Below are 49018 nucleotides of genomic sequence, written 5' to 3'. Positions count from 1 at the left end.
AGCTGGACGCACCCTCAGCCGCCGCGGCCGGGGACGCGTACGCCACCCGCCTGGACCGGATGCGCTGGTGCTTCTCCACGCCCGAGGAGCGCGAACACCTGACCCCGCCGGCGCCGGTCGAGCTGCCCGGCCTGTACGAGCCGACCGGCGAGCCGCTGGTCTGGCACCCGGCGCTCACCCACCCGCCTGCCAGCCGCTCCCAGATGGAGCCGCGGCCAGAGCCGGGCAAGCCGGTACGGCAGGCCGACTCCGAGCGGCACCTGAGGCTGCTGCGCGGCGGCGCCACCGCCGGCTGGGAGGACCCGGCCGCCATCGCCGCCCGCGCCCGGGCCGAACGCGTCGCCTCCGGCGCGGCGCCGATGCCGCGCACCGCCGCCGCGACCGCCACCGTGGTGCACGCCGAGCAGGTCCTGCAGCTGGCCGTCGCCGGGCAGGAACTGCCGGAGATCGTGCGGCGCGTGCTCACCGCGCTCGGCAAGGCCCGCGACGGGCGCCTGCACAGCGAGGTCCTGGCCGCCCGCGTCGGCGTCGACAGCAAGGCCGAGCTCGCCGAGCTGCTGCGCCCGCTCGGCCTCGCGCCGCTCCCCAACAGTTTCGAGCGCGGTGGCAAGAAGCGCCGCGGCTACGACCTGGCCGACGCCCGGGCGTGCGCCGACCGCATCGCCGCCGGCGAGCAGGAGGTGCCCGACCACATCGCGGCGTGGCCCGACGTCGACCAGACCGACGACCAGACCGACGACGTGGTCGACGCCGAGGTCCTCGACGGGTCCCCCGGGGACCCCGACGAGGAGACCTGAGTCCCCCGGGGACCCCCGGGGACCCCCACACCGCGCCCGGCCAGCACCGGGACGCCCGAGCAGGCACTCGCCCGGGGGGCCGGGGGACCCCCAGGGAACCCCCGCGAGCACGCCCCCAGCGGCCGCACGCACCCCTCCTGGAGGGTCCCCCAGCCCCCCAGCCCGACCGACCGAGCAGGAGATCGCCATGCAGGACCGACGCAACACCCATCCCCTCACCGGCGCCGGCTGGGCGCTCGCCTGGCTGGAGACCGTCCTTGCCGCTGCGAGCACCATCGCCGGCGCGATCCTCGCCGGCCGGGCCGAGTCGCTGGCCGCGGCCGCCGTGCTGAGCCTCGCCTGCGTGATCTGCTTCGTGGTCACCGTGGGCGCTCTGCTGATGGCGATCACACGCTCCCGCTCGGCGGTCACCTTCCGCGTGCTGCCGTACATGGGCTTCGCAGGACTCCTGGCGCTGCACCTGGTGTCCTAGCCGGCATCGCGCACCTGGGCGCCAGCGCACCTGACACGCTCACGTACCATCACCGGATGGTGTTCGACGTGCCCACTAACGACGGCTGGCTGCCAGACCCGGAACCTCACGACAAGGCGACGTGCAGGCATTGTGCTGCCCGGATCGAGGCGCTGCCGGCACCGCCCAGCGGGGCCTTCTACTGGGCGGCGGTCGAGCCGCAGGCGGGCGTCCTGCTCCCGAACGAGTGCCCGAGTTTGCCGCGCGGGGAGAGCTCGTTCGGCCGGCACGAGCCCGCATAGTCCGGCTCGGCCCGGCGGGAACCGGACAACGATGAAGCCCCGCTCCAGGTCCGGAGCGGGGCTTCATCGTGCCGGGGTCACACCGCCGCGAGGGCTTCCTCGAGCGCGCGGGTGGGCAGGTCGGTCGTCGGCCGCCAGGCGTAGTCGACGATCTCCTCGGCCTGGATGACCACCTCGTCGGTGGTGGCCCAGAAGGCGAAGCGGAAGTCGGCGTGCCAGTGGGCCGGCTCGCCCTTCGCCGGGTTAGCCGGAATCTCGTGGATGTCGAGGTCCACGGGCGCGATGATGCCCGCCGGCGGGGAGACCGCGTGCCGCCACGGGATACCCGTCTCCTCCTCCAGCTCCCGCAGCGCGGCCCCGTAGAGGCTGACGTCGCCGGGCTCGACATGGCCGCCGGGCAGAAGCCACCGGTCCAGCACACGGTGGTGGATCATGAGCACCTGGCCGCGGTCGTTGCGGGCGGCGGCGCTGGCGGTGACGTGCAGGGGGAAGGTCGAGCGAGATGCGAGGTCGCCGGCCGATGGGTCGTCGAGGGCCTGGAGGAGGCGGGTGGCGGTGTGAAGGCGGCCGGGGTGGGCGGTGAGGTAGAGCTCCAGCATGCGCGAGATCTCGTCTCGGGTCACGGTCATGACCCCCCATCGAAATACGTGAGCCAGGCCCCTGCAATCGACTGCCGGGTATCGGCGGGAACATCCCACATGCCCGCGTCGACCGGCTGCGAGGCGATGAGGGCGGTCGCGGCGAGGATCTCGGCTTGGACGAGCAGGATGTAGGAGCCGACGCTCGCGCCGTGCAGGAAGTTGACCGCGTTGCCGTCGGCCAGGACGTAGAAGTAGTGGCCGACGGCCGCGTATCTGGTGATGTGTGGCTCGACGGCCGTGCGGGTGTAGAGGCCGGTGAGGGAGGACAACTCCAGCTCGTCATCGCTGCTGGTGACGCTGGCGATGTAGGCGCCGTTGGCGACGCGGCGAAAGTCCTCCTCCTTCAACGCCATGTTGCCGGTCGCGCACACCACGAGCCCGGCGCCGGCGAGCGCGTCCGCCAGGGCGGGGGCGGTGCGGTAGCCCTGGGACAGGGCCTGGACGCGGCGGACGGGGTCGATGTCGAAGACGGTGACGCCGACGTGGCGGGAGTGGAGCATGGCGGCGATCGAGCGGCCGAGCTTGCCGTAGCCGATGACGCACGCCGGCCTGCCGTTGAGGATGTCGTCGCGGGAGCGGACGAGGGCCTCGGTGCTGAAGACCACGCTTTGGCCCACCAAGTAGTCCTCGGGGTCCTTGAGGGGGCTGCGGGCGACGGAGTAGACGGGCACCGGCGTCTTGTCGAGGGCGGCGTAGCGCTGGTGGCCGTTCTCGGTGTCCTCCACCACACCGAGCAGGCGGCCGGAGAAGCGGGCGGCCAGGTGCTCCAGCGCTGGCGCGAAGTAGCCGCCGACGTCGAGGAGCACGAGGTCGCGGCCGGCGGCGCGGGACTCGACGTAGGCCAGGACGTGCTCGGGGTCGGCGAAGGCGTCGCGGTCGAGGGTGTCGGTCTGCCAGGTGCGGCCGACCTCGCGCAGGGTGGGCTCGTGGATGCTGCGCGGTTTGGGCAGGACGGCGACGATGTCGCCGATGCGGGCGACGCCGGCGAGGAAGACCTCGCGGCCTGGGAGCAGGTGGGTGATGGCGATGACGGCCGGGCGCTCGCCGTGGTGGTGAATGTCGGCGACGCGCCGGAAGAAGGCGCTGACGCGTCCGCGCTCGTGCACTTCTAACATGATCCCTCCGAATAGATAGTTACCTATTCGGAGGATGGGCTAGGGTGACCCGACCGTCAATAGATAGTGATGTAATGGCCCTGAGGTGATAGCGATGGCTCTCTGGCACCAGGTCGCGCAAGCCCTGCGCGAGGCGATCACGACCGGCGTCTACCCGCCCGGCTCCAAGATCCCTCGCGAGGAGGAGCTCGAAGAGCAGTACGGCGTGAGCCGTACCACCGTGCGGCGCGCGGTCGCCCAACTCACCACCGAGGGCCTGCTCACCCCCGTACGTCGCGGCGGCACCACCGTCCGCCAGCCCGCCGAACGCTCCACACTCACCCTCGACACCCAGGTCTGGCGCGACGAGCTCGGCTACTACTTCAGCCAGACCGTCCAGAACCTGCGAGCCCTGCAGCCGCCCACCGTGAGCGAGGGCCCCTGCCCGCCCGACGTCGCCCCGCTGCTCGGCCTCGCGGTCGGCGACCCGGTCGTCATCCGTGACCGTGTGATGGGCGATCCCGAGAGCGGTCGCGTGGCCCAGCTCGCCACGTCCTACCTTCCGTCCGACCTCGCCGTTGGCACCGTGCTGGCCCAGGCCGACACGGGGCCCGGCGGCATCTACGACCGGATGGAGACCGACCTCGGCTGGGGCCGGCTCGACTGGGAGGGCGTCATCACCGCCCGCGCGGCCACACCGGAGGAGACGAACCTCCTGCAGCTCGCCCCCGGCGTACCAGTCCTGTGCGTCATCCGCACCACCATCGCCACCGCCGGCGCGGCCGAGGGCCGGGTAGTCGAGGCCAACATCACCTGCCGCGACGCCTCCGGGTTCGAGGTGCGCTACCCGATCCGCCGTACCCCATAGGGCTCCCAGGGGTAGCCGCCCACTTCGATACTTCGGCTATCGCCGAGCGAAAGCGAAAGAAAAGCGCGCGTGCATAGCGTTGCAGGCGTCCCTCAGGCCGAAGGCGCTGGATGCGCAATATCGCCAGCGGCAAGCCTGGACCCCTTCAGAGTTAGGTGAGGATATGAACGTCAAGGAGAAGTTCGCCGTCGCTGCGGCGGTCGCAACGCTCGCGATGTCCATCATGGCCACTCCCTCCAGCGCTAGTCCCCTCCAGACCGGCTCGCAGGCCTCCGCCGGGAGCAAGGCTGCGTGCGAGGTCCAGCACTACTTCTACACCGTTGAGTACGCCAGAAGGGTGGACCTTACCAACGAGTGCACCTACACGCGCTACGTCTGCATCAACAAGCCTGTGTCCGCGGACTCCGGGCCTCACGCCGTCGCGGGAAGATCGACGAGGACCGTCTCGTACGCGACTTGGCCCGAGCCGACCGCCAACGGCGTCTACTACGCGGCCTCTTCCACCAGGTGCTGAGCTTTGATTCCCACCGTTAAACCCGTAATTCAGAAATAGGCCGCATCGGAAACGATCAGCGCCTAGCGCTGAAAACGGTCCGCAGCGAGACGTCTCCATACGCAACTCGGGCCCAGGCTCTTAGGCCTGGGCCCGAGCAGCCCGGTTGGTTAATGTCTGACCGACTCCCATGCATCGGAGCCGGTCTGGCCGTCTACCGCAGCGGGTACGGCCCGGCGTTGGGGGCGGCCGAGTGGGTGGTGAACCCGGCGGTCGTCGGGTCGCTCGTGGTGGTGCCCGCGATGAGCGACAGCAGCAGAGAGACCACCGCGGCGCCGGCAGCGACCGAGCCGACGGTTGGCCACGCGATGTCTGCGATGCCGACAGCGCCGGTGCCAACGGTGGCCACCGCGGCGGACGCGCCGGCGCGCACCATGCGCTCGGCGGCGTCGCCCCAGAACTGGCCGGTGAGAAGTCGTCGGGGTCGCTTCATGATCGCCTCATTTCCGGTTGGATTTATATAACTGCGGGGGCGTTCGCGCTGTTCGGAAGCGCGTATCAGGTACCGCAGGAGGAGCGGCTCGATCACAGCCGCAGCAGTTCGGGCCAGGTCTTCGGCCCCACGATGCCGTCGGCCTCCAGCCGCTTGGTCTCCTGGAAGTCCGCCACGAGCGCCGCGAGGCCGGCGTCGTAGTCGGTGCCGGAAAGCCATTCGGCCAGCCCGGCCGAGCTGCCGTACGCGGAGGTCGGCACGTGGCCGCGGGCGTACAGCAACGCGCGCACGGTCTTGACGTCGTAGCCTCGGTCGTCGAGAGCGAGGGTGGGCAGGTCCTTCACGAGGTCCTCCGTCCAGGAGCCGCCGGCGGCTCCGTCATCGGTGGTGGGCATGCCGGCGCGCACCCAGGCGCGCAGCCGGTCTCCTGGGCAGTCGGTCGAAAACCGGTCGCTGTGGCACAGCGGCCGCAGCGTGCGGCCGGCCCGCCGGCAGGCCTCGACGTAGAGGGCGCGGATCGTCCGCAGGGCCGCAGGGGTGGGCTTGTCGTCGCCGATGTACGCCACGGCGATCCCGCTGCGGTTGTGCCCGGGGCAGTGGGCGCCGACGGTCAGCCAGCCGCGCCCCTCGTAGAGGGTGCCGTCGTCTCGGACCAGGAAGTTGTAGCCGATGTCGCCCCACTTGCGGCCGTCCATGTGGAAGTTCTGGATCGAGCGCAAAGACTGCGACGTCGGGCCGTAGGTGTGGTGGACGAAGAACTCGGTCCGCTCTCGCCAGGAGACGGTGTAGCGGCCCGAGGGCCGGGGTGAACGGGCGCCCCACTGGCTGCGGGCGACGATGGACAGGGACATGTGTGCCTCCAGGGGTGGTCGGCAGGCGGTTACGCGATGCGCCAGAGCCAGCCCCAGGCGCCGGCCTGGATGGTGATGGTTCCGGCGCCGGAGTTGCGGGCGAACTGCGGCGCCAGGAGGCCGCCGGTGGCTCCGATCTCGGCCGAGCCGTAGATGCGCCACGGCGTCGGCGCGTTGGCTGCCTGGACGAACGCCGGCGTGTTGAAGTCGCCGAACGCCGCGGTGCAGCCGTTGTGCCAGGTGTTGGCGCCCACGCCGATGTGAAGGTGGAAGTTGCACATCAGGCCGGTCCCGGCGGCGGACGGGCCGTTGACGCCGGCGGCGATGAAGCAGCTGGTCGACGAGGTCGAGTAGGTGCCGGAGAACTCGAAGAGGTAGACGCCGCCGGCGTCGACCGGCAGGGCCAGGCCGGTCATGTCGGCGAGCGTGGTGGTGCTGTTGGTCAGCGCGGAGGTGACGCGTCCGACCGCGAGCTGGTGCAGCAGCTGGCTGCCGCCGTCGGACCCGCGCAGCCCAGGCCCGGCCGGGAGCGCGCCCAGGGCGCTGATGCCGGCGGCCGGGGTGGGGACGGACGCGGCCTGGCGCAGCAGCGCGGCGGCCAGCAGCTTCATCCGACGGCCCAGGCGTAGCCGTAGGCGCCTGCCGCGATCGTCACCTGCGAGGCTGCGACCTCGGACCGGAGGCGCAGCTGCAGGAGGCCGGCGGCCGCGGTGTGGATCCACCCCCACACCTCCCATGGCATGCGGGTGGCGGCCGCGCTGGCGGTGCCGAGGATGGCGGTGTTGTAGGCCGTGACCGCGCCGAGCATGGGCGTCTGGTTGGTGTGGGCGATGTGGATGTTGGCCAGCAGGCCCTCGGCGCCGAGCGTCGGCCCGTTGACGGCCAGGCCCAGGCCGGTGGTGGCGGCGGCCGCGGTGTACTGGCCGGAGAAGCGGAACATGTACCGTCTGCCCGACTGGAGGGCCAGGCCCAGGCCGGTGGCGTCAGCCAGGGTCGTCGAGTTCGAGGCGACCGCCGAGGTGGCGCGGACGGGGGTGGGTCCGGCGGCGAGCAGCCGCTCCACGCCTGCCGAGTCCTCGGTGTAGAGCAGGTCGCCGGCGCGGGCCGACACCGCGGTGTAGCCCGCGGGCGGGGACGGCGGGCTGGTCTGCTGGGCCAGCTGCAGCGCGGTGAGGGCGCGGGGCATCGGCTCAGCCCTGGATGACGGCGCGGTACTGGCCGGACGTGGGCGCCGTCGCGAAGTTCAGTCGCACGGTGTTGACGTCCACTCGGCTGACGTCGGGCAGCACCGTCTCGCGGGACCCGCTGTTGACGAAGACCTCCACGCACACGTCGAAGGTGCCGAGGTTGTGGGTGATGTCGATCTGGGTGGCGACGCCGTCGCCGACGTTCGCGGCGACGTGCCGGGACACCACGCCGGTGTCGACCGCGACCGCGTCGGCGGCCACGCTGATGCCGGTTCCGGCGCCGACGGCGAGCGCCGATCCGCCGCCGCCGGTGAGGCCGGCGCCCGCGGCCGCCGCGGCGATCCGTACCGCGTCCGAGCTGACCTCCAGCCCGGCGCCTGCGTTGACGTTGAACGTGCCGGCCGGGGACTCGGTCAGGCCGTCGCCGGCGACGTAGGCGGTTCCGCCGCCGCCGAGCTGGCTCCAGGCGAGGGCGTCGGTGCCGACGGTCGCGGTGTCGGCGGTCTGGATGTAGACCTTGTCGGCGTTGACGGTGCCGGAGGTGACGGTGACGGCGACGCCCTTGCCGTCGCTGCCGGCGGGCATGTCCGCCGCTCGGGCCGGGGCGCCGGAGGCGGCGACGATGTAGATGCCGTTCTCGCTGGCCGTCGTCTGGTTCTTGATCAGGATGCGGTCGCCGGTGGCGAGCGTGACGCCGTCGACCACGTCGCCGTTCTCGTACGCGCTGGCCAGGGTGGCGTTGGCGGTGCTGGCGGCGCGTACCGCCTGCTTCCAGTTCAGGCCGCGAGCGACCTGGTCGACGTACTGTTTCGTGGCGGCGTCCGTGCCGGCGGACGGGTCGCCCAGGGCGACGATCCGCTGGTTGCCGAGGTCGAGGCCGTTCAGGACCTTCCGGGTCATGGGCGCTCCTATCCGATGAGGGCCGCGCCGGAGAACGGCGCCGCGAAGGTGATCACGGTGGTGTTGAGGTCGGGGTGGGCGACGTCGGCGGTCACCTCAGTCCCGGTGTCGTCGATGACGGTGACGTGGACGCGGCGGCCGCGGCCGTGCTCGATCGTCCATGTGGCGGCGGGCACGCCCGCTCGGTCGTAAAGAAAGACGTCGCCCCCGGCCGGCCCGGGCGGGCCTGGCGGACCGGCGGGGCCCGGCTCTCCCTGAGGGCCCGGCGGTCCTTGCGGCCCGGCGGCCGCCAGCGACACCTCGTTGACCGGCGGCGGCAGCGCCTCGACGGAGGTGGGCGGCTGCGGCGAGATGATGATCTCGTACGGCGGCTGCGGGTCGACGGTGGGACTCACCGGGTGACCTCGGGGTCGACGGTGACGGCGCCCTTGAGGAGCCGCTCGACGTCACCGTTGGGCCAGACGAGCTCCAGGTCGTAGAAGCCAACCCACCAGGTCATCGCCGCGGTCTGGGCGGCGGTGATGACGATGTCGATCACGCCGGGCGGGCCGGGCGTGATGGTGATCCCGGCCGCGGGCGAGCTCGTCAGCTCCAGCAGCACCGCCGGCGAGGCGACGCTCTCGCGCACCTGCATGCGGGCGGTGCAGCCGGTCAGGTCACGGCCGGTGAGGGTGAGCGTGGTGCGGTAGGTCGCGCCCTGCTCGATCGCGATGTTGTACGGCGTGGCCGGCATCATGTGCTCCTCAGGGCCCGGACAGACGGGCGATCTCGGTCCGGGCCACGGCGAGCTCGGCGCGCAGCACCGACACCTGCTCTGCCAGGGCTTGGATCTGTCGCTGCTGGTCGGCCTGGGTCTGCTTGAGGTCGGCGTTCTCGGCTTTGGTGGTGTCGAGCTCGGTGCGGAGCATCAGGACGACCTTGTCGGCCGTTTCGACCGCGACGGAGTCGGTCTGCCGATCGAGCTGGCGAAGCTGCCGGCGTCGGCTGAACGCCATGATCGCCTGGACGATGCCGCCGCCTGCGGCGACTTGGGCGATCGAGACGAGGATTTCGCTCCACGTCACGCCTCCCCCCTCTCCTGGCTTTCCTGCGTGGCCCGGGCCAGCCGCTGGAGTTGGCGTACCTTGACCAGGCAGCCGATCGTCAGTGCGCCGGCGATGATGCCGGCGGCCAGGCCGTGCGCGCCGAGGCCGACCACGACGGTGATCGAGTAGAAGGCGTAGCCGCCGCACATCAGCCACAGGCCGGGGATCTCCAGCTCCGAGTGGTGCCAATACAGGCCGAAGATCTTGAGTAGCCCGCCTGCGGCGAGCTCGAGCCCCCACAGGTGCGCGACCGGTCCGGCAGCGCCGCGCAGCGAGTTGGTCATGCCCTGGGAGACGGCCTCGCCGACGATGAGGCCGAGCACGCCGAGCACCACGGCGCCCGCGCCCGCCGAGGTGCCGAAGGGGTTACGCCTGAGCCGGTCGCGGCGGGTCGGCGCGTTCACGGCAGGACCGGGTCACGCTGGTAGGAGATCTTGAACTCGGCGAGCGTCAGCTTCACCGACGTCGGCGCGTTGTGCCGCACCATGAGCGCGATCGGCGTCTCCGGGTGCACGAACATGGCCCAGGCCTTGGCGATGTACTGGCCGCCCGGGGTGATCGCCCGGTCTTCGGTGCACGTCGAGTCGTACCCGGTGCTGAGGTTGAGCGGGTCGCGCACGAACCGGTCGCGCAGCTCGGTGTAGTCCTCGGCCTCCCAATACATCAGCGCGTACAGGTGGGCCCAGCCGTCGTGCTTGGGCCAGATCAGGCCCGACCGGGCGTCGGGGTAGGCCGACATCGGCCCGTCCGGCTGCGCCGGCTGATGCATGCCGTGCGCGTCGTACGGCTCGCTGCCGTACGGGAACCGCACGATGTAGTAGTCGCCGACGGGGATGGTCTGCTCGCCTGCCAGCAGGCTGCACACGTAGTCGCCCATGATGGAGCTCCTTCCGGGCCGGGATGGGGGTGCCGCCCGCCCAGCGCCCTCACGGGGACGGGCGGCACGATCAGGGGTTGGCCGGCCGCTGCGAGGCGGGCTGGCCGCGACCGCGGTCGACGTCGACCACGCGCACGACGACGAGGAACTCGCCGGCCTCCTCGTGCTCGGGCGTCTGGACGACCTCGGCGGTGATCGGCTTGCCGTACACGCGGGCGGCCTTCACCGCCTCCTCGATCGCGTCCTCGTGGCCGGTCGCGGCGGGGAAGCCCTGCTTGTAGACCTGGCCGATGGTCGCGCCGGAGGCCTCCAGCTCGTCGGCGAGCGCCAGGACGTCGTCGGCCTTGCGGTGGTCGACGCGGCCGCCGGTACGGCTGAGCAGTCGGCGGCCGCGGCCGCCGGGCTGCTTGGCCAGCCGCGTGACGAGCGCGGCCACCTCTTGCGGCGTGCCGGGCTCGTAGTCGCGTTTGTCGCTCATGCCGGTGCCGGTCCTCTCAGGTGGTGAGGCGTCGGAGCCGGAGCATGGATCCGGCGCGCAGGATCGTGGGGGTGGCCGAGGAGATGTTCTGCGCCCACCGCAGCCGGAGGGTGCCCGCGGTGCCGCCGATCCGGAGCACGCCGCGCGGCATGCAGACCAGCCCGACGCCGGCCCCCTGCGTTCCGGGGGCAGGCAGGGAGGTCAGGGTCTGGTAGGTGCGCGACACGGCTCCCGACGTGGCGGTCGCTGTGGAGGCGAAGGAGTCCGACATCCAGTCGAGGGTGGTCCCGGAGGGGGCGAGCCAGCCGACCTTGAAATCGCCGCCGGGCTCACCGGCGCCCTCGTAGATCAGATACGCCTGCAGCCAGTAGTCGGTGCCTGCCTCCACCTCGACGAACAAATGGTCATCATTCTGCATCGTGGTGCTTGAGGCGATCGACTCGTCGGCGGCCTTGATGACGTGGACCTGCTGCAGCGGGTACCGGTTCAGGTCCGAGGCCGGCGGCCGCTCGCCGTCGGCCCAGTCCTTGATCGGCATCAGGGCACCATCCGGGAGATCATCAGCATCGAGCGGAGGAACACCCGCGTCGCCGTGGCCGAGCTGGTGCCCTGCGCCCAGCGCAGGCGCAGCGTGCCCGCCGTGGCTCCGACGCGCAGCAGCCCCTCGGGCAGGGCGAGCAGGTCGGTGCCGGCGCCGACCGCGCCGACGATCTCGTCCTGGGCGGCGGTACGGCGGCGCCGCCACAGGTCGTCCGCCGTGCTCGTAGCCGCGGTGGCGAGCCCGTTCGAGGTCCACTCGAAGGTGGAGCCGGACGGCACCGACCAGCCGAACTTCAGGTCGCCGCCGGTCGCGCCGTCGTACCGGATCATCGCCTCCACCCAGTAATGGGTGTTGGCGGCCACGTTGAGGAACAGATGGTCATCGTTCTGCAGCGTGGTCGAGCTGGCGATGGACTCGTCCGACGGCTTGATGACGTGGGCGCGCTGCTGGAAGTACCGGTTGATGTCGGCCGAGCCGGGCGGCTTGCCCACCTCGAAGTTCTTGATCGGCACCCCGGCTCCCTATGCCTTCAGCCGGGTCAGCATGAGCATGCTGCCGGCCTTGATGGTGACGTTGGTGCCGGCGCCCGCGGTGCTCTGTGCCCACCGCATCCGCAGGTCACCGGCGGTGCCCAGCACGCGCAGCATGCCCTTCATCGCGCAGATGGCATCCGAGCCGGCGCCGCCGATGGTGGCGATGCTGCCGATGCCCAGCGCGGTGCGCGAGATGCGGTCGACGGCGTCGGCCGCGCCCAGAGCGAGCCCGTTGTTGGACCACTCCATGGTGGCGAGCGCCGGCCCGGTCCAGCCGAGCTGCATGTCGTTCGCGGTGGGGGCGTTGTAGATGACGAAGCACTCCATCCAGTAGTCCGTGTTCGCCTCCACCGGCAGCACCAGGTGGTCATCGGCCTGCACGACTGCGCTGTTGGTGACGACCTCGTCGGCGGGCTTGAACACGTGCATGCCCTGCACCCAGAACCGGTTGAGGTCGGCCGCGTATCCGACCTCGTCGTGGCCCCACGTCTTGAACGCCATCAGTACACCAGCGCATTCGTGTCGACCCGGCCGAGCGTGGGGTGGCCGAGCGTCCAGAAGTTGCCGCTCTTCTGCGCGGACTGCAGCTGCCAGATGGTGACCCAGCGCGGCTGCCCGCCGCCGACGCCGCGGATCTCGTGCGAGACGCCGCGGATGATGACCTCGCGCACCACCGGGTCGCCGCCGCCGACCGGCCGCCGGTCGATCTCGATCCGGTCGCCGATCCTGCGGCCGAGGATCTGCGGGAACAAGTTGACCGGGTCGGCCTGGCCCCACACCTCCAGCGAGTCGAACCGCAGCTCCGGCTCCTTGGACACCGACAGCAGCCACTGCGCGGCCGAGAGCGCCTCGGCGTCCGACTGCATGATCAGGTCGGTGCGCTCGTAGGTCTTCGTCTGGTTGTACTCGGCGATACTGGCCGCGTCGATCGCGACCTGGGCGGCCGAGCCGCCCGCCCGGGTGATGCGCACCTCATTGGCCATCTGCTGCCGGTCGTAGGCGATACCGACGTCCTTGTACCCCAGTCGGCCGGAGGCCTCGCCGCCGGGCCCGAAACGCGCCTGCACCGTGGTGGTCCGCTCGTCGGTGAGGATGGCCTGCCGGTTGCGGAACACGACATCGCCAGAAGCGTTCTGGTAGAGCTCACCGATCTCGGTGTCAGCGACCAGCTGCAGCTCCGACAGGCCGCTGCCCTCCAGCGTGGTGGCCTGCAGCGTCGAGCTGCCGACGTCGATCTGCCGGGCCCCGACCGGCCAGCCGACCGAGTCGAGGATGCGGTGCACCCGCGCGCCGGAGTCCTCGCCGGCACCGACCGCGGCCACCGGCGCCCGATCGTTGCCGGCGATGATGTCCAGCGCGTCGGTGCACGGCACGGTCACCTCGCTGTCGTAGGTGCCGCTCCAGCTCACCAGCCAGTCGTCTGCGAACCCGGTAAACAGGTCCTCCGACATGCTGGAGCCTCGGCTGCTGGATGAGGCGTGGGCCGTACCGGACCAGGTGCAGCCCGGCTGCGCGCCGTCGCAGTACGGCGTGGCCGCCGCGGCCTCCTCGGCCTGGACGGCGTCGAGGAAGGCGACGATCTGCCCGTCGGGCAGCGTGCCGTCGGCGATCACCTGGATCTGAACATTGGCCAGACCGGCCGACAGCACCGCGGTACGGCTGACGCGGCACCAGGTGTCCGGCTGCAGCCCGGCCGTGGAGACCGTGGCCACGGCGACGCCGGTCGCGCCGATGCGCACGCCCGTCACCTTCGCGTACGCCGCGGCGGGCACGTAGATGTGGGCCGAGATGGTGACGGTTTCCCCGACGGTCGCGCCGGCCGCGACACCGGAGATGGTGACGCCGTACTGGGCGGCCGCGGCCGTACGGCGCACCTCCAGGCTGTAGCCGCCGGTGCGGGAGACGTCCGGGACGCGGGCGATGGCCGAGCCGGCCAGCGCGGCCCAGCCGCTCGTGTCGACCTCCAGCGACGGGTTCGTGATCAGGTTCGTGGTGGGGGTGAGCGGGAAGACGGCGCGCAGCCTGATGGGGCGGCCGGGCTTGACGCGGGTGCCGGTGCCGGCGCCGACGGAGGTGAGCTGCTTGGCAGCCAGGGCGCCGGTGGTGAAGCTTCCGGACTGGGTGTCGCCCCACTCGGCCCAGCCCTCCTCCTGCGGCGGCATCCAGTTCGCGCCGCCCTGGGACTGGCCGGTGCCGGCCGAGGCGCCCACCAGGCGCAACTCCAGGTCGTCTGCTGCGTGCGGCGTGGTCGACGGGGTGTTGAACACCGCCGCCTCGCTGTTGGACTGCGAGAGCACGATCTCCGACGACAGCGGGTCCCAGTCCCGCACCGCGATGATGAAGATGACGCCGTCGGCGCCGGAGTTCTGGGTGAAGCCGTAGGTGGCGGGCTCGGCGCCGCCGGCGGTCTTGGCCCACACCTTGCTCTGCAGGGTGTCGTCGCCCTCGGTGCGTGAGGCGATCGGCGTGCCCCAGCCCGCGCCGCCGGTCGGGTTGCCGAGGTCGCCCAGCGTGCCGACGTCGGAGAACTGCACGGCGATCAGCCGGTGCCCCGCCGCGGTGCCCGAGGGCTTGTCCACGGTGGTGCTGCCGGTGGTGCCGGTCGCCTTCGAGGAGACGTTGACGATGGACGCCTGGGTGCCGGCGGCCGACTTGATGTCGATGGTCCAGCCGTGGCCGTACACCTGGGTGTGGGTGCAGGTGAACTGGTGGACTCCGGACTCGCCACCGCCGCCGCCCTCGACGTACGGGCCGGCCAGATTCGTCGGGTCGAACCGCCTGTCCCGGTTGTCGAGCGTGATCGTCGTGGTGCCGGTGTCGTAGCGGACGATCGGCGCCTCCACCCGCGAGACACCGCTCCTGACCAGCGCGCCACGCAGCCACGGCGAGATGTCCGACCACGTCGGCTCCGTGAACTGGCACTCGGCGATGATCTGCGGGTACAGCGGCGCGGACATCAGGTGGGCAGCTTCCTCTTGCTGCGCTGCATGTACGGCTGCAGGCTCTCGTAGATCTCCCGGCCGATCTCGTGCTTGTTCGGGTGGTTCGGGATGTGGAAGTGGTTGTGGATCGTCAGGCCGAATCCGCCATGGTCGACCGGGCCGCCGCCGTCGCGCATCTGCTGCTGCGTGAAGACGTACTCCGGCTGCCCGGTCCCGTTGTAGTAGGTGCCGTAGCCGGGCGGCATGACGCCGCCCTCGTCGAACTTCCACGGCGGCATGCCCCACCAGGCCGAGCGGGCCGGGACCTCGCGCACGCGGGCGCCGGTGAACGGCGCCTCGATGATGCGGCCGGGCCGGTCGGAGGCCATGAAGACATGGCCCGCGTGGGGGAAGCCGAACGCGCCCGGGCGCGGGCCTGGGATCCGGTTCACCCATGGCGCCTGGCTGTAGGTGGTGCGCGGCGACACCCTGCCGGTGGCCTTGTACCAGGCGTACTGCATGAGCGAGCTGCAGTCGAAGCCGCGGATGTTGGCGCCCTGGGCGAAGCCGTAGGACGGCCCTGCGGGTCCGCCGCCGCCCCAGCTGTACGGCACGCCGAGCTGGCTGCGGGCCGCCCTCACCGCGCGCTTGCCGGGGCCGCCGACGACCTCCTCGACCTTCTTCACGGCGCGGTCGGCGATCCGGTCGGCGATGCGGTCGATCCGGTTGTTGGCGGTGGTCACGGCCCGGCGGATGCCGGGCATGACGTTGATGTCGCCGCCGGCGATGATGCCGCCGTCGGCGAAGCCGCGCACGACGCCGCCCGGGTCGCCGGCGAGGCCCAGCTGCTTGGCCACGGCGGTGACGCCGCCGCGGCGCGCGGCTCCGTTCGCCCTCTCCACGTAGTCGCGGCCCACGGCCTTGACCCACTCGGGCCGCATGACGGCCTCGCCGCCGGACAGCGCCAGCCGCCCGCCGGTGGGGGAGACGAACTGGTGCACGTCCTTGCCCGGGGTGTAGCCGGGCAGGACGCCGCCGGTGGCGTAGCTGCCGCCCCAGCCGGGCGCCCAGACTTTCCCGTCGGCCGAGACCTTGATCCGGATGTTGCGGTCGCGGATCGCCCGCAGCGCGGCGTTGATGTCGCCGGGCAGCGTGGTGTAGCGGCGGATCAGCCGGTCGATCGCCTCCTTGGACAGCCCGGCCTTGGACATCACGCCGCGCAGCCGGTCGATGTGGGTGGCGAAGACCCGGTTGGCCTTGTCGACCGAGTTGGTCTCTTCCTTGACCTTCGAGGCGTGATCGACCGCGGAGCGGATCGCGTCGATGACCAGCTTGTTGTTCTCCCGGCCGACCTTGTTGTTCAGGTTGAACTTGCCGGTGCGCTGGTCGATCTGCAGGTTGTTGCGCTTCAGGGCGCCGGACAGGCCGTCGAGCGCCTCGTGGAAGCCGATCGCCGCCATGTCGGCGTCGCCGCTCAGGCTGCGGAAGCGCACGAGCTGGGTGTTGAGGAGCGCGACGTCGGTCCAGGCTCGGCTCGCGCTGCCGCCGACCTTTGTGATGCCGGCAGCCACGGAGTTGCTGGCCTGGGTCAGCTTGGGTTCGGCGGCGGTGAGCCGCTGGTATTGGGCGGCGGCCTCGGACAGCTCGCTGTTGGTGCCGGACACGGCGTTGCTGACCAGGAGTGCGCCGCCGACGAGCTGCTTCTGCCCGGTGGCGAAGCTGCCGACGCGGCCGGCGCCGACGCGCAGTTCGACCGCGTGCGTCTGCAGCTGGGCGTTCAGCTGGCCGAGGGCGGCCTTGTTGCCGAGCGCGGCGTCGGTGACCAGGGACAGGTTGATGCCGAGCTTCTGGGCGGCTTGGTAGACGCCCTCGGTCTCCAGCGTGTTCTTCACCTTGCTGATGGCGTCGGCGTCCAGGGCGCCCTTGTTGCGGTACAGCGCGTCCGACAGGTCCGCGACGCGGGCGGCGGACTCGGCGTTGCGGTTGGCGAAGATTGCCAGCGCGGTCACGCCACCGGCGATGGCCAGCCCCCACGGGCCGGCCGCGGCGAGCATCCCGGCGACGCCGGCGAGCCGGCCGCCCATGCCGCCCCGGCCGCCGCTGGCGCGGTCGGCGACCTCGCCCATCCGGTCGCGGAGCCGGCCGAGCGGGGTGTCGGCGTCCCGGCTGGCCGCCACCATGTGCAGCACGCCGGAGGCGAGACCGCCCATCTTCCCCGCCAGGGGGCCGACGACGAGCGCGAGGGCCAGGCCCTGCGTGACGACGTCCCGCAGCGGACCGGGCAGCGACGTGAGCAGGGAGGCGACCAGGCCGAGCGGGCCGGTGACCAGCGGCAGCACGTCGCCGACGTCCCCGAGGACGTCGCGTAGCAGGCCGAGCGCGTCGGCGATGGCCTGCTGCCCGCGGGCGGTCTTGGTCCACGCCTCGAAGCGGGCGGTCACCTTCTCGATGGTGTCCAGGACGCCTTCGCCGTCGTCCTCCATCCGGCCGAAGATCGCGCCCATAGCGCCGCCGACGTTGCCGGTGATCCGGCCGAGCTGGGCGAGGGTGTCGCCGGCCCGGTCCACCGTGCTGGTGAGCTTGGCCGCGCCGCGCTCGCTGGCCACGAACCCGGACGCGGCCTTGATGCCGTTCGTCCCCCAGGCCGCCATGCGCTCGGCCAGCGGCAGGCTCGCCACCGTGAGGCGGGCGACCAGGCTCAGCGCCGGCCGGGTGGCGCTGGCCAGCAGGCCCATCGTGCGCGACGTCGCCCCCAGCGTCGCCGCGGTGGCGCCCCGGGCGAGCGGGGTCTTGGCGAAGCCGGCCGCCTCACGGGCGGCGCGGTTGGTCGCTCCGGCGATGTCCAGCATGCCGCCGCGCACCGTCGGCAACAGGTTCCTCGCGACGGGCTGCAGCTGCCGGTCCAGCCGGCTGAACAGCTGCTGTTGCACCGCCTGCTGGATCGGGTCCCACATGCCTTTGAGGCCGTTCGCCTCCAGGACCAGCCGGCGAGCAGACGGGCTCAGCTTGGTGAGCGACTTTTGGAGTGCGTCGGCGTCTCCGGACGCGACGGCCTCGAACGCGTCGCCGAGGCCGATCACGCCGACCTTGAGCGCGGCCGTGGCGGTCTTCGCGATCGCCATCGCGCCGGGCAGGGCCATCACGGCCCCGGCGGCGGGCAGCAGCGCGCCCACGAGCGCGGTGGCGCCGCCGGCCAGGCCGGTCAGTCCGGCGCTGACGGCCATGGTCCGGCCGAGCTTGCCGAGCCTGCGGTCGATGTCGGCCAGCGCCCGATCGGCCCTCTTCAGGCCGCGCTCGTCCAGGTCGACGCCCAAGACGATGCGCAGGTTACGCATCAGGCTCGGCATCGGCGTCCTCCTCTCGCAGCTCGTAGCCCTCGACCGGGCGCGCTGCCCATGCGGCGAGGAAGTCGCTGGCCTCGTACGTCTGACCGTTGCGCTGCGGCTGGAAGATGTTGGTCAGCCGGGCGACGATGCGCGCGGCCGCCAGGTCGAGGCGGGCCTCGACACCGACCGGGCCGTACACCTGCTCGAACGCCTCCCACTCGGCGAGCTCGCGTGAAGAGATGCCTTTGAGCAGCTGTGCGACCGGCATGCCGAAAGCGAGCGCTAGTCGGAAGTGAAGCTGGCGTCGGGGGTTTCGTCGAAATCCTCGATCAGCTCCCGCGCCTCGTCGTCTTCGCCCAGGCCGGAAAGGACGAGCGCGACCTCGCCGAGCTGCTGGAGCACGTAGCCGGGCATCTGCGACACCTTCATCACGTCGCGCCGGTCGAAGACCTCGCTGCCGTCCTCGTTGATCGCGCACGTGACGATCAGCATCGCCAGGGTGTGCTTGGACTGGCGGCGTGTCTTGCCTTTGACCTGGACGGAGGAGTCCTGCCACTCGGTGGACTCCTCGCCGGTCATGCCGCGCAGCCGCATCGTGCCGATCACCTCGCCGTTCGGCGGCTTGCGGATCGGCACGTCCTGCCATGGCAGGTCCGCTGCGACCTGGAACAGCTGGTCGCGGGTGAGAAGGTTCGTCATGAGGGCGCTCCTGTGTGTTAGGCGGGGATGGCGATGTTCTGCGCGGGCTCGTCGGTGATCGCGAAGCTGAAGACGCCGACGACGGCGTCGCCCATCTCGAACGGCTTACCGACGCTGCCGACCTGGATGGGGAAGTTGTCCATGCGCCGACCGGGGACGTCGCCGGCGTCCATGCGCAGGATGTAGCCGATGGTGTCCTGCGGCATGAGCTGGCGGGCGTCGTTACCGGACGGGTCCAGGTAGATCGTCAGCGATGAGTCCTCGGCCTCGATGTCGCCCGTGATCTTGCTCGTGAAGCGGGAGTTGGCATCGGGGGTGTTGACGAACTGCGTGCTGGTGGTGAACCCGCTCCAGGCGGCGACCTGCTTGGTCAAGTCCGTCCCTGAGTTGATCTCGGCTCGGGTGACCAGGCTCTTATTCGCGATGGTCGCCACGAAGATCCATTTGAGGGAGCCCTTCGGGTAGTACCTCTGGACGGCGGCAATGGGTGTTGCGGGCATCTGCTACTCCTTCGGGTCCAAGTCCTTGGCGCGCTGACGCCGCGGTTTGCTCTCCTGGTCCGGCTCCGCTTCGGAGGCCGGCGCGACGTTCTGATCCCGGTCCCGGGCCTCCACGTTCGGGTCGGCGGGCAGGAGCAGCCGCTCGGCCATGTCGGGGTCGATGCCGCCGTCGACCAGGATCTGCAGCGCGTGGGCGCGCAGATCGGTCGGCTCGGCCAGACGCCAGCCGGCGCGCTGGTGGTGGGGCAGCGCCGAGGCGGGCACCGAGGCCACGACGCCGGGCTGGCCGGGATGAACGATGTCGATGAGCTGCAGTTCGGGCATGGTGTGTGCTCCTAGGAGGCGGCGCCGACGAGGACGACCTCGTACTCGACGGTCGTGCCGGCGCCGCTGTTGACGAGGTCGAGAAGGTCGCCGGTGCCGGGGGTGACGACGGCACCGGCGGCGCTGGGGTCGTACCAGAAGAAGATGCCGCCCGGCCGGATCGGGAAGCCGTCGCCTGCGGCGAGCGCCCACGGCACGCCGTTGCTGGCGGGCCGGATGATGTTGACGTTGTTGACGTTCGCGGCCGCCGCCCGCACGAAGATCATTTTTAGGCGGGCGAACGTCAGCCCCCCGCCGAAAGGGCTCTGCAGTGCCGAGCCGGCCAGGTCGAGGCTGTCGGTCGCCGACGCGGCGATGGTGCGCCGGTCGGCCCAGATCATGTCCGCCTGGCCCGCGCCGGCACCCTGCGCGAACGTGATCTGCTGAGCGATCTTGAGGAGGGAACTGGGCGTCGACAGATCGAGCGGCGATGTCAGCTCCGATTCGAGCTGGAGCAGGGCCTTCAGGCCGAATGCCATCAGGGTGTCCTTTCGTCGGGGGTCCGCGTCAGCGGAAGCCGTGCTTGGCGGCGGCCATGTCGACGGCCGCGGCGATGTCGGTGTCCATGGCGGCCATCGCCGCCCGGGCGGCGGGGAACAGGTAGGGCCGCGACCGCTGACGCACCCAGCGGCGGCGCTGACCGAAGACGGGGTGGCGGAACCAGCCGGCCTTGCCCAGGTGCTCAAGCGCGCGACCGTGGGGTGCCCGGCGCTGGTCGACCTCCAAGATGACGCCGGGCCGGCGGGCGGTGAACGACACCCGCAGGCGGATCGCGCCGGGGATCCGGGTCGACCAGGCCGCGTTCGACCGGGCCAGTGTCCGGGCGCGTTCGCCGGCCTGCCGTAGCGGCCGCCGCAGTTCCGTGCGGAGGTCGGCCGGGAATCCGTCCTCGAAGCTGCGGATGAAGCGCCGCAGCTCGTCGGTGCCGTGGCCCGGCCGCGGGCGGGTGGCCATCACTCGGTCCAGGCGTCGACGTTGACGACGAACTGCAGGGTCGCGGCTGCGCCCTCGTTCGTCTGCTCCTGGGCGAACGACTCGGTCGACAGCTCCGCACGGGCGACCAGGCCGCCCAGGGTCGGGTCGGCGGCCAGCTCGCCGGCGAGCGCGCTGACCATCTCGTAGACCCGGTCGCGCACCTGCTTGGCGTCGGTTTCGCCACGCAGCGACGAGGCGAGACAGGTGATGGCGTACGCCTCGTGCTCGGGCAGCGTGGCCGCCTGCTCGCGCGTACGGGTCGAGGTGACCACCGGCTCGCCCGGGAGGCCGGTGAAGCCGACGAACACCACGTCGGGCTCGACCTCAAGCGGCTGCCCGTCGACCACCTGCACCCCGGGCAGGGCCTTCGCCCACAGCGACAGCAGCGCGTCGAGGACTGCGGGAACCGTCGAGATCATCAGGCGATCCCTGCGGTCTGCTCGCCGAGCAGCTCCATCGCGCGGTGCGGGAGGGCGAAGCCCATCGCTGGCGTCCACGCCTGATCGCTACTGCCGGTGAACCGCTGGTCGCGGCTGCCGCGCTGTAGCTCCCACAGGTGCTGCACGGTGATCAGGGCGGCCATCCGTACGTGCGGCGGGATGCTGGGCAGGCCCGCCACGTAGGAGATGGTCAGCTGGCCGGGCTCCCAGATGCTGGGCGACCCGGCCGCCAATCGGGTCAGCACGCCGGAGGTCCTATCGAGCCGCCAGCCGTCGGCGGCGAGCTCGCCGCCGACGGCCAGGCCCACGGAGGTGACGGTGAGGACCGGGGCGTGGGCCAGGACGATCGCCCGGCCGCCGCCGGCGTACACCTCCGTGTGCGGCGTCGGAAGGACCGCGCCGGCGATTCGCTCGATCGGCGCGGTCACCGCCTCGATCACGCGCAGGATCTCCGCATCGGTGGCGGAAGCGGACGCAGCGCGGTTCAGCTGCGCCCTGGCCTCCTCAAGCGTGACCAGCGCCGTCACCGGTCCGCCTGCCCTTTCTTGCCGGGACGGCCCGCTCGCGCGGCTCGTTGTCGACGGCCGTCTCCTGCTCGCCGCCGCCCGCTTCCGACTCCGACTCCGGCGGCTCCGCGGGCTCGTGCTCGTCGGGGTCGACGGGGTCGACGGGGTCGACGGAGGCGCCCAAGCGGCGCAGTTCGACCTCGACCTGGGCGGCCCGGTCGGACTTGCCGTAACGCAGATAGCCCTCCCGCTCGCGGCGCAGCGCTGCGATAGTGGCCTCCTCCGGCGTGGGCAGCTCGACGTAGTCGATACCGCCGGTCCGCACCGAGCGGACCGGGACCTGCTCCGGCATCGCCTACGACTCCTTCTTCTTGGCCGCGCGCTGGCGGGCGGCGGCGCTCTTCCTGCTGTCGGCGCCGGATTCGGCCTCGGACTCGCCGGCTGCCTCCTCGGCCTTCTCCTCGGTCTTCTCCTCCACCCAGGCCGTCAGGCGCTCCTCGGCCTCCTCGGTGGTGGTGCCGTCGTAGTCCTGCGCCCGCTCGACCGCCTTGTCGCGCTCGGCCTGGACGTCCGGGCCCGGCGTGGCCAGCGGCGCACCGTGGATGACGCTGCCGGCCGCAGCCCGGTCGGCCGCCGCGCGCCGGTTGTCGTCCAGCTGCTGCTCCGACTGGCGCGTGCCGTCGGGGTGGACGTAGCCCTCCTCGCCCGGCCGCGGCCAGTCGCGGTCGTCCTGCTGCTGCTGGGCGCGCTCCGGAGCCGGCTGTGCGCCCTCGATCTCGGCCATACTCGTTCTCCTTCTCGAACGTCGGCGGATGCTCAGAACGTGGGCGTGACCAGGCCGGTCCCGCCGATGACGCTGATGCTCTTCGGGTAGCGCTCGCTGTGCAGCGCCAGGTAGTTGTAGAAGCGCAGCAGCACGCTGAGCTGGTCGGCCTTGGTCTCGCGGAAGGCCTCGCTGCGCGGGGTGCCCTCGAAGAGGATCACGTCGGAGCTGCGCGTCACGATGATGCGGTCCTCGTTGGTCGCCGCCCCGAGGTTGATGGGGATGTTCGGGTCGACGAAGACCGGCAGGCCCTGCATGCTGCCGACGAAGCCCTCACTGTTGATCTCGCCGACGGCCGCGAGCACGTTCTGCGGCGCGTTGGCCGCCGGGGTGACGAGCGGGCGGCCGGCCGAGTCCAGCGCCGACAGCAGGAACGCCCATCGCCGCGGGTGCATGAAGATCACGTCAGGCGGCATGAAGCGCCCGGTGTGGACCTGCTGGATGCCGTCGGCGACCTTGCCGTACAGCTCGCCCGCGGTCGGCGAGGCGTCGGTGTAGGTGACGGCATTCTGGCCGGTCACGTTCAGCAGGCCGCGCTTGCCGGCGGCGTTGTTCGTCAGGACGAACACGTCCGCCTTGATCGCGTAGTCGGCGGCCAGGTCGGCCAGCAGCACGTCGTCCATGTTGATCGGCGACTGCTCGATCAGCTGGAGGCTGACCACCTGCTGACCGGCGATCGTGGTGACCTGCGCGGTCACCGAGTTCGTCGTCGCGTCGGTGTTCTGCACCGCGGTGTTCTGCGTCGCCTGCTCGGCGACCGCCGTGCCGGTCGCCAGGCGCGGCAGGTTGATCGAGTCGGTGCCGATGGGCAGGGGCAGCGACCGCAGCCGGTTGGCCACCACGCGCGAGGCGCGGGCCAGCGCCACCCACTCCTCCATCATCCACAGCGGCGGCACGAACTCGCCGCCGGCGCCGTCCGTGGTCGACAGGGCGCGCTTCTCCAGCTCGGCGTTGACCTCGCGCTGGTTGCGGACCAGCCGGTCGGTCGCCTCGCGCGAGCCCTGCAGCTGAGCGCGCACCAGGTCCTTGAAGTAGGAGGCGGTGCCGCCCTTGCGGTAGGTCGCCGGCTCGGCCGTGACGCTCACCCCGGACGCCTTCTCGCGCTGCTCGCCCGTCTGGCCGTACTGGGCGGCCAGTTCCGCGACGCGCTGCTCGCGCTTGTCGTCCTCCTCGAGTTCGGCGATGCGCTTACGGCGCTCCTCGATCTCCTCGTCCTTGGCCTTGAGCGCGGCGCGCTTCTCGGCGAAGTCGGTGCTCTCCTCGTCGTTCAGGTCGCGCTGCTCGGCCCGGGGCGCCGTGAGGACGGCGTCCAGTTCGGTCTTCAGCTCGGCCCGCTCTTCCAGCAGCTTCGTGAGCTGCTGACGCAGGAACTCCAGCACGGAGCCCCTCCTTTCGATAGGTGGGTCGTGCCGTCGTCCGTCGGGGTGGTGGCCGTGCGTGGTGGCGGCAGCGAGGGCCGCTCCGGCGCTTGGCTCCGGCGCGTCAGGAGGTCAGGCGGAATCAGCCGAGGAGTGCGGCCTCGGCCTCGTACAGCGACAGCGGGTGCCGCTGGGTCTGGGGTGCGGCCGGGGCCGCGGGTGCGGGCGCGTCTGGGACGGCGGGCGCCTGGCCGTCGAGGCGCCGCTGCAGGCGGGACACGAGCGCCCGGGCGCTCTCCTCGCCCATCCGGTCGAGGTCCAGGCCGCGCAGGGCGAGCCTCTCCACGGACGTGGCCGGGTTGGCGCCGAAGTTGACCACGCTGACGTCGCCGCGGTTCAGGGACACCTCGACGATGTCGCGCTGCTCGTAGTCCGGCGACCAGTTTTGGCGGATCACCCGGAAGGCGAAGCTCATCTCGTCGACGTCGCCGTCCTCCAGGGCGGCGAGCATGTCGCGCACGTCGCCGCGGGCGGGGTTGACCTCGGCCTCCATGTGCAGGCCCGTGTCGTCCTCGGCCAGGCGCAAGGTGCCGCTCTTGGTGTAGGCCATGGCCAGGCCCTCGTGGTTGAGCAGCAGCTGCACGGCCGGGCTCTCGCCGAGGGTCTTGGTGAACGCGCCCGCCCGTACGACCTCGCTATAGGGCCCGTACCAGTCCCACATCTCGTACGGCTCTTCGGTCACCGACGCGTAGCCGGCGACCAGGGTCTTTCCGCCGGCCTGCGCTCGCACTTCGAGCTGAACCGGGTATGAGCGCCGCTCTGGGCCTTTGCTCGTGGCGCGCTCGGAGATGTCCATCATCTACTCCTCGGGGCGGTCGGTGGTGCTCGCGGACCCGGTCGGCGGGAGGGTGAGCAGCTGCTGCACCTGCTCGTCGGTGAGGGGCGGCTTGTCCTCCAGCTCGCGCGCCTCGTCCGGCGTGCCGAACCGGTTGCGGATCATCAGCTGGTGCGCGCGGTAGCGGGTCAGGAGGTCCGTGCGCAGCAACGCCGCCCGGTTGATCTTCACGTACTGGGGGCGGGGCAGCAGCTCGGTCAGTGCGCGCTCCAGCCGCGTCAGCCACGGGTCCAGCGCGTAGATCAGCAGCTGCAGGTTGCGCTGCTCGATGTTCTGGTAGGTCAACGCTCCGCCGGTCTCGTAGCCGAGCACTTCGGCCAGGCCGGCGCCGAAGATCCGGCAGCACTCGGCGGCCGTGAACTGGTTGGTCTCCAGGAACTGGGAATCTTCGGGGGCGATCTGGATCGCCTCGTACTTCCAGCCCGACCCGAGCACGACCGGCTCGCGCCGACCCTGGATCGCCGCGAGGAAGCGCTGCTTGGCCGTCGTCGCCTGCGTCTGGTCCAGGTTCTTGTCGTTGGACAGGATGCCGGTCGGGTGGGCGCCCTGCTCGAACCACTGCGCGCCGAAGCGCAGGGCCGCGATGCCCACGCCGATCGTCAGCGCCTGGTGCTCGATCGGCGACAGGCCGCGCAGCTGCCCGGGCACCGGGTAGACCCGCTTGTGCCACATCTGGCCCTGCGGCACTTCCTGGCCGCGGATCCGGTACCGCGGCTTACCGTCCCGGTCGCGCCAGGCTGCGACCTCGTCCGGGTGCTGCAGCACGATCTGTGTCGGTGTGCCGAGCCGGGGGTCGCGCTCGCCGATCAGGCCGAATCCGTTGCCGCGCAACAGCCACGAGTAGAACAGCTGCCAGGTCCAGTCCTCCAGGCCGTTGCCGTCGCCGGCCGGGTCGAGCAGCCAGCGCGGCTTGGGCCGTTCCCGCTTGTCGGCGCCCTCTCCCGACAGGACATCGACGGGCAGCATCGAGGCGGTCCCGGCCAGCAACGTCACGCTGGCCCAGATGGCCACCTTCTGCAGGCTGGCCTCGGCCCGCGACAGGTCCACCCGCGAGTACGAGGTGCCCAGGGAGGAGTTGGGCGGGATCGGCGGATCGGCCCGCCGCTCCACCGGGGCCGCGCGCCTGGCCGTACCGAACAACAGACTCACGACGGCTCCCTACGGTCGGTCCTCGCGTAGGCGAGGACCCGGTCGGCGAGGACGAGCACGCCGGCGGTGATGTAGCCCGCGGGCGGCCACGCCAGCCACGCGCCGTAGGCGGTCAGGCCGACCCCGGCCAGGCCCGGCAGCGCGAGCCACGCCGCGCGCAGGACCGTCCCGGCCAGCTCAGCCGCCATCGCCCGCACATCCGAGCGCGCCACCCTGCCCCCTTTCACCAGATGTTGTCCATCGGGTCGCCGTCGTCGAGCAGGTGAGCGCGGGTCGCGTGACCCCATCGCGCCAGCGTGGCCGCCACCAGCGGGCTGATGTCCACGCTGAGGCTGCGACGCGACCACGCCCACGCATCCCCCAGCACCCGCTTTTCGGCGCCCGCCACCGCCGCGGTGAGAGGACCCTGTCCGCGGTGCCGAAGCGTCGGCACCCACTCCTCGGCGTCCGGCGGGCGCACGATCGCGTCGTAGAAGGCGCCGCACGCCTGCGCATGCTCGCGCGCCGTCGGCCTGGTGACCTCGATCCCGGCCGCCTCCAGCTCGGGGATGAGCGACCCGGCCGGCCCGCCCGGGTCGACCACGAACGCGCACGGCTCCCACGCCTCGACCAGCTGCACGGCGCGCGGCACCACCCAGTCGGTGCCCGGGCGGTGGTCGAGCGCTCCGTCCCGGCCGGTGATCTCCACGTGGCTGAGCCCGTCTGCTCGCCGGCCCGCCACGGCGATCGCCGCCCACGACCGGTCCGGCGTCACATCCAGCGCGAACGCGACCGGGTCGACGACCTGGGAGGCCGGCTCCTGCACCGCCTGCCAGGCGGCCTGGCCGATGACCGACCACTCCGGCGTCAAGGACTCCACGCGCTGGCACAGGCACTCGGTGCGGAAGATCGGCTCCGGATCGGTGGCCAGCGCCGAGACGAGCGCCTCCTCGGTCACCGTGTAGCCGAGCGACGGGTTGGCCTGCGCCCACGCGGCCCGGTCCTGCAGCCGGCACTGCGGGGTGTGCACCTCGCCCGGCCGCCCGCACGTGCACTTCACCTCTTCCGGCGCCGACCACTCGAAGTGCCCCAACGTCGGGTCCAGCGAGGGGCTCGCGGCCGCGGCCCTGCCCTTCGCCTGGAGATCGTTCAGCACGATCGACTTGTCGTCGCCCGCGTTGCTGTAGGCCCAGGTCTGCGGGTTGGCGCGGGCCATCGTGGTCTTGGTGACCGCACCCCAGGCGTCCCACGTCTGGTGCTCGCGCAGCTCGTCGAGGTTCACGTCGTCGCCCGACAGGCCGCGGCCGCCGCGGCGGGAGGCAGCGGCGATCTTCCAGCGGCTCCCGCTCGTCAGCCGGATGGCCTTCTTGCCGTTCGTCCGGTCGATGTGCGCTATCTCGGCCGCGAGCTCCGGGGTGCCCTCGACGATCTCGACGGCCTTCTCCCAGGACTCCTCGGAGATGTCGAGGTTCTGCGCCGTGCCGATCACCAGGCCGACCCCTAGGACGAACATCTTCCACAGGTTCTTGACCTCGACGAGGGTCGTCTTGCCGTTCTGGCGGGCGACGAGCACCAGCACCGTGCGGAACCGGAACCGGCCGTCCCAGCGCAGCTCGTGCGCGTGGATCAGCAGCCAGCGCTGCCATGGCAGCGGCCGCACCCGCAGCACCTCCACGGCGAAGTCCACCGCGGAGAACCCCAGCGACGTCGCCGGCGTCAGCGCGCACCCGCACCCGCACGGCCCAGGGGGACCGGAGGCCAGCGGCGGCGTCCAGATCCTAGGAGTGGTGCTCCCCAGCAGCACCGGCGCGGAGCTGAGCAAGCCGTCCTCCCACCGGCTTGTCGGTCTTCATCGCCTGCCGGGCTGTCGGTGCCCCGCCCAGGTCACGAAGCACACCCTGCAGCTGCGGTCCGAGCCAGCCGACGGTCTTGGTGATCTCGCACATCGCCTCCAACTTCTGCAGCCGCCGGTAGGCGCCTTCGTCGCCGGCCAGATCCCGGCGCAGCTCGGCCAGCTCCTCGGCGCGGTCGATGGCCTTTTCGATCTCTTCGGCCTGCCGGAGCGCGAGAGCCTTCATCGCCTGGTCGCTCGGCTGGAGCCAGTCCATCGCCTCGACCGCGTCCCGGACGGCGTCGCGCAGGTCCGGAGCGCGCTCGCGCGCCTTGGCCGGTGTGGGCGCGGCCGCCAGGCGGGGGCGTCGGTTCGCCACGGGTCACCTCCAGTCGGGGGGTACGGGGTGGCGCGGGGGGAGAAAAAGGGCGACGTGGGCGCGGGTCTCTCAGCCCCCATGATCAAAAACGCGTTTCCGCAGGTCAGAGCGTTACCAGCGTCGTGAGGTCGTGGTCTTGCTCCGGGTGGCCATCCGGCTGCCCCGCGAGCTGTTGCACCCGTAGTGCGCGGCACGGGCGTTGGCCGGGTCAGTCTCGGCGCCGCCCTTGTCGAGTGGAACGACATGGTCGAGGCTCCAGGACCGCGGCGTGCGGGGTGGTGCGGCCATGTCGATCTCTTCGCCGCAGATCCAGCACACCCGACCGCCCGGGCTCTTGCGCAGGGTGTCGCGCAGGCGAAGGTAGGGCCGGCCGGTGCGCCCCTTACTGCGGGGCATGGCGTGACTCGGGCATGTACGGCGGGAGACTGGACAGCGCGATCTCGTACGGCTCACGCCGCGCGATGTCGGTGCCGTCGAGGTAGTGCTTGCCGTTGGCGTCCTTGGCGTAGGAGTGGACCCTGGCCGAGGGGCAGTCGACCAGGTAGATCTCCAGCCTGTAGATCTCGCGAGGGTCGAGGCCCTGGCTCTCGACCCAGGCGCGGAAGGCGTTGGCCTGGCCTAGCCTGACCAGTTCGTACCAGGCGTCGTCTCGGGAGTCGAAGACTGCGAGCGCTTCCCTGCTCACCGCTTCGAGGTCCCGTCCTGCTGCTCGCCCTGCTCCTCGTGCACCTGGCTGGAGGTCAGCAGGTCCACGCACGTCAGGGTGATGGCCAGCCACGAGAGGCCGAGCACGAACTGCGGCTCGTCCTTGGCCACGGTGAGCGCCGACAGCGGCCACCCGATGACGGAGGCGGCGAGGAGGATCCAGGCCCCGATGGTGCGCATACGGCGAGCACGAGACCCCATCGCGTTCACCTCCTGGTGCCTGGCCGGGAGGCGGCGCACAACGCCTCCCGGCCACTTGCCCCCTGGCCCCTCGCGTCCCGTGGGCGAGGGCTTGCCCGGTGTCCGTACGGGGACGACGGACACCGGTGATCGAGGTCGGGCCTGGGGCCCCGCCGGTGATCGGGGCCCCAGGTCCTCATGGTGGTCGGGGGAACAGGGAGCCACGTCTCGGCCGTGGCCGCCGGCCAGCACGGTCCGCCGGGGGCGGGGGCTGGTCGTCCCATCCCTGAGCGTCCCCCCTTGGTGGGAGTCCCAGATATGACGGAGGCCCGCACTCGGCGGGCCCACTCGTCTTAGCTGATCACAGGATTGCGTTTGTGCAGGTCAGCTGTCAAGCGCACGGCCCAGCCAGCAGAAGGCGACGTTAAGCGGCCCCATGGTGTCTCATGCTCCCGTCGGCCCCCGAATCGAGGGGCCCAACGGAGAGGAGTGGAGATGGCGAGCAACAAGCCGACGTGCATCACGTGTCTGCGTAACGATCGATACGAGTGGATCGAGTACATCCCGCCGAGCGGGAGTTCACGCCGCGTGCCGACCCACAGCCCGTATCCCGTGAGCGTGCCCCTCACCGGTGAGGCGGCGGTGCGTTACTCCTGCCGGTGCGGATGCTCCGGGGTGATGTCGGCAGGGGACTGGACCCCCGAGAGCGGCCCGGAGTAGGACCTGGCCAGAGTCGCGCCTCGCGTGGGGTGCTGGTTGCACGGCGGGGATCGGCGGGAGTCGGCGCATGCCGGTGAGAGTCCGCCGATCCCCTGCGGCCACTTCGAGCCGTGTCTTCAGGCTACTTGCTTGCGGGAAACCTTCCCAAGAGTACTGAAGTGTTGTATATTTATAGGTGTCGGGACGGGGGGTGAGAGCCCCGAACCGGCGGCCACTTCAGAACTCAACAGAGGAGAGCCGATGGGGAAGATCCCCGCTCAGCACAACGTCGATGTGACGGTCCGGTACGCCGGTGATCACGAGACGGCGGTCGAGAGCTACCTCGACACCCTGCGGGTCCTCCTGCCGGGGCTGGTGATCACCATCACCGACCTGACCGCGATCGCGAACATCTGGCGGTGCTGGCACAGCGCCATGAGCCTCGCCCCCAAGCTGTTCAATGGCCTGACCGCCGCCGCCTACCTCATCTCGCCGGTGAGCACGATCCACACGGCGGTGAAGTTCAGCGGCGGGCAGGCTGGACGGCAGGTCTGGGGGAGGGTGCCGCTCCAGTCCGCGAGCGGATGTGGCGAGCTCAGGGTCCGAGTCGGAGGGCTGACGATCATCTGCGATGACCGGCAGGCGTTCGACAGGCAGTTGGTCACCTGGGCCAAGGCGTGGGACACCGCGAAGCGGATGTGGTGACCCGGTGACGATCGGGGGCGGGCTGATCCCGCCCCCGATCCCCAGAACGCTCTCCCAGCCGGGTTATCCACAGAACGCTGTTCTGTCCCGGCGGGCCGCGCGCCAGCCCGTCACCCTGAGCCGTGAACGGAAGGAGCACCACATGTTCGAGATCCGAGATGAACGCGAGAACGTCCTCGACACCAGACCCACGTTCGCCGAGGCCGAGCTCCGCCTGGAGGAGATCTGTGCCGAGGCGACCGAGCAGGCCGCCGCGTCCGGCGAAGGCACGAAAGACATGACCCTGAGCTGGACGATCTACGACACCGAGGCTGGCGCCTTGGCCGGCTACATGCTGCTGTCCCCCGACGACAGCGGCCGGCCGTACGTGCCGATCAGTCAGACGCGGCCGACCCGTCAGGAGGACCTCGCGTGATCCCGGCCGGACGCGACGCGGTCGACGGTGCGGGCGCCGCGGCCATCCTCGGCATGGCCTACTCGACCTTCCGCAATAGGCGCATCGCCAGCGGCGACGGCTTCCCCCAGCCGTTCAAGGAAGGTGCCCGCAAGCCGCTTTACGATCGCGCCCAGGTGGAGGCGTTCCGTGATGGGCGCCGGCTGCCGAGCTGGCCGGGCGGGATGCACAAGCACCCTGACGACCTGCTCGACGGCCCGGAGGCGGCCGAGCTGCTCGGAATCGAGTACGGCACGCTGCGCCGCTACGGCAAGGAGGACCGGGTGCGCGCGGTCGACGTCTGCGGGGTTCCGCACTACCGGCGCGGGGACCTGGTGGACCGGCTGGCCGCGCCGGGCTCGCCAGGGCGCCCGCGCGGCCGGTGAGCGCCTATGCGACCGCGAGCAGGTACCGCACGGCCTTGCAGGTGACGTGCCGGCAGGAGCTGCAGGCGGGTCCGTGGAGCAGCTGCTCGGGTGGCTGGCCGTCGGCGAGGGCGAGCACGTGGGCGACTCTGTAGAGGGGGCGGCCGAGGTAGTCCAGGCCCACGGGGAAGAGCCTGAGCCGCGCCGCGTAGCCGCGGATCATCTCGGGTGTGAGCCCGGGGTGGAAGCCGTGCAGGGCCCGGGCGAGTTCGGTGGCGGTGCCGGTGTGTTCGGCCGCCTGGTCCATGAGCCACGCCTCGCGGGCGGCGGCATCGTGGGTGGCGCGGCATGCCGTACAGGTGATGACGGGCCGGCCGTGCTGAGCGTGCAGATCGGCCGCGCAGCCGTCGACTCCGCACGGTCCGGCGTACCAGGTGCCGGGCGGCCGGTCGATCGCCCGCCGCGCCTGCCGTACCGCTTGGCGGATGGTACTGATGATCTCGTCGGCGGCCGGGTGGGCCTGCAGCTCGGCGCGGTGCCGGCGTAGCCAGTTGGCGACGGCACGGAGGTTGTCGGCGGGCCCGTGCTCCAGGTCGATCCGGAGGCATGAGGGGTGAGCGCACGCCCGGCAGGCCGGCCCGAGGTGCGGCCGCGTGACCTCGGGCAGGATGGCGCGCGCCCACCCCACGAGCGTGCTGCGCAGCTCGCGCTCGGCGACGCGGGCCCGCTCGTCCCAGGGCAGATGCGTCAAGCGGCCGCCGCCGTGCGCACCCATGCGGGTCTGGCGGGTGATAGCGAGGTCGAGGTGCCCGATCAGGTTGGGCACCTCGGCTAGCTCGCGGTCGAGCTCGCCGGCGCATGCCCGGCAGATCGTGCAGTGGACGGGCCGGTGACCCCCGCACGCCGGGCAGAGCATGGTCATGGGCGGCTGCTCAGCGCGTGGGTGATGGCGTCGGCCAGCATGCGGCGCTCGGCGGCCCGGGCCGTGAGTCCGCGGCGTGCCGACAGGCCCAGGGTCTCCTCCTCGCACTGCCAGATCGCCCAGTAGCTGCGGTGTCGGGCGCTGCGGAGTAGACGGGCGAGGGTGCGGCGAGCGCGGCCCCAGTTGCGGGTGGGTGCTCGCCTCCACCGGCCGATGGCCAAGTCCATGGCGAGCCGGTTGAGGTCCCACCCGAGCGCCACGCGGTATGGCCGCGAGACCTTGAGCCCGAGTGCGAGAGCGTGCCGTTGAAGGTCGTCAAGCATTGGGCTGGGATTCTCCGATCTGGTCTACTCCGAGGGTGTCGCACAGGCGGCTGTACACGCTCGGCCGGAAGGTGTCCTTGAGGTGAGCGGCTCGGACGGTGTGGTCGAGGTCAGCCTTGGAGACGATGACCAGGCCCTCCTCCGCCAGGAACTCGCGAAACTCCACCGGGTGAGTCCAGCCCGAGGTGATGCCGTACATGCGGATCAGGTACTCGTCCAGGACGTCGGAGAGGGCCTTCAGCTCGGACGGGAGGTCCTCGCGCCGGCGGATGGAGCGAAGATCAGCCATCGTCGCGCCCTCTTTCGAGGGCGGGATGGCGTTCGAGCCCGAGCAGGGCTAGCGCGCGTTCTGTGCCGAGGTCGGTCAGCGCGTAGCAGTACCGCGGGGGCCGGTCGGCGGGCGTCGGCGTTTCCCGGTAGGAGCGCACCCAGCCCTCCTGCTCCAGGACGGAAAGGCAGGTGTACGGGTTGCCGCCGACGATGCGCCAGATGGTGACGCCGCTGATGTTGGTGGCGTCGCTGAGCAGCACGATAAGGACGCGGCGCAGGCGGCGGGCCACCCGGTCGTCGGAGGTCTTGTAGGCGACGGCACAGGCTCCCAGCGCTATCCAGACGGCGGCGTGGATCCACATCTGCGAGGACATCATGACGGTGAGCAGGATGAAGTAGCAGAGCCGTCCGAGGTAGTCGGGGGTGAGCCGCTTCTTGATCGCGGCGAGGAAGCCCGTCATGAGCGCTTCCCGAGGTCGGGGCTTGTGCCCTCCAGGACGGCCAGCCAGCGCTGCTGCGTGCCGTTGGTCACGAACGTGCTGCTGGGAGGGAAGGAGTCGAGCAGCGTCCGCATCCGGGCGACCGCTGCCTCGGCCGCTTCCATCCGGGCGCGCATCTCCTCCAACCCGTGGCAGGTATGACGCCCGCCATCGTCGACGAGCTCGACCATGCCGGCCTTGGCGCGGAAGCCGTGGTCGTACTCCGTCTGGATGTAGATCGAGCCGATGGCGATGCCGCCGAGCGCGCGCCGGATGCGGCCCACGTAGACGTCGACCAGTTTGGGTGAGGCGGTCCGCCCCCTCGGCTCCCACACCTCTCGGCTGATCTCTTGGCGGGTCAGGACACAGCCGGGCCTCTCGGCCAGGCAGATCAGGACATCGAGGTCGGTGCGGCTGAGGGTGACCGGCCGGTCGTCAAGGGTGGCGGTGCGGGCGGCGACGTCGATCCGGACGGGCGGGTTGGACGGATGGGTCATGTGGATCTCCTGCGGGGGTGGATCTTGATGCGGCTTGTGCCGCAGATGGCGCACCGCTGGAGCGCGACCAGGCCGGTTCGGTCGACCTCGATCCAGCGGTGCCGGTGGATCACGTGGCTGGGCGGGAGCGCAGCTCGTGCAGGTAGGCGAACAGGCCTTCGATGCGGGGCTCGTCGAGGCCTCCGGCGGTGCGCAGCGCTTCGGCGACGAGCTGGTCGCTCTCGGTCGCCTCGGCCGCCGAGAGCCAGTCCAGGCCCATCTGTCGGGCCTCCTGCGTGGTCACGACTCCCTGTAGCTCACGGCCGTGCCAGATCCAGACCAGGCCCCGCTTGTCCTTCGTGGAGCCGACCGGCAGCAGCGTCAGGGTCTCGTCGTGCCCCCAGCTGCAGCGCCCCGACTGGGAGACGAGGAGGTCGCCGGTGAACCGGCTCGCCGTGTCGGGGTCGAGGCCGAGTTTGAGGGTGACGTGTATCAGCATGTCGGCGTAGGCGGCGCAGGTGATCAGGTCGAGCGCGGTGTCGCGGACGGCGGCGACCGGGGCGATCCAGTCCCGGCCGTGCCAGGAGATGAGGCAGCCGGCCGGCCGGTCCGCGTCGCGGACGGAGACGATCGTGATGACGTCGGCGGGGGTGGTCATGCTCCCTCCCCGGTGGCGGTCGCGGGCAGCAGGGCGAGCGCCGCCGGGTAGCCCTCCTCCAGCAGCTGCCGTACGGCGAAGGCGCCCTGCGCCTCGGCTTGCTCGCGCAGGGTCGGCAGGCCGGAGTCGATGGCGGCCAGGACCTCCTCGCGGGTGGCTGGGCGTCCCTCGGCGTACCAGAGGACCTCGCTGGGGTCGCCGACCTCGATGAGCGGCCCGTCGGCCCGGTGCTGGACGGTGTAGGAGTGTGTGATCCACACGCCGACCGCGCCGGGGTTGCGGCGGATCATCACTCCGGCGGGGTCGATGTGGTCCTCGGGCAGGCCGGTGGTGCGGCGGGTCATGTGGGGTGTGGTCAGGAAGGGGCACGCCTGGACTGCGTGCAGGGCGCAGTCGCGGTGGGAGGGCGGTTCGGCGGTGACGCGGTTGACCGCGCACATGGGGCCGAGCACGAACGCTTTGTGCCGGCCGAGGACGCCGCCGCACAGCCAGCACAGGCCGGCGCGCAGGGCCTGGTGGAACTTGTGGTGGTCGGCGACGCGGTGGTCGGGCTGGCCGCCGGGCCAGGCGACGAACCACGGCACGATCCGGCCGTGCCGATCGCGCGGGAGGTCGGCCATGCGCTTGGGGACGGTGGTCATCAGGGGGCCTTTCGGATGGTGTCGGGGACGAAGTCGCCGCGGCGTACGGCTCCGTGTGAGCCGCGGTGGGGGTTGCAGACGCGGACCCACTGGCGTAGGCCGCCGCTCCAGCGCCAGCCGGCCGACAGGGCGCCGCACGGGCCCCACTGGCACAGCGCGGCCGGGGTCGGGTCGGGCGCGGGTGGCCGGGTCATGGCATCTCCAGGGCGTCGTGGATGGTGAGCTGGCCGGGGATGTCTCCGGGCGGCCGGACGGGCACGCGGAGCGTGAGCACCAGGCGGCGGGCGGCGCGGGCACGCCGCCGGTGGCAGGTGTCGCCGAGCAGCCGCCCGAACCGGCGGCGGAGGGCGGCGGCTGACCAGATGCGGCGGCCGCAGTCTTCGCACCGCGGCGTCCACTTCCGGCGCGGCCGCCGCGGCGGGTCCGGTGGGTCTGGCTCGGGCCAGGCGGGCAGCTGCGTCACGGCTGCGCTGCCTCGCGCTCGGCCCTGAGTACCTCGGCGCTGGTGATGATGACCCTCGCCAGCGCGGCGAGATCTTCGGCGCCGGGGGCGGGGTGCGGGAGGCTTCTCGCCCGGTCGATCGCGCGGAGGATCTCCAGGCCGGCGAACTCGATCTGGCTGGCGGCGGCCCTGAGCCACATCGCTGAGATCGCGCGGGAGCCGTCGGGGGTGGCGTGGTCGGGCCGGGCGGCGGCGCGGGCGCGGTCGAGGATCTCGGGCAGGCGGGCGGCCATCGCCTCGGCTTCGGCCCAGCGGTCCTCGATCGGCCAGCGCTCCGGCTCTCGGCCTTCGAGGGCCTGGCGGACGATGTACGGGATCTGGCGGCCGATCTCCAGCGCCAGGTCGAGATCGCGCTCGCGGCCGGCCGGGCAGCGGTTGAGGGTCGGGTCGCTGGCGTAGATGGCCACCACCTGCCGGTAGGCGTCGGCCACCGCGCGCAGCACCTCGGCGCCGCGCGGCTCGATCTCCTCGGCGCGGCGGTCGAGCGCGGCGGCTTTCCCGGGCAGTCCGGCGATGTGCGGGGGCGAGCTCATGACGCACCTGCCCGGTCGGCCTGGGCGTCGAGCCACTCCTGGACCACGGGCCCGGGCAGGAAGCGGCCGCGCGCCGGGACGGTGTAGCCCTGCTCTCGCGCCCACGCGCGCACCCGGGCGGGCTCGTAGTCGGCGTCGGGCGCGTACTTGCGTGCCGGGGTGGCAGTGGGCTGTCGGCCGGTCTTGGACCCGCCCTGGCCCGCCTCCGAGCCCGGCGGCGGCTGCTGGGGGGTGGCCTTGGCGGGCTTCGCGCGCAGGGCGCGGGCGCGCTGCTTGGCCTCGGTGAGCTTTGCTTCGAGGGCAGCGATCTCGTCGAGGACGGCTTGGCGAGCGCGTTCGACTTCGGCGTCCTGGGCGAGGCGCTCCTTGTAGGCGGTGACGCAGTCGTGGAGCGTGTCGAGGGCTGTCCGGGCCGCGCGGAGGGCTCCCTGCACGCGCTTGTTGTCGATCCCTGCGGCGAGCTCGAGGAGACGGTCGGCCGGGCCGTTGTGCTCGATCGGCTCGGCGGGCGCGGCCGGCGCGGCCGGCTCGGCCGGCTCGGCGGGCTCGGCGGGCTGCGGAAGGGGCGGCTCCGGCTCGGGAAGGCGTGGCGCGGCTTGCTCGGCCGGCCCGCTCGGCGCGTGGCGGGTGGTCTTCCTGGCCGGGGGTGGGGACGGCGGGGATGGCGGGCTGGCCGTGCGTGGCAGGCCCTTGGCCCACTCCAGATGGGAGGGGTCGACGCCGGCCGGGACGGTGACGGTGCGGCTGCCGGGGCAGACGACTCGCCCGTCGTCGCTGAGCAGCCAGCCCTTCTGGCCGTTGATCAGGGCCCGGACGGAGCCGAGTGGCCATCCGACCTCCTCGGCAGTGCGGGAGATGGCGTGGCCGGTGGCGAGCATGGCCAGCGCGCGGGACATGTCCGGGTGCATCGGCGTGCGGTCGTTGGTGGTGATGGCGGTGGTCATGGCGGTCCTGGGAGGTCAGGGGCGTGGCGGGCGCGCGCTGTGCCCGGGCTGGGGTGTCATTCGCTAGATGCCGGTCCGGGCCGCGAGGCGTTTCCCGGATCGGTGGCGGCGAGGTAGCGCTCGATGCGGCCCTCGCGCCGCCAGTCCGGCGCGGGCCTGAGCGGTGGCTTCCAGCCGGGTCCGGCGACGAGCTCGGCGACGGCTCGGCGGGCGAGCTCGTCGACCAGGTGCTCTTGGACGTACGGCCGGAGCATGAGGGCCAGGCCCTCGCGCAGCTCGGCCCATCGCTGCCGGATGTCGGGGTCGTCGGAGGCGGGGCCGATCGCGGCCCGCCGGCAGTCCGGGCACAACTTGGGGTCGGCGCACCCGTGGCCGGTCATCGAGGCCGCCGAGCCAGGTAGACGATCACGGTCACGGGCCAGGCGAACCCGAGCAGGAGGGCGGCGGCCAGGCTGGTCCACCACGCAGCGAACTGGATGTACTCGCCACGCGGTGGCCCGGTGTCGTGGATCGTCCGCACCACGGCAGACTGGGCGGCCGCCGCGACCGCCGCACCGATCATGGCGTAGCCGAGCAGGAGGGCGGCGACCCAGAGCCAGGTCACGGCGTGCCCCCGCAGGCGTCCGCGCCGGCGGGCTGGCGGTGGTCGTGGTGGTGGGCGCGGAATCGGTCGTGAGCGGCGGCGTGCTCAACCAGGGCGTCGCCCCAGGCGCGCATCGCCGCGCCCCAGGCGGTCCGCGCCTCGACGGTGGCGGGCGTGCCGGGCTGGGCGCGGCGCAGCCGCTGGTAGGTGCTGCCGGTGGCGGCGAGGTGGTCGTGGGCCTGCCGTAGCGCCTCGGCGAGGCGGTCGACGGCGGCCCTCAGGTCGTCGCGGCCGGGTGAGGCGGGGGTCGGGGTCATGAGGTCCTCCGGTGGGCGTCTGGTACCGCTCGCAGGTCGAGCTGGTGGGCTCGGATGGCGAGGGCGTCGCGTGGGGCGTTGTCGCCGAGCTCGGCCCGGGCGCGGGCCATGAGCTCGTGGCCGAGGTCGGGCAAGCGCGCGAGGTGCGCACGGGCGGCGTCGTAGTCGGCGACCGTGGGCGTGGGAGCCGAGCGAGAGCCTGTGCCGGGTAGCGCGGTAAGGAGTGGGGGCTGCCGGAAAACTTGATCTTTGGCCGAAGGCTCGCGGTGGACAGCCGGCCGGTCTTCCACATCAGGTTGTGAGACGGGCACCACCGGAGGAGAGGGACTGCTTTTAGAGGGATTGTCTTTAGAGGGACTTACGGTCCATCCGTCGATGGACCTTTCCCCCCTGTTGCTCCATCCGTCGATGGACCTTCCGCCTTGAAGCTCCATCGACGGATGGACCTTTCCCTGCTCTCCGGAAGGGTTTTCCACAGGTTCGGCGGTCGGGTTATCCACAGGAAAGGTCCACTCGTCGATGGAGCTTTGAGCCGTCGGGAGGACGACCGACGCCGGGAACTCAGGCAGCCGGAATCGCATCGAATGTCCGTTGTTGGCGAACGTCGGGCGTCCCCGCTTGTCGGTGCCGGTCGACACTCGGACGTCCAGGCCGCGCCGAGCCAGCCGGCCGAACACGTTGCCGAGCGACTTGGCGTCGATGTCGAGCGCGCCCCTGATGCGCTCGAACAACGACTCGTCGTCGGTCCGGTGCCGCAGCATGTCGCGCGAGCCCTCGTGGGCGCGCTCAGCGACCACGAACAGCACGGCGCGCTCGGCATGGGAGAGGCCGAGCTGGCGGGCCGCAGGAGTCCGCAACCACTCCACGACCTCGCCCACCAGACGTCCGCTCATGCCTTACCTTTCGTGCGCGCTCACTCCTTCGGGACTGGTCCTGGCCCTGTCTTCGGCGAGCCCAGATGCCCGGCCGCTGGCGCGCACGCATCCGGGGCGCTGGCGTCACCGGGTGCCCCGGCGCTTGTTCATGCGATGGGCGAGCAGGTGAGTGACCTCGGCCTGCCGGGCCCGCCGCTCAGCGAGCTGGGCGGCGGGCTGTCCAGCCGGAGCGGCGCGACGGGCCTTCTCCGCACGCAGCTCGCCCTCCAACCGGCGGATGGTGGCCCGCTGCCGGCGGTCTCTGTCCCACCACCAGGCGGCGGTCACGGCGGCGAGGGCGACCAGGCCCGCGATCAGGATCAGGACGCCCATCAGGTGCGCACCCCCGGATGAGTGCCCAGCTGGATCTGCAGCAGGTTCAGGGCGACGATCCTCAGCAGGGCGAGGACATGATCGCCCCTGACGCGCGGATCGTCGGGGACGGAGTCCATCAGCGCCTCCCACGTGGCCTGGTCGTCGAGTGCGCGGGCGACCAGGAGGCGTCCTGACCACCGGGTCAAAGGCTCGACGTCGTCGGCGAAGACCGCGGCGTCGGCGCCCTCCGGCAGCCACATGAGTTGGATGAGGCTCCCGTCGGCGAACATGCCTGATCGGTCGATCAAGGTGTCGGACCAGGCGAGGATCGCCCTGACGAGACCGTCCGGCTCGCACTCGTCGATGAGCGCCTGCACATGGCCGACCGCAGCGGTCAGATCGTGCGGAGTGCGCATCGCCGCGTGAAGGGCAGCGGTGCCTAGCTCGAACCATCGCTCAGCCATGGCTCGCCGCCTTGGCCAGAGCCCGCTCGCTATCCAGCGTCCTGCGCTCGGCGATGGCGAGCCGGGCCTCCAGGGCGGCGATCGTCTCCCGCGCCCGGCCGAGGTCGTCGATCGTCCCCTGGGTGGAGCGCAACCGGGTGAGCTCGGCCTCCAGCGAGTCGATCCGCTCGACCAGCTCGAACGTCGTCGCCCCCCGCGCGTTCTCGGTGTCGGCCCGCACCCTGATCTTCCTGGCGTGGGCGAGCTGCTCCTCCAGGGTGGCGACGCGCTTCCGAGACTCGCCGATCTCGGCCGCCTGCTCCTCGATGAGCCGGGTCAGCACGGCCGCAGTCCTGCGGCGGGTGATCCGGATGAGGGAGACCGTTAGACCGGCCAGCGCGCCCAAGGTGAGCGCGACGTACACGCCGCTCATCGCGCAACCTCCAGCCGTGCGGCCACTTCGCGGGCCACACAGAGCTCGGCCTCGGACACGTCGACCATCCCGAGCAGGTCGTCCAGGTCGGGCTCCCTGCGGCGGATGATCAAGACGGCCGCCAGGATCCGCTCCCGCTGCGCGATCCGGTCCTGGTCCTCCTGGTTGGGAGCGCCGCCGGTCGCCGTGCGGGTGATGAGCTGCTCACGCTCTTCGTCACGGTGCGAGAGCGCCCACGGCGAGGTGGCCGAGCGGGACCGGCGGGCGGTCGCCGCCGCTCCGATCATGGCTTCGGTGGCCATCAGTCCTCCCGGGGCAGGCGGGCCGTGCCGAGCGCCTCGGTGAACGCCGGCGGGGGGCCGAGCCGCTCGAACAGCTCGCCCAGCGCCTCGGCCTCCTCAGGGGTGACGTGCTGGGCAGGCCGGCCGGTGGTGCCGCCCGGCTCCCCGACGGCGCGCTCGATAGTCGCCAACGTCGCGGCCAGATCCGCCTCGCGCTCACGGATGAGGTCGGCGAGCAGGGTCTCCACGCATCCGGTGCAGACGTCGACCTTGAGGGGGTTGGGGTGCCAGGCGCAGCCGCCCTCGCAGGCGGCGTTCTCGGTGCAGCCGCACAGCGCGCACGAGGGTTCGCCGGTCTTGGCCGCCGCTGTTCGGGCGAGCCGCCAGCGTTCCTGCACGTCGGCAGGAGTCAGCCCAGAGCCCATGGCCCGGTGCGCGCGAGCGGCGAGGACTTCGGCGGCGAGCTGGGCGCGTCCGCTGGTGACCCGCGGCGTGCGCAAGATCCACGACAGCAGGTCGTTGACGGCGTGGGCCTCCTTGACGGTGAGGGCCATCAGGACCTCACCTTCTGGGCGCGGGACTCCTGGTAGCCGCACGGCGGGGTGTCGTCGGGGATGGCGGGCGGGTCGAACGGGACCCGCCAGATGGTCGGTGGCATGAGCTCCTCCTGGGAGCGGATGACTGATCAGGGATGGGGCTGGCCGGGAGGCCAGGGAAACGCCTCCCGGCCAGCGGGGGCCCGCCGGCGCGTGACCCGGCGCGCTGGTCGGCGGGGGCTCAGGGGGCGAGATGCTCAGCCACGGCGTGCCCCCGGGCGACGCCGTGACCGAAGCAGCGATCGGCGAGGCCGGCGGGCCGGGATGTGGACCCGCCCGCAGACGCAATCAACGGCCTGCTCCGGCGCGGGGGACTCCCCCGGCGAGCGATACGCGGTCAGGTCCGGGCGAGGGCAGTCCAGCACCGCCAGGTAGCCCTCGTCGGGCCAGAGCCGGTCGACGAGCTCGGCCAGGAGCACGTCGTCCTCGTCCAGCAGCGGGAACCGCTCGGGGTAGACGGCGCCGCCGCACCGCTCGGGCAGCGCGACAGGCTCCTCCAGGAGGTCGGCCAGCGGCTTGGCCGACGGGTGCCAGCGGCGGGCGGCGGCCCGCGCGGTGGTGCGGCCGTCGGCGCGGAAGGCCCAGAAGACCAGGGCTGCCACCAGGGTGGCGGCCGCGAGAAGGGGCGCGGCCTGTTCGGGTGTCATATCTCACCTCCAGTGGGTCAGTGACGGCGGCAGCTCGCTCCAGGCACGCCCGTGGGCGGCCCATCGGGCGCGGGCCCGGTGGCGGCCGCGGCGGGTCAGGCCGCGCCACCAGGCGCGCAGGCTCGTCACCGACGTGTCTCGGGGAGGAGGGCGCCGCGGGCCTGCGACGGGCGCGGCCGGGTGAGGGAGGCGTCGGGGTCGCCGGCGAGCTCCGGCGCCTGGAAGCCGCCCAACCCCGGCGGGGTGGGCTGGGGGGCGGGCTGGGGCGGCAGGCCGGCGCACTGCTGCCGGTAGCGGCTCACGGTCTCGGCAGCCACCTTGAGGACGGCGGCCAAGCTCGCGCGGTCCGCCTGCAGCTCCTCGACCTTCCGCTCGTGGTCGGCCTTCTCGGTGGCGATCTGCTGGTCGAGTCCAGAGACCTGGTCGGTGAGCGCGTCACGGTGGCGCTCGGCGTCGCGCAGCAGCTCGCGCAGGGCCTGGTGGCCGCGAGGCTCGCTCGACGCCTGGCCGGGGTAGGGGTGCTGTCCCTGCGGGTGGGACACCGGCTGGTGCTGGGGCTGGGGGTGGTTCATGACGTGCTCCTGGCTGTGGTGAGGGCGGCCGCGCGCTCGACCTGCTCGCGCAGGCCCTCCCGCAGCCCGTCGGGGGTGTCGGAGTCGATGGTCCGAGCGAGGTTGGCCTTGATCTCCTCTGGGGTGAGCTGCTTTAGGCGGGTGGCGAAGCAGTAAGCGGCGCTGGGCTTGGACTGCCAGATGGACCAGCCGGGGTAGGCCTCCTGCAGCTTCTGCAGGGGCTCGGGGAGGGGGTGATCAGGGATAGGGTGGATCATCGTCTCGGCCTCTTTCTGCTGATCAGGGTGGTGTTGTCGGGCATGCCGCCCGCCGTGGCAGCGGCGGGCGGAACGGCGCTCCTAGTCGCAGGTGCAGGGACAGGTGGAGTCGCCGAGGTAGTTGGTGGGGCACTCCGGGTTCGGGCCCCCGCACGCGCCCTCTGTGCAGCAGCCGCAGTCCCCGCAGGTCTCGGAGACGCTGGGCTGGTCGTGGGTGCAGGTGACGGTGGGCTGGCCGTACAGCGCCCGGCCGAGGCGGCAGCGCTGCGAGTGCTCGGCCACGTACGCGGCCACCGGCGGACCGGCCGCGGACAGGTCCTTGCGATCGAGCTCCACCTCCAGCCGGGTCAGCGTGCGGTTGAGCTGGCCGAGCTTGTCGGCGGCGTAGTACCAGTTGCCGTCCTCGATCGCGCCGATGAGGCGCGACATGTAGTCGATCGCCGAGACGGCGTCCTCAGAGATCCGGGCTTCGCGGGGGTTCATGAGCGAGGCTCCTCGCGTGGTGGCTGGGCGGCGGCCGCGGCCGACGGGCCGAGACGGACGTTGATGTAGCGGGAGACCCTGCCGGGGGTGTCACGCTGGGGTCGCAGCGCCGACACCTTGCCGAGGTGCCAGCCGGGCATGGCCTCGACCGCCACCTCGACCACCCGCAGGAGAGCGGCGACCTCCTCGGGCGTGCCGGTCAGGCGGATCACCGACGGAGGCGGGGGGCCCGGCTCGGTGCCGCCGCCGTAGCGGCCCTGCGTGGTCACGTCCGCTCCACGCGAAGCATCGGGAACTGCTCGTAAGCCGCGGCTGCGACTGCGGCCTGCTCGGCTGTCGCGAGCGCCTCCGCGTCGGCCGGCCCAAGCTGCCCGCGCAGGTCGGCCCCAATGCAGGAGCAGATACTCCACCGCTCGACGAGCACGCTGCCGTCCGGCAGCTGCTTCTGGAGGGCGAGCACCTCGGCGGTGTGTCCGGGCTTCATGAGGTCTCTCCGATCGAGGGCAGGGCGGCAAAGGGCGACCGCGCGCCGCGCCCAGCGGCGCGTGCGGCTGCCCAGTCGAGCGAGGCGTCGGCCGCCAGCGCGGTCAGGTCGCCGACCCGGTAGAGCGGCACGTCCGGCGCGACGCTCTTGGGCAGGTGACCGCACCGGCTGTACCGGGCCGGGGCGATCCGGCCCACCCGCACCAGGTGGGCGAAGTCGGTCTCCCGCACGCGCAGCCACTCGGCGGCCTGGGCGGCCATCAGCAGCTGGCCCTCGGTCGCCGCCTGCTCCAGCTGCGCCGGGTCCAGGTGGAGTCGCTCCAGGGCCAGGCCGCAGTAGATCGGCCAGCCCTTGTACTCGCCGACCACCGGGATCACGCCGCGGCGGCCGAGCTCCGACACGGCGTCCGGGTTGACCTCAACGCCGAACCGCCGGGTGAGGGCCTCGGCTGCGCGCGTCGCGCCGCTGTCCGGGATGAAGCCGACGCCCGCGTGGATCTGCTCGGCGCGGGCGGCGAGCTCGTTGACCAGGTCGGCCGACCAGCCGCGCGAACGGTCCATCGGCGGGATGAGGCCGAGCGTGAGCGCCCGCTCCAGCTGCCAGTGGCGCAGCCCAAGCAGCTCGCGCAGCTGAGTGAGGGTGGATGCGCGGGCCATTATGAACCGCCCCTTTCGGAGGTGGCAGAGGCCGCTCCCGCCTGCTGGAGAACCCAGCGCACGGCGGCAGTACGGCTGGTCAGGTCATCTCGCTTGGGGGACGCGCTAGGGCCGTACCGCTCGTGGTCGATGACGCCAGCAGCGAACCAGCGGCTCTTGAGCTGGCGGCCCTTCCCCCGGGCCGGGCCGACGATGCCGAGCACGTCAGCCACCGTGCGCGGCCGGGTGGCAGTCGCGGTCACCACGAAGTACTCCGGGCCCTCCCCGTCCCAGTTGCGCAGCAGAGGCGGCCCGGCGTGGAGCCACACGTTCCCGGCCTTAATCGGCGCCGTGCCGTACCCGATGTACTCCACCGGGCCGCACTCCGTGGCCATTCCCGTACGGGAGTTGTCGCTGTCGTCGCCCGGGGCGACGCTCACGGTCCACTCGTGGAAGGTCCCGCAGCCCTCCGGCTTGGGGCACACCAGCCGGATGGAGTGATCGCGGCGACCACCATAGAAGGCGAGGTCCTTGGTCGTGACGTCCCAGCTGGTCCGCTTGCACCCGTCCGAGTGGCCGAGGTCGCGCCACGCCAGGTAGTCCGAAGCGATCATCGGGCGTCACCGCCATGCGCGTCGACCGCGGCCGCGTCGGTCGCGGGGGCCTCCCGCCGGGCAGCGGCGAAGGCGGCGTACAGGACGGGCGCGGCTATGACGGCGACGCCGGCGGCTGCGCTCGCGAGGCCGAGTAGGAGGTCGGTCATCGCGCCACCGCCAGTCCCCTGGCGGTGGCGCGCATCTGCCTGACGGCCTCGCCCCGGGCAATGGACCCGGAGCAGGAGACGACCCAGGCGCTGTCGCCGCCTACCTTGTCCAGGTGCGCGGCCATGGCGGCGAGCGCGGCCTGGGAGAGAGCCCAGTCGCCGGCGACGTCCCTCATGATGTGCTCGATCGCGACCCGGGTGACGCGCGTGCAGTCGAGCTTGGCGATCTCGGGCGCGGCCCGGGTCAGGACGTCGGCCAGCTGGTGCGCCTCGAAGAGGGCGATCACGCGGCACCTCCCGCCGCGAGCAGCTCGTGCTCGATCTCCGCACGCGTGCGCAGCCGCGCCCACCGTCCAAGGTCCCGCTCAGGGTCGCCGGGGTAGCCGAGGTGATCGGCAAGCATCTGGCGAACCTCGACGACGCCGGGGCCCGGGAGGCCCTCCTGCTGGTCGACGGCGGCGTCGATCGCGGCCAGCACGTCGCGGCCGTGAAGCAGGTCCGCGGCCGTCACCAGGAGCTCCCTGGTCATGCTCGCGCGCCGGTCGACGAGGAGATCGAGGGCGCGGTCGACCGCCTCGGGGAAGCTGCCGGCGAGGTTACGGAGGATGAAGTCGGCGTCGAAGGACAGCCCCAGGCCCTCGATACGGCGGGTCACGTCGTCGGCGCTGGTCATCGGCCCTCACCGGCCGGCACGTAGGTGGCGCCGTAGGTGTGGGCGATGGCGGCGGCGATCTGCTCGATGGTGCACTCGTAGAGCGCCGGCTCAGGGCTCATGATCTTGCCGCAGCGGCCGTGGGACCGCTCGACCACGACCCGCTCCAGGGCGTGCTCGGGCATGTGGGCCTCGCGGGCGCTGTCCCAGTCGAGCACCTCGACAGTGATCGTGTGCGACTGGTCGGCGAGGTCAGCCCGCTGCTTGACGGTCGTCTGGACGTCGGGGCGGAGGATCATCGGGGTGCGGAGCGCCCAGAAGCGGCCCGCCAGCAGCAGCACCTCACCTCCACGGGCGAGGTCGACGGCCACGGTGCGGCGGGTCTTGCGCCGGACCTTGCCGACGTGGGCCTGCCGGCCGATGGCGAACCGGATCACCTCGCCGCCGGTCACGTCCTCGAACTCGATCGCCTGCATGTGCGGCGGGATGGGCAGCTGCTGATGCTTGACCTTGCGCTGCAGGGTCGTCTGCGGCTTGGACCGGGCTGCGAGGAGACGCTTCGCCTCGACGACGTCAGCCTGGCGGTAGCGGGCGTGGCCGCCGGCGGTGCGGCAGGCGACGGCCAGCAGGCCGGAGCTTGTCCAACCGGCGATGACCCTGGCGGAGACGCCGGCGAAGCTGGCGGCCTCGCCTGGGGTGATCAGGTCGGTCTCGGGTGGCGGGCTAGTGTGGTTCATGAGGCTCGTGGCCCCCTTCTACGGGTGGGGATACGGGTCGAGTCGTCGGGCTCCAGCCGGGTCGCGTCCGGAGTGGAGCCCGCGGCGTTTAGGGCGGCCGGCGGGCTCTAGTCGTCGCTGGCGTCGTAGTTCTCAAGCCACTTCTCGGCGACGGACCGGCGGATCTTGAGGCGCTTGCCGACGCGCCTAAACTCGGGCCCCTTCTTCTGGTGCCGCAGGTGGCGGAGGGTGCCCACCGGCATGTTGGCCAGCAGGGCGACGTCCTCGAAGTTCAGCCAGGGGTCTTCGACTGGGGCGACGCTCAGCATCGGCGTCTCCTCTCTGTTGTTCAAATCTTCGGACAGTTCGGGCGTGAAAAGATCGGGCTGACCGAGTGCACGCGCTATCGCTGCGGCGGTGGTGGGAGTGCAGCGGCGGCGCCCCCTGGAAAGCAGAGAGACGAATTGACGGGATATGCCCGCGATCTCGGCCAGTCCAGCAGCGCTCAGCCCCGCCCGGTCGAGTGCGGCCCGGAAGTGGCCCGCGTCTCGGATGGCATGGACTGGTCTCGGCATTCCGCGCTCCTGTTGTTCGATTGACCGAACACTACGCCCGACCGCCGGATGGTGTCTAGTGATGTCGGATAGTTTTCCGGCTGGGGGTTCCGCTCTTACCTGCTGGGAGTGGTTTACTCACACCGTCTGGTTGACGACGTTATCGAGCGGTACAAGTGAGTTGGCCGATGAATCGAACATCGGCCGCCCTGGCGAGGAGAGGACTGCATGCCGCCGAGTGGTGGGACTCCCGGCAGTGCGGACCGCGACGACCTCAGTCGCTACGTCCGCGATTACCTAGCCGAGCACAACGAGAGCGAGCGCGCCCTGGCGCGCCGGAGCAGGGACCCGCAGACCGGGCTCTCGCTCGTTCATACCTGGATCAACTCCTTGGTGTTGGGCATCACGCCGGCGCCAAGCCTGTGGCGCTTGCGGGCGCTGGCGGCCGGCATGGGTGTGCCGACCCGGCTCCTGGCGGAGCTGGCAGCGGCGCAGTGGCTCGGGGTCGAGGTAATGGAGGCTGCCACCAGCAATGATGAAGATTGGGTGACCGTTACCGTGCCGAAGGGACTGACTCCGGAGGAGAAGGAACGATTTGTCCGCATGGTGGAGGAAATGGCCCGCCATATGGGTAAATAACAGACAGTGATGCCACAAGCACTCTAGATAACAATGCGATTTCTGTTCGCTTTTGGTTACAACAACAACAGGACAACCAGGGTGACACTCGGCACATAACCCCTTCTGTCTCAGAGAGGCCGAGAGATGCCCTCGCTACTCGTCCGTCACGCGAGGCCGAACGAGATCTTGCACGGCAGGGTCAGTCTTGCAAGGGTCGGCGGCCGGCTGGAACTGCGCATCCATCCAGCCGCCGACGTAGATCCCGCCGCGTTTGAACCGATGTCCAAGATCGGTGCCGACGGCCTGGACCAGCTTCTACCGGTCCTTCGGCCCGGTCGGCCACCGACAGTCCGCTACTTCGTGGAGCGCAACCTTCCCGGCGGCAAGCTGGTGGCCGCCGACCTGGAGCCCTACCAGGCCGACATCTACATCGAGCACGGGCTGATGTCACAGGAGGTCGCCGACGAGATCGCTGGCCACTCCACACGCCTGTTCCGCCGCCTCACTCCCCCGATCTAGGAGACCCCGTGGCACCGCCACTCGAACGGTGCGGCTGCTTGCCGACCACTCCCCCCATCCGTCCCGCCACTCCGCTCCCCTGACCTAGGAGGATCTCGTGGCCAAGCCCACCAAGCGGTGCAACTGCCGCGACCCCAAGACGAAGAAGAAGCTCGGCAAGAGCTGCCCCTTACTCCCCAAGCGGGATCATGGCGGCTGGTGGATCCGCTACGAAGGACCACCGGGCCCGGATGGCAAGCGCCGGCGGCCCTGGGCCGGGCCGTACCGGACCGCGACCGAGGCGACGAAGGACCTGCAGCGCCTGCAGAGCGAGGCCGACGCCGGAGTGCCGATCGTCGACAAGCGCCTCAAGTTCGGCGCCTGGCTCGACGAGTGGATCGCCGGGAAGCGGCGGCTCAAGGACTCCACGCGCGAGTCGTATGTGGAGGCGATCCGGCTGTACGGCAAGCCGGGCCTCGGACACGTGCCCCTGACGGACCTCAACGAGGGACACCTGAACGCGCTGTATGAGGCGATGGCGCAGATCAACCGGCTCCCGGCCGGGGAGGAGCCGGGTGAGCTGCTGCGCCGTCTGCTGGCAGCCCGGGCGGCAGCTCCGTGGGTCTATGCCCGCGACGAGAGCGGCGCGCGGCTACCAGAGAAGCTGGCCGAAGGTGAGCAGATCGGGCCGGCACCGGGCTTGAAGCGTCAGGCCCCGTTGTCCGCGGCGCGCATCCAGCGCGTGCATCGCGTGCTGTCCAGCGCGCTCGGGACGGCGTTCAAGCAGAAGCGGATCAGGCACAACCCCGCTCAGCACGTCGAGCTCCCGAAGGTGCGGAAGGTCAGACCGCTGGTGTGGACGACCGAGCGCGTCGCGCGCTGGCGGGAGACCGGCAAGGTTCCGAGCCCCGTCATGGTCTGGACCCCTGCACTCGCAGGGGAGTTCCTGGATGCGTGCGTGAGGCGGCAGGAACGGCTCTACCCGCTCTATCACCTGACAGCCACGCGAGGGCCCCGCCGCGGCGAGGTCTGCGGGGTGCTGTGGGAGAACTCCGACATCGACACGTCGAAGACGATCTCGCTCGTGGAGTCCGCCGATGAGGAAGACGACGGGCTGAAGTCGGACAGCTCCTGGCGCACGTTCGCGATCGGAGATGAGAACGCGGCCCTGCTCAAGGCGTGGCGGCACCAGCAGCGGCGGGAGCGCCTGGCGGCGGGTGAGTCGTGGGTGGACACCGGCCTGATGTTCACCAATCCGGACGGGACGGCGCTGCGCGAGGAGTACGTGAGCGAGCACTTCGCCGCCATCGTGGCGGCGGCCGGGCTCCCCCCGATCCGATTCCATGATCTTCGGCACTGCGCGGCGTCGCTGATGCTCGCCGCAGGCATCGATCCGAAGGTGGTGTCGGCGACGCTCGGGCATGCGCGCTACAGCTTCACGATGGACGTCTACACCTCGGTCATGCCGGACGTGGCCCAGGCGGCGGCGAATGCGACCATCGCGATCATCCCTCGGTCGGCCCGGCAATCATGATCGTTTGCAGGATGGTCTGGCAATGGTCCGGCAATGGCCTTTAGAAGATCAAAAGGCCCTTCCCCAGAAAACTGGGAAAGGGCCTTCTTCCTGCGGAGGCTCGGGGATTTGAACCCCGGATGGGCGGTAAACCCAAACCGCATTAGCAGT

Annotated in this window: 81 protein-coding genes and 1 pseudogene (1 of these 82 cut by a window edge); 11 read left to right on the top strand and 71 right to left on the bottom strand. The window is 71.6% G+C overall.

Annotated elements, in window-relative coordinates; translation table 11 throughout:
* The 3 genes from ACIBG7_RS43380 to ACIBG7_RS43370 form a co-directional block, all read left to right on the top strand.
* Window positions 1–797, top strand: partial view of a hypothetical protein gene (locus tag ACIBG7_RS43380; RefSeq protein ID WP_397340124.1) — the final stretch only. 1546 nt of this gene lie to the left of the window's left edge; 797 of the gene's 2343 nt are visible here — the last part of the coding sequence; the start codon falls outside the window, past its left edge; it ends in the stop codon at window positions 795–797.
* Window positions 798–984: 187 nt separating this feature from the next.
* The gene (locus tag ACIBG7_RS43375) at window positions 985–1269 is read left to right on the top strand and encodes a hypothetical protein (protein WP_397340123.1); all 285 of its coding nucleotides are present in this window, start codon (window positions 985–987) and stop codon (window positions 1267–1269) included.
* 68 nt (window positions 1270–1337) lie between these two features.
* The gene (locus ACIBG7_RS43370; protein WP_397340122.1) at window positions 1338–1550 is read left to right on the top strand and encodes a hypothetical protein; all 213 of its coding nucleotides are present in this window, start codon (window positions 1338–1340) and stop codon (window positions 1548–1550) included.
* A 77-nt stretch (window positions 1551–1627) separates the two neighbouring features.
* Here ACIBG7_RS43370 and ACIBG7_RS43365 read toward each other — a convergent pair whose 3' ends face one another.
* Window positions 1628–2179 (bottom strand): NUDIX hydrolase, encoded by a 552-nt coding sequence (locus ACIBG7_RS43365; RefSeq protein ID WP_397340121.1) that lies wholly within the window; start codon window positions 2177–2179, stop codon window positions 1628–1630.
* A complete protein-coding gene (locus ACIBG7_RS43360; protein ID WP_397340120.1) occupies window positions 2176–3306 on the bottom strand; it encodes an adenosylhomocysteinase in 1131 nt (376 codons plus the stop codon). Before ACIBG7_RS43360 ends, ACIBG7_RS43365 begins: the two co-directional genes overlap by 4 nt.
* Before the next feature lie 94 nt (window positions 3307–3400).
* Here ACIBG7_RS43360 and ACIBG7_RS43355 point away from each other — a divergent pair, with 94 nt between their 5' ends.
* Entirely contained in the window at window positions 3401–4153 is a 753-nt protein-coding gene (locus tag ACIBG7_RS43355; RefSeq protein ID WP_397340119.1) for a GntR family transcriptional regulator, read from the top strand.
* 163 nt (window positions 4154–4316) lie between these two features.
* A complete protein-coding gene (locus tag ACIBG7_RS43350; protein ID WP_397340118.1) occupies window positions 4317–4667 on the top strand; it encodes a hypothetical protein in 351 nt (116 codons plus the stop codon).
* Window positions 4668–4860: 193 nt separating this feature from the next.
* Here the strand turns inward: ACIBG7_RS43350 and ACIBG7_RS43345 are convergent, their stop codons facing one another.
* From ACIBG7_RS43345 to ACIBG7_RS43175, 35 genes are all read right to left on the bottom strand, one after another.
* The gene (locus ACIBG7_RS43345; RefSeq protein WP_397340117.1) at window positions 4861–5139 is read right to left on the bottom strand and encodes a holin; all 279 of its coding nucleotides are present in this window, start codon (window positions 5137–5139) and stop codon (window positions 4861–4863) included.
* A 92-nt stretch (window positions 5140–5231) separates the two neighbouring features.
* Window positions 5232–5990 carry an N-acetylmuramoyl-L-alanine amidase gene (locus ACIBG7_RS43340; protein ID WP_397340116.1) on the bottom strand — a complete coding sequence of 253 codons (759 nt, stop codon included), beginning with the start codon at window positions 5988–5990 and terminating at the stop codon, window positions 5232–5234.
* Between the two features lie 29 nt (window positions 5991–6019).
* Window positions 6020–6601, bottom strand: a complete 582-nt coding sequence (locus ACIBG7_RS43335) for a hypothetical protein (protein ID WP_397340115.1) — start codon at window positions 6599–6601, stop codon at window positions 6020–6022.
* Entirely contained in the window at window positions 6598–7176 is a 579-nt protein-coding gene (locus ACIBG7_RS43330) for a hypothetical protein (protein WP_397340114.1), read from the bottom strand. The genes ACIBG7_RS43335 and ACIBG7_RS43330 overlap by 4 nt, the downstream gene beginning before the upstream one ends.
* Before the next feature lie 4 nt (window positions 7177–7180).
* Window positions 7181–8077 (bottom strand): hypothetical protein, encoded by an 897-nt coding sequence (locus tag ACIBG7_RS43325; protein WP_397340113.1) that lies wholly within the window; start codon window positions 8075–8077, stop codon window positions 7181–7183.
* A gap of 8 nt (window positions 8078–8085) precedes the next feature.
* Complete coding sequence (locus ACIBG7_RS43320; RefSeq protein ID WP_397340112.1) at window positions 8086–8472, bottom strand: hypothetical protein; 387 nt, start codon at window positions 8470–8472, stop codon at window positions 8086–8088.
* A complete protein-coding gene (locus ACIBG7_RS43315; protein WP_397340111.1) occupies window positions 8469–8813 on the bottom strand; it encodes a hypothetical protein in 345 nt (114 codons plus the stop codon). The genes ACIBG7_RS43320 and ACIBG7_RS43315 overlap by 4 nt, the downstream gene beginning before the upstream one ends.
* Before the next feature lie 7 nt (window positions 8814–8820).
* Window positions 8821–9141, bottom strand: a complete 321-nt coding sequence (locus ACIBG7_RS43310; RefSeq protein WP_397340110.1) for a hypothetical protein — start codon at window positions 9139–9141, stop codon at window positions 8821–8823.
* Window positions 9138–9566, bottom strand: coding sequence for a hypothetical protein (locus ACIBG7_RS43305; RefSeq protein WP_397340109.1), 429 nt, complete (start codon window positions 9564–9566; stop codon window positions 9138–9140). Before ACIBG7_RS43305 ends, ACIBG7_RS43310 begins: the two co-directional genes overlap by 4 nt.
* The gene (locus ACIBG7_RS43300) at window positions 9563–10039 is read right to left on the bottom strand and encodes a hypothetical protein (protein ID WP_397340108.1); all 477 of its coding nucleotides are present in this window, start codon (window positions 10037–10039) and stop codon (window positions 9563–9565) included. The genes ACIBG7_RS43305 and ACIBG7_RS43300 overlap by 4 nt, the downstream gene beginning before the upstream one ends.
* Before the next feature lie 70 nt (window positions 10040–10109).
* The gene (locus ACIBG7_RS43295) at window positions 10110–10517 is read right to left on the bottom strand and encodes a hypothetical protein (RefSeq protein ID WP_397340107.1); all 408 of its coding nucleotides are present in this window, start codon (window positions 10515–10517) and stop codon (window positions 10110–10112) included.
* A gap of 16 nt (window positions 10518–10533) precedes the next feature.
* Window positions 10534–11055 (bottom strand): hypothetical protein, encoded by a 522-nt coding sequence (locus tag ACIBG7_RS43290; RefSeq protein ID WP_397340106.1) that lies wholly within the window; start codon window positions 11053–11055, stop codon window positions 10534–10536.
* A complete protein-coding gene (locus ACIBG7_RS43285; protein WP_397340105.1) occupies window positions 11055–11570 on the bottom strand; it encodes a hypothetical protein in 516 nt (171 codons plus the stop codon). The genes ACIBG7_RS43290 and ACIBG7_RS43285 overlap by 1 nt, the downstream gene beginning before the upstream one ends.
* 9 nt (window positions 11571–11579) lie before the next feature.
* On the bottom strand, window positions 11580–12092 hold the full coding sequence (locus tag ACIBG7_RS43280) for a hypothetical protein (RefSeq protein ID WP_397340104.1): 513 nt from the start codon (window positions 12090–12092) through the stop codon (window positions 11580–11582).
* Window positions 12092–14548 carry a hypothetical protein gene (locus ACIBG7_RS43275; protein ID WP_397340103.1) on the bottom strand — a complete coding sequence of 819 codons (2457 nt, stop codon included), beginning with the start codon at window positions 14546–14548 and terminating at the stop codon, window positions 12092–12094. The genes ACIBG7_RS43280 and ACIBG7_RS43275 overlap by 1 nt, the downstream gene beginning before the upstream one ends.
* On the bottom strand, window positions 14548–17859 hold the full coding sequence (locus tag ACIBG7_RS43270) for an NlpC/P60 family protein (protein ID WP_397340102.1): 3312 nt from the start codon (window positions 17857–17859) through the stop codon (window positions 14548–14550). The genes ACIBG7_RS43275 and ACIBG7_RS43270 overlap by 1 nt, the downstream gene beginning before the upstream one ends.
* Complete coding sequence (locus tag ACIBG7_RS43265) at window positions 17840–18106, bottom strand: hypothetical protein (protein WP_397340101.1); 267 nt, start codon at window positions 18104–18106, stop codon at window positions 17840–17842. The genes ACIBG7_RS43270 and ACIBG7_RS43265 overlap by 20 nt, the downstream gene beginning before the upstream one ends.
* A gap of 14 nt (window positions 18107–18120) precedes the next feature.
* Window positions 18121–18537: a hypothetical protein gene (locus ACIBG7_RS43260; protein ID WP_397340100.1), complete on the bottom strand. Its 417-nt coding sequence runs from the start codon at window positions 18535–18537 to the stop codon at window positions 18121–18123.
* A 17-nt stretch (window positions 18538–18554) separates the two neighbouring features.
* Window positions 18555–19037, bottom strand: coding sequence for a hypothetical protein (locus ACIBG7_RS43255; RefSeq protein WP_397340099.1), 483 nt, complete (start codon window positions 19035–19037; stop codon window positions 18555–18557).
* Between the two features lie 3 nt (window positions 19038–19040).
* The gene (locus ACIBG7_RS43250; protein WP_397340098.1) at window positions 19041–19361 is read right to left on the bottom strand and encodes a hypothetical protein; all 321 of its coding nucleotides are present in this window, start codon (window positions 19359–19361) and stop codon (window positions 19041–19043) included.
* Window positions 19362–19372: 11 nt separating this feature from the next.
* Window positions 19373–19879 (bottom strand): hypothetical protein, encoded by a 507-nt coding sequence (locus ACIBG7_RS43245; protein WP_397340097.1) that lies wholly within the window; start codon window positions 19877–19879, stop codon window positions 19373–19375.
* Window positions 19880–19907: 28 nt separating this feature from the next.
* Window positions 19908–20354 carry an HK97 gp10 family phage protein gene (locus tag ACIBG7_RS43240; RefSeq protein WP_397340096.1) on the bottom strand — a complete coding sequence of 149 codons (447 nt, stop codon included), beginning with the start codon at window positions 20352–20354 and terminating at the stop codon, window positions 19908–19910.
* The gene (locus ACIBG7_RS43235) at window positions 20354–20794 is read right to left on the bottom strand and encodes a hypothetical protein (RefSeq protein ID WP_397340095.1); all 441 of its coding nucleotides are present in this window, start codon (window positions 20792–20794) and stop codon (window positions 20354–20356) included. Before ACIBG7_RS43235 ends, ACIBG7_RS43240 begins: the two co-directional genes overlap by 1 nt.
* Window positions 20794–21342: a hypothetical protein gene (locus ACIBG7_RS43230; protein WP_397340094.1), complete on the bottom strand. Its 549-nt coding sequence runs from the start codon at window positions 21340–21342 to the stop codon at window positions 20794–20796. Before ACIBG7_RS43230 ends, ACIBG7_RS43235 begins: the two co-directional genes overlap by 1 nt.
* Window positions 21320–21673, bottom strand: coding sequence for a hypothetical protein (locus ACIBG7_RS43225; protein ID WP_397340093.1), 354 nt, complete (start codon window positions 21671–21673; stop codon window positions 21320–21322). Before ACIBG7_RS43225 ends, ACIBG7_RS43230 begins: the two co-directional genes overlap by 23 nt.
* A 3-nt stretch (window positions 21674–21676) precedes the next feature.
* Entirely contained in the window at window positions 21677–22105 is a 429-nt protein-coding gene (locus ACIBG7_RS43220) for a hypothetical protein (RefSeq protein ID WP_397340092.1), read from the bottom strand.
* A 32-nt stretch (window positions 22106–22137) separates the two neighbouring features.
* Window positions 22138–23523, bottom strand: coding sequence for a phage major capsid protein (locus ACIBG7_RS43215; RefSeq protein ID WP_397340091.1), 1386 nt, complete (start codon window positions 23521–23523; stop codon window positions 22138–22140).
* Between the two features lie 121 nt (window positions 23524–23644).
* Window positions 23645–24361, bottom strand: a complete 717-nt coding sequence (locus ACIBG7_RS43210; RefSeq protein ID WP_397340090.1) for an HK97 family phage prohead protease — start codon at window positions 24359–24361, stop codon at window positions 23645–23647.
* Window positions 24362–25546 (bottom strand): phage portal protein, encoded by a 1185-nt coding sequence (locus tag ACIBG7_RS43205; RefSeq protein WP_397340089.1) that lies wholly within the window; start codon window positions 25544–25546, stop codon window positions 24362–24364.
* A complete protein-coding gene (locus tag ACIBG7_RS43200) occupies window positions 25543–25758 on the bottom strand; it encodes a hypothetical protein (RefSeq protein ID WP_397340088.1) in 216 nt (71 codons plus the stop codon). The genes ACIBG7_RS43205 and ACIBG7_RS43200 overlap by 4 nt, the downstream gene beginning before the upstream one ends.
* 11 nt (window positions 25759–25769) lie before the next feature.
* A complete protein-coding gene (locus tag ACIBG7_RS43195) occupies window positions 25770–27347 on the bottom strand; it encodes a hypothetical protein (RefSeq protein ID WP_397340087.1) in 1578 nt (525 codons plus the stop codon).
* Complete coding sequence (locus ACIBG7_RS43190) at window positions 27304–27735, bottom strand: hypothetical protein (protein WP_397340086.1); 432 nt, start codon at window positions 27733–27735, stop codon at window positions 27304–27306. Before ACIBG7_RS43190 ends, ACIBG7_RS43195 begins: the two co-directional genes overlap by 44 nt.
* A 111-nt stretch (window positions 27736–27846) precedes the next feature.
* Window positions 27847–28131, bottom strand: coding sequence for an HNH endonuclease (locus tag ACIBG7_RS43185; RefSeq protein WP_397340085.1), 285 nt, complete (start codon window positions 28129–28131; stop codon window positions 27847–27849).
* The gene (locus ACIBG7_RS43180) at window positions 28118–28420 is read right to left on the bottom strand and encodes a hypothetical protein (protein ID WP_397340084.1); all 303 of its coding nucleotides are present in this window, start codon (window positions 28418–28420) and stop codon (window positions 28118–28120) included. The genes ACIBG7_RS43185 and ACIBG7_RS43180 overlap by 14 nt, the downstream gene beginning before the upstream one ends.
* Complete coding sequence (locus ACIBG7_RS43175; protein ID WP_397340083.1) at window positions 28417–28641, bottom strand: hypothetical protein; 225 nt, start codon at window positions 28639–28641, stop codon at window positions 28417–28419. Before ACIBG7_RS43175 ends, ACIBG7_RS43180 begins: the two co-directional genes overlap by 4 nt.
* Before the next feature lie 939 nt (window positions 28642–29580).
* Between ACIBG7_RS43175 and ACIBG7_RS43170 the strand changes: the two genes are divergently transcribed.
* The 3 genes from ACIBG7_RS43170 (at window position 29581) to ACIBG7_RS43160 (ending at window position 30843) form a co-directional block, all read left to right on the top strand.
* The gene (locus tag ACIBG7_RS43170; protein WP_397340082.1) at window positions 29581–30024 is read left to right on the top strand and encodes a hypothetical protein; all 444 of its coding nucleotides are present in this window, start codon (window positions 29581–29583) and stop codon (window positions 30022–30024) included.
* 142 nt (window positions 30025–30166) lie between these two features.
* Window positions 30167–30439, top strand: a complete 273-nt coding sequence (locus ACIBG7_RS43165; protein WP_397340081.1) for a hypothetical protein — start codon at window positions 30167–30169, stop codon at window positions 30437–30439.
* Window positions 30436–30843: a hypothetical protein gene (locus ACIBG7_RS43160; protein WP_397340080.1), complete on the top strand. Its 408-nt coding sequence runs from the start codon at window positions 30436–30438 to the stop codon at window positions 30841–30843. Before ACIBG7_RS43165 ends, ACIBG7_RS43160 begins: the two co-directional genes overlap by 4 nt.
* Window positions 30844–30847: 4 nt before the next feature.
* On the opposite strand, the gene ACIBG7_RS43155 is transcribed toward ACIBG7_RS43160, so the two are convergent.
* The 34 genes and pseudogenes from ACIBG7_RS43155 to ACIBG7_RS42990 all read right to left on the bottom strand — a co-directional run.
* Window positions 30848–31744: a hypothetical protein gene (locus ACIBG7_RS43155; RefSeq protein WP_397340079.1), complete on the bottom strand. Its 897-nt coding sequence runs from the start codon at window positions 31742–31744 to the stop codon at window positions 30848–30850.
* A complete protein-coding gene (locus ACIBG7_RS43150) occupies window positions 31741–32067 on the bottom strand; it encodes a hypothetical protein (protein ID WP_397340078.1) in 327 nt (108 codons plus the stop codon). Before ACIBG7_RS43150 ends, ACIBG7_RS43155 begins: the two co-directional genes overlap by 4 nt.
* The gene (locus tag ACIBG7_RS43145; RefSeq protein ID WP_397340077.1) at window positions 32060–32356 is read right to left on the bottom strand and encodes a hypothetical protein; all 297 of its coding nucleotides are present in this window, start codon (window positions 32354–32356) and stop codon (window positions 32060–32062) included. The genes ACIBG7_RS43150 and ACIBG7_RS43145 overlap by 8 nt, the downstream gene beginning before the upstream one ends.
* Window positions 32349–32798, bottom strand: a complete 450-nt coding sequence (locus ACIBG7_RS43140) for a helix-turn-helix transcriptional regulator (RefSeq protein WP_397340076.1) — start codon at window positions 32796–32798, stop codon at window positions 32349–32351. Before ACIBG7_RS43140 ends, ACIBG7_RS43145 begins: the two co-directional genes overlap by 8 nt.
* A complete protein-coding gene (locus tag ACIBG7_RS43135) occupies window positions 32795–33313 on the bottom strand; it encodes a transcriptional regulator (protein WP_397340075.1) in 519 nt (172 codons plus the stop codon). The genes ACIBG7_RS43140 and ACIBG7_RS43135 overlap by 4 nt, the downstream gene beginning before the upstream one ends.
* 109 nt (window positions 33314–33422) lie before the next feature.
* On the bottom strand, window positions 33423–33950 hold the full coding sequence (locus ACIBG7_RS43130; RefSeq protein WP_397340074.1) for a hypothetical protein: 528 nt from the start codon (window positions 33948–33950) through the stop codon (window positions 33423–33425).
* A complete protein-coding gene (locus ACIBG7_RS43125; protein WP_397340073.1) occupies window positions 33947–34591 on the bottom strand; it encodes a hypothetical protein in 645 nt (214 codons plus the stop codon). Before ACIBG7_RS43125 ends, ACIBG7_RS43130 begins: the two co-directional genes overlap by 4 nt.
* On the bottom strand, window positions 34591–34785 hold the full coding sequence (locus ACIBG7_RS43120; RefSeq protein WP_397340072.1) for a hypothetical protein: 195 nt from the start codon (window positions 34783–34785) through the stop codon (window positions 34591–34593). Before ACIBG7_RS43120 ends, ACIBG7_RS43125 begins: the two co-directional genes overlap by 1 nt.
* Window positions 34782–35054: a hypothetical protein gene (locus ACIBG7_RS43115; RefSeq protein ID WP_397340071.1), complete on the bottom strand. Its 273-nt coding sequence runs from the start codon at window positions 35052–35054 to the stop codon at window positions 34782–34784. The genes ACIBG7_RS43120 and ACIBG7_RS43115 overlap by 4 nt, the downstream gene beginning before the upstream one ends.
* The gene (locus ACIBG7_RS43110) at window positions 35051–35626 is read right to left on the bottom strand and encodes a hypothetical protein (RefSeq protein WP_397340070.1); all 576 of its coding nucleotides are present in this window, start codon (window positions 35624–35626) and stop codon (window positions 35051–35053) included. Before ACIBG7_RS43110 ends, ACIBG7_RS43115 begins: the two co-directional genes overlap by 4 nt.
* Complete coding sequence (locus ACIBG7_RS43105) at window positions 35623–36570, bottom strand: hypothetical protein (RefSeq protein WP_397340069.1); 948 nt, start codon at window positions 36568–36570, stop codon at window positions 35623–35625. The genes ACIBG7_RS43110 and ACIBG7_RS43105 overlap by 4 nt, the downstream gene beginning before the upstream one ends.
* A 56-nt stretch (window positions 36571–36626) precedes the next feature.
* Window positions 36627–36950, bottom strand: a complete 324-nt coding sequence (locus ACIBG7_RS43100; RefSeq protein WP_397340068.1) for a hypothetical protein — start codon at window positions 36948–36950, stop codon at window positions 36627–36629.
* On the bottom strand, window positions 36947–37174 hold the full coding sequence (locus ACIBG7_RS43095) for a hypothetical protein (RefSeq protein WP_397340067.1): 228 nt from the start codon (window positions 37172–37174) through the stop codon (window positions 36947–36949). The genes ACIBG7_RS43100 and ACIBG7_RS43095 overlap by 4 nt, the downstream gene beginning before the upstream one ends.
* Window positions 37171–37470: a hypothetical protein gene (locus ACIBG7_RS43090; RefSeq protein WP_397340066.1), complete on the bottom strand. Its 300-nt coding sequence runs from the start codon at window positions 37468–37470 to the stop codon at window positions 37171–37173. The genes ACIBG7_RS43095 and ACIBG7_RS43090 overlap by 4 nt, the downstream gene beginning before the upstream one ends.
* Window positions 37467–38363, bottom strand: coding sequence for a hypothetical protein (locus tag ACIBG7_RS43085; RefSeq protein ID WP_397340065.1), 897 nt, complete (start codon window positions 38361–38363; stop codon window positions 37467–37469). Before ACIBG7_RS43085 ends, ACIBG7_RS43090 begins: the two co-directional genes overlap by 4 nt.
* A 105-nt stretch (window positions 38364–38468) precedes the next feature.
* Window positions 38469–38717, bottom strand: a complete 249-nt coding sequence (locus ACIBG7_RS43080) for a hypothetical protein (protein ID WP_397340064.1) — start codon at window positions 38715–38717, stop codon at window positions 38469–38471.
* On the bottom strand, window positions 38717–39163 hold the full coding sequence (locus ACIBG7_RS43075; RefSeq protein WP_397340063.1) for a hypothetical protein: 447 nt from the start codon (window positions 39161–39163) through the stop codon (window positions 38717–38719). Before ACIBG7_RS43075 ends, ACIBG7_RS43080 begins: the two co-directional genes overlap by 1 nt.
* A complete protein-coding gene (locus ACIBG7_RS43070; protein ID WP_397340062.1) occupies window positions 39156–39575 on the bottom strand; it encodes a hypothetical protein in 420 nt (139 codons plus the stop codon). The genes ACIBG7_RS43075 and ACIBG7_RS43070 overlap by 8 nt, the downstream gene beginning before the upstream one ends.
* Window positions 39572–39877 (bottom strand): hypothetical protein, encoded by a 306-nt coding sequence (locus tag ACIBG7_RS43065; protein ID WP_397340061.1) that lies wholly within the window; start codon window positions 39875–39877, stop codon window positions 39572–39574. Before ACIBG7_RS43065 ends, ACIBG7_RS43070 begins: the two co-directional genes overlap by 4 nt.
* A complete protein-coding gene (locus tag ACIBG7_RS43060) occupies window positions 39877–40410 on the bottom strand; it encodes a hypothetical protein (protein WP_397340060.1) in 534 nt (177 codons plus the stop codon). The genes ACIBG7_RS43065 and ACIBG7_RS43060 overlap by 1 nt, the downstream gene beginning before the upstream one ends.
* Before the next feature lie 239 nt (window positions 40411–40649).
* Entirely contained in the window at window positions 40650–41099 is a 450-nt protein-coding gene (locus ACIBG7_RS43055) for a hypothetical protein (protein ID WP_397340059.1), read from the bottom strand.
* A 125-nt stretch (window positions 41100–41224) separates the two neighbouring features.
* Window positions 41225–41671, bottom strand: a complete 447-nt coding sequence (locus ACIBG7_RS43050) for a hypothetical protein (RefSeq protein WP_397340058.1) — start codon at window positions 41669–41671, stop codon at window positions 41225–41227.
* On the bottom strand, window positions 41668–41928 hold the full coding sequence (locus tag ACIBG7_RS43045) for a hypothetical protein (RefSeq protein ID WP_397340057.1): 261 nt from the start codon (window positions 41926–41928) through the stop codon (window positions 41668–41670). Before ACIBG7_RS43045 ends, ACIBG7_RS43050 begins: the two co-directional genes overlap by 4 nt.
* 81 nt (window positions 41929–42009) lie before the next feature.
* A complete protein-coding gene (locus tag ACIBG7_RS43040) occupies window positions 42010–42411 on the bottom strand; it encodes a hypothetical protein (RefSeq protein ID WP_397340056.1) in 402 nt (133 codons plus the stop codon).
* Window positions 42408–42680 (bottom strand): hypothetical protein, encoded by a 273-nt coding sequence (locus ACIBG7_RS43035; RefSeq protein WP_397340055.1) that lies wholly within the window; start codon window positions 42678–42680, stop codon window positions 42408–42410. The genes ACIBG7_RS43040 and ACIBG7_RS43035 overlap by 4 nt, the downstream gene beginning before the upstream one ends.
* Window positions 42677–42895: a hypothetical protein gene (locus ACIBG7_RS43030; protein ID WP_397340054.1), complete on the bottom strand. Its 219-nt coding sequence runs from the start codon at window positions 42893–42895 to the stop codon at window positions 42677–42679. Before ACIBG7_RS43030 ends, ACIBG7_RS43035 begins: the two co-directional genes overlap by 4 nt.
* The gene (locus ACIBG7_RS43025; RefSeq protein WP_397340053.1) at window positions 42892–43551 is read right to left on the bottom strand and encodes a hypothetical protein; all 660 of its coding nucleotides are present in this window, start codon (window positions 43549–43551) and stop codon (window positions 42892–42894) included. The genes ACIBG7_RS43030 and ACIBG7_RS43025 overlap by 4 nt, the downstream gene beginning before the upstream one ends.
* Window positions 43551–44144 (bottom strand): hypothetical protein, encoded by a 594-nt coding sequence (locus ACIBG7_RS43020; protein ID WP_397340052.1) that lies wholly within the window; start codon window positions 44142–44144, stop codon window positions 43551–43553. The genes ACIBG7_RS43025 and ACIBG7_RS43020 overlap by 1 nt, the downstream gene beginning before the upstream one ends.
* A complete protein-coding gene (locus tag ACIBG7_RS43015; protein ID WP_397340051.1) occupies window positions 44141–44293 on the bottom strand; it encodes a hypothetical protein in 153 nt (50 codons plus the stop codon). Before ACIBG7_RS43015 ends, ACIBG7_RS43020 begins: the two co-directional genes overlap by 4 nt.
* A complete protein-coding gene (locus ACIBG7_RS43010) occupies window positions 44290–44580 on the bottom strand; it encodes a hypothetical protein (RefSeq protein ID WP_397340050.1) in 291 nt (96 codons plus the stop codon). Before ACIBG7_RS43010 ends, ACIBG7_RS43015 begins: the two co-directional genes overlap by 4 nt.
* Window positions 44577–44966, bottom strand: coding sequence for a hypothetical protein (locus ACIBG7_RS43005; protein WP_397340049.1), 390 nt, complete (start codon window positions 44964–44966; stop codon window positions 44577–44579). The genes ACIBG7_RS43010 and ACIBG7_RS43005 overlap by 4 nt, the downstream gene beginning before the upstream one ends.
* A complete protein-coding gene (locus tag ACIBG7_RS43000) occupies window positions 44963–45682 on the bottom strand; it encodes a MerR family transcriptional regulator (protein WP_397340048.1) in 720 nt (239 codons plus the stop codon). Before ACIBG7_RS43000 ends, ACIBG7_RS43005 begins: the two co-directional genes overlap by 4 nt.
* A 107-nt stretch (window positions 45683–45789) precedes the next feature.
* The gene (locus tag ACIBG7_RS42995) at window positions 45790–45990 is read right to left on the bottom strand and encodes a helix-turn-helix domain-containing protein (RefSeq protein WP_397340130.1); all 201 of its coding nucleotides are present in this window, start codon (window positions 45988–45990) and stop codon (window positions 45790–45792) included.
* Between the two features lie 63 nt (window positions 45991–46053).
* Window positions 46054–46236: pseudogene (locus tag ACIBG7_RS42990) on the bottom strand (helix-turn-helix transcriptional regulator); the annotation flags it as partial.
* Between the two features lie 207 nt (window positions 46237–46443).
* Here ACIBG7_RS42990 and ACIBG7_RS42985 point away from each other — a divergent pair.
* The 3 genes from ACIBG7_RS42985 (at window position 46444) to ACIBG7_RS42975 (ending at window position 48868) form a co-directional block, all read left to right on the top strand.
* A complete protein-coding gene (locus ACIBG7_RS42985; RefSeq protein WP_397340047.1) occupies window positions 46444–46854 on the top strand; it encodes a 4-oxalocrotonate tautomerase family protein in 411 nt (136 codons plus the stop codon).
* A gap of 342 nt (window positions 46855–47196) precedes the next feature.
* Window positions 47197–47355, top strand: coding sequence for a hypothetical protein (locus ACIBG7_RS42980; protein ID WP_397340046.1), 159 nt, complete (start codon window positions 47197–47199; stop codon window positions 47353–47355).
* 97 nt (window positions 47356–47452) lie between these two features.
* Complete coding sequence (locus ACIBG7_RS42975; RefSeq protein ID WP_397340045.1) at window positions 47453–48868, top strand: tyrosine-type recombinase/integrase; 1416 nt, start codon at window positions 47453–47455, stop codon at window positions 48866–48868.
* Window positions 48869–49018 lie beyond the last annotated feature (150 nt).

The sequence above is a fragment of the Nonomuraea sp. NPDC050328 genome (assembly GCF_044459405.1).
Lineage (GTDB): Bacteria > Actinomycetota > Actinomycetes > Streptosporangiales > Streptosporangiaceae > Nonomuraea.
Note: the sequence above shows the minus strand (reverse complement) of the source record. Positions and strands in the feature narration are given on the sequence as shown.

What these genes read in the sequence shown, in the direction of transcription:
- ACIBG7_RS43375 (WP_397340123.1), top strand. Translation starts at nt 985, where the DNA reads ATGCAGGACCGACGCAACACCCATCCCCTCACCGGCGCCGGCTGGGCG.
- ACIBG7_RS43365 (WP_397340121.1), bottom strand. Translation starts at nt 2,179, where the DNA reads ATGACCGTGACCCGAGACGAGATCTCGCGCATGCTGGAGCTCTACCTC.
- ACIBG7_RS43360 (WP_397340120.1), bottom strand. Translation starts at nt 3,306, where the DNA reads ATGTTAGAAGTGCACGAGCGCGGACGCGTCAGCGCCTTCTTCCGGCGC.
- ACIBG7_RS43355 (WP_397340119.1), top strand. Translation starts at nt 3,401, where the DNA reads ATGGCTCTCTGGCACCAGGTCGCGCAAGCCCTGCGCGAGGCGATCACG.
- ACIBG7_RS43350 (WP_397340118.1), top strand. Translation starts at nt 4,317, where the DNA reads ATGAACGTCAAGGAGAAGTTCGCCGTCGCTGCGGCGGTCGCAACGCTC.
- ACIBG7_RS43345 (WP_397340117.1), bottom strand. Translation starts at nt 5,139, where the DNA reads ATGAAGCGACCCCGACGACTTCTCACCGGCCAGTTCTGGGGCGACGCC.
- ACIBG7_RS43340 (WP_397340116.1), bottom strand. Translation starts at nt 5,990, where the DNA reads ATGTCCCTGTCCATCGTCGCCCGCAGCCAGTGGGGCGCCCGTTCACCC.
- ACIBG7_RS43335 (WP_397340115.1), bottom strand. Translation starts at nt 6,601, where the DNA reads ATGAAGCTGCTGGCCGCCGCGCTGCTGCGCCAGGCCGCGTCCGTCCCC.
- ACIBG7_RS43330 (WP_397340114.1), bottom strand. Translation starts at nt 7,176, where the DNA reads ATGCCCCGCGCCCTCACCGCGCTGCAGCTGGCCCAGCAGACCAGCCCG.
- ACIBG7_RS43325 (WP_397340113.1), bottom strand. Translation starts at nt 8,077, where the DNA reads ATGACCCGGAAGGTCCTGAACGGCCTCGACCTCGGCAACCAGCGGATC.
- ACIBG7_RS43315 (WP_397340111.1), bottom strand. Translation starts at nt 8,813, where the DNA reads ATGATGCCGGCCACGCCGTACAACATCGCGATCGAGCAGGGCGCGACC.
- ACIBG7_RS43300 (WP_397340108.1), bottom strand. Translation starts at nt 10,039, where the DNA reads ATGGGCGACTACGTGTGCAGCCTGCTGGCAGGCGAGCAGACCATCCCC.
- ACIBG7_RS43295 (WP_397340107.1), bottom strand. Translation starts at nt 10,517, where the DNA reads ATGAGCGACAAACGCGACTACGAGCCCGGCACGCCGCAAGAGGTGGCC.
- ACIBG7_RS43290 (WP_397340106.1), bottom strand. Translation starts at nt 11,055, where the DNA reads ATGCCGATCAAGGACTGGGCCGACGGCGAGCGGCCGCCGGCCTCGGAC.
- ACIBG7_RS43280 (WP_397340104.1), bottom strand. Translation starts at nt 12,092, where the DNA reads ATGGCGTTCAAGACGTGGGGCCACGACGAGGTCGGATACGCGGCCGAC.
- ACIBG7_RS43275 (WP_397340103.1), bottom strand. Translation starts at nt 14,548, where the DNA reads ATGTCCGCGCCGCTGTACCCGCAGATCATCGCCGAGTGCCAGTTCACG.
- ACIBG7_RS43270 (WP_397340102.1), bottom strand. Translation starts at nt 17,859, where the DNA reads ATGCCGAGCCTGATGCGTAACCTGCGCATCGTCTTGGGCGTCGACCTG.
- ACIBG7_RS43265 (WP_397340101.1), bottom strand. Translation starts at nt 18,106, where the DNA reads ATGCCGGTCGCACAGCTGCTCAAAGGCATCTCTTCACGCGAGCTCGCC.
- ACIBG7_RS43260 (WP_397340100.1), bottom strand. Translation starts at nt 18,537, where the DNA reads ATGACGAACCTTCTCACCCGCGACCAGCTGTTCCAGGTCGCAGCGGAC.
- ACIBG7_RS43255 (WP_397340099.1), bottom strand. Translation starts at nt 19,037, where the DNA reads ATGCCCGCAACACCCATTGCCGCCGTCCAGAGGTACTACCCGAAGGGC.
- ACIBG7_RS43250 (WP_397340098.1), bottom strand. Translation starts at nt 19,361, where the DNA reads ATGCCCGAACTGCAGCTCATCGACATCGTTCATCCCGGCCAGCCCGGC.
- ACIBG7_RS43245 (WP_397340097.1), bottom strand. Translation starts at nt 19,879, where the DNA reads ATGGCATTCGGCCTGAAGGCCCTGCTCCAGCTCGAATCGGAGCTGACA.
- ACIBG7_RS43240 (WP_397340096.1), bottom strand. Translation starts at nt 20,354, where the DNA reads ATGGCCACCCGCCCGCGGCCGGGCCACGGCACCGACGAGCTGCGGCGC.
- ACIBG7_RS43235 (WP_397340095.1), bottom strand. Translation starts at nt 20,794, where the DNA reads ATGATCTCGACGGTTCCCGCAGTCCTCGACGCGCTGCTGTCGCTGTGG.
- ACIBG7_RS43225 (WP_397340093.1), bottom strand. Translation starts at nt 21,673, where the DNA reads ATGCCGGAGCAGGTCCCGGTCCGCTCGGTGCGGACCGGCGGTATCGAC.
- ACIBG7_RS43220 (WP_397340092.1), bottom strand. Translation starts at nt 22,105, where the DNA reads ATGGCCGAGATCGAGGGCGCACAGCCGGCTCCGGAGCGCGCCCAGCAG.
- ACIBG7_RS43210 (WP_397340090.1), bottom strand. Translation starts at nt 24,361, where the DNA reads ATGATGGACATCTCCGAGCGCGCCACGAGCAAAGGCCCAGAGCGGCGC.
- ACIBG7_RS43185 (WP_397340085.1), bottom strand. Translation starts at nt 28,131, where the DNA reads ATGCCCCGCAGTAAGGGGCGCACCGGCCGGCCCTACCTTCGCCTGCGC.
- ACIBG7_RS43175 (WP_397340083.1), bottom strand. Translation starts at nt 28,641, where the DNA reads ATGGGGTCTCGTGCTCGCCGTATGCGCACCATCGGGGCCTGGATCCTC.
- ACIBG7_RS43170 (WP_397340082.1), top strand. Translation starts at nt 29,581, where the DNA reads ATGGGGAAGATCCCCGCTCAGCACAACGTCGATGTGACGGTCCGGTAC.
- ACIBG7_RS43165 (WP_397340081.1), top strand. Translation starts at nt 30,167, where the DNA reads ATGTTCGAGATCCGAGATGAACGCGAGAACGTCCTCGACACCAGACCC.
- ACIBG7_RS43155 (WP_397340079.1), bottom strand. Translation starts at nt 31,744, where the DNA reads ATGACCATGCTCTGCCCGGCGTGCGGGGGTCACCGGCCCGTCCACTGC.
- ACIBG7_RS43150 (WP_397340078.1), bottom strand. Translation starts at nt 32,067, where the DNA reads ATGCTTGACGACCTTCAACGGCACGCTCTCGCACTCGGGCTCAAGGTC.
- ACIBG7_RS43145 (WP_397340077.1), bottom strand. Translation starts at nt 32,356, where the DNA reads ATGGCTGATCTTCGCTCCATCCGCCGGCGCGAGGACCTCCCGTCCGAG.
- ACIBG7_RS43140 (WP_397340076.1), bottom strand. Translation starts at nt 32,798, where the DNA reads ATGACGGGCTTCCTCGCCGCGATCAAGAAGCGGCTCACCCCCGACTAC.
- ACIBG7_RS43135 (WP_397340075.1), bottom strand. Translation starts at nt 33,313, where the DNA reads ATGACCCATCCGTCCAACCCGCCCGTCCGGATCGACGTCGCCGCCCGC.
- ACIBG7_RS43130 (WP_397340074.1), bottom strand. Translation starts at nt 33,950, where the DNA reads ATGACCACCCCCGCCGACGTCATCACGATCGTCTCCGTCCGCGACGCG.
- ACIBG7_RS43125 (WP_397340073.1), bottom strand. Translation starts at nt 34,591, where the DNA reads ATGACCACCGTCCCCAAGCGCATGGCCGACCTCCCGCGCGATCGGCAC.
- ACIBG7_RS43120 (WP_397340072.1), bottom strand. Translation starts at nt 34,785, where the DNA reads ATGACCCGGCCACCCGCGCCCGACCCGACCCCGGCCGCGCTGTGCCAG.
- ACIBG7_RS43110 (WP_397340070.1), bottom strand. Translation starts at nt 35,626, where the DNA reads ATGAGCTCGCCCCCGCACATCGCCGGACTGCCCGGGAAAGCCGCCGCG.
- ACIBG7_RS43105 (WP_397340069.1), bottom strand. Translation starts at nt 36,570, where the DNA reads ATGACCACCGCCATCACCACCAACGACCGCACGCCGATGCACCCGGAC.
- ACIBG7_RS43100 (WP_397340068.1), bottom strand. Translation starts at nt 36,950, where the DNA reads ATGACCGGCCACGGGTGCGCCGACCCCAAGTTGTGCCCGGACTGCCGG.
- ACIBG7_RS43090 (WP_397340066.1), bottom strand. Translation starts at nt 37,470, where the DNA reads ATGACCCCGACCCCCGCCTCACCCGGCCGCGACGACCTGAGGGCCGCC.
- ACIBG7_RS43085 (WP_397340065.1), bottom strand. Translation starts at nt 38,363, where the DNA reads ATGAGCGGACGTCTGGTGGGCGAGGTCGTGGAGTGGTTGCGGACTCCT.
- ACIBG7_RS43080 (WP_397340064.1), bottom strand. Translation starts at nt 38,717, where the DNA reads ATGGGCGTCCTGATCCTGATCGCGGGCCTGGTCGCCCTCGCCGCCGTG.
- ACIBG7_RS43075 (WP_397340063.1), bottom strand. Translation starts at nt 39,163, where the DNA reads ATGGCTGAGCGATGGTTCGAGCTAGGCACCGCTGCCCTTCACGCGGCG.
- ACIBG7_RS43070 (WP_397340062.1), bottom strand. Translation starts at nt 39,575, where the DNA reads ATGAGCGGCGTGTACGTCGCGCTCACCTTGGGCGCGCTGGCCGGTCTA.
- ACIBG7_RS43065 (WP_397340061.1), bottom strand. Translation starts at nt 39,877, where the DNA reads ATGGCCACCGAAGCCATGATCGGAGCGGCGGCGACCGCCCGCCGGTCC.
- ACIBG7_RS43060 (WP_397340060.1), bottom strand. Translation starts at nt 40,410, where the DNA reads ATGGCCCTCACCGTCAAGGAGGCCCACGCCGTCAACGACCTGCTGTCG.
- ACIBG7_RS43055 (WP_397340059.1), bottom strand. Translation starts at nt 41,099, where the DNA reads ATGACACCCGAACAGGCCGCGCCCCTTCTCGCGGCCGCCACCCTGGTG.
- ACIBG7_RS43050 (WP_397340058.1), bottom strand. Translation starts at nt 41,671, where the DNA reads ATGAACCACCCCCAGCCCCAGCACCAGCCGGTGTCCCACCCGCAGGGA.
- ACIBG7_RS43045 (WP_397340057.1), bottom strand. Translation starts at nt 41,928, where the DNA reads ATGATCCACCCTATCCCTGATCACCCCCTCCCCGAGCCCCTGCAGAAG.
- ACIBG7_RS43040 (WP_397340056.1), bottom strand. Translation starts at nt 42,411, where the DNA reads ATGAACCCCCGCGAAGCCCGGATCTCTGAGGACGCCGTCTCGGCGATC.
- ACIBG7_RS43030 (WP_397340054.1), bottom strand. Translation starts at nt 42,895, where the DNA reads ATGAAGCCCGGACACACCGCCGAGGTGCTCGCCCTCCAGAAGCAGCTG.
- ACIBG7_RS43025 (WP_397340053.1), bottom strand. Translation starts at nt 43,551, where the DNA reads ATGGCCCGCGCATCCACCCTCACTCAGCTGCGCGAGCTGCTTGGGCTG.
- ACIBG7_RS43020 (WP_397340052.1), bottom strand. Translation starts at nt 44,144, where the DNA reads ATGATCGCTTCGGACTACCTGGCGTGGCGCGACCTCGGCCACTCGGAC.
- ACIBG7_RS43015 (WP_397340051.1), bottom strand. Translation starts at nt 44,293, where the DNA reads ATGACCGACCTCCTACTCGGCCTCGCGAGCGCAGCCGCCGGCGTCGCC.
- ACIBG7_RS43005 (WP_397340049.1), bottom strand. Translation starts at nt 44,966, where the DNA reads ATGACCAGCGCCGACGACGTGACCCGCCGTATCGAGGGCCTGGGGCTG.
- ACIBG7_RS43000 (WP_397340048.1), bottom strand. Translation starts at nt 45,682, where the DNA reads ATGAACCACACTAGCCCGCCACCCGAGACCGACCTGATCACCCCAGGC.
- ACIBG7_RS42995 (WP_397340130.1), bottom strand. Translation starts at nt 45,990, where the DNA reads ATGCTGAGCGTCGCCCCAGTCGAAGACCCCTGGCTGAACTTCGAGGAC.
- ACIBG7_RS42985 (WP_397340047.1), top strand. Translation starts at nt 46,444, where the DNA reads ATGCCGCCGAGTGGTGGGACTCCCGGCAGTGCGGACCGCGACGACCTC.